At 59.0% G+C, this 56463-nt stretch carries 53 protein-coding genes and 1 pseudogene (1 of these 54 only partly in view); 24 read left to right on the top strand and 30 right to left on the bottom strand.

Going from position 1 to position 56463, the window contains the following annotated elements:
• The 7 genes and pseudogenes from ACM6IT_RS09595 to ACM6IT_RS09565 all read left to right on the top strand — a co-directional run.
• On the top strand, nucleotides 1-966 hold the 3' portion of the coding sequence (locus ACM6IT_RS09595; RefSeq protein WP_414913320.1) for a nucleotide disphospho-sugar-binding domain-containing protein. The gene continues 318 nt to the left of window position 1, outside the view; 966 of the gene's 1284 nt are visible here — the last part of the coding sequence; its start codon lies beyond the left edge, outside the window; the stop codon is at nucleotides 964-966.
• Entirely contained in the window at nucleotides 959-1327 is a 369-nt protein-coding gene (locus tag ACM6IT_RS09590) for a cupin domain-containing protein (protein WP_414913321.1), read from the top strand. The genes ACM6IT_RS09595 and ACM6IT_RS09590 overlap by 8 nt, the downstream gene beginning before the upstream one ends.
• A 104-nt stretch (nucleotides 1328-1431) precedes the next feature.
• Complete coding sequence (locus ACM6IT_RS09585) at nucleotides 1432-1776, top strand: cupin domain-containing protein (protein ID WP_414917875.1); 345 nt, start codon at nucleotides 1432-1434, stop codon at nucleotides 1774-1776.
• Between the two features lie 5 nt (nucleotides 1777-1781).
• Nucleotides 1782-2855 carry an aminoglycoside phosphotransferase family protein gene (locus ACM6IT_RS09580; RefSeq protein WP_414917874.1) on the top strand — a complete coding sequence of 358 codons (1074 nt, stop codon included), beginning with the start codon at nucleotides 1782-1784 and terminating at the stop codon, nucleotides 2853-2855.
• Nucleotides 2836-4344: an aldehyde dehydrogenase family protein gene (locus ACM6IT_RS09575; RefSeq protein WP_414917873.1), complete on the top strand. Its 1509-nt coding sequence runs from the start codon at nucleotides 2836-2838 to the stop codon at nucleotides 4342-4344. Before ACM6IT_RS09580 ends, ACM6IT_RS09575 begins: the two co-directional genes overlap by 20 nt.
• Before the next feature lie 27 nt (nucleotides 4345-4371).
• A pseudogene (locus ACM6IT_RS09570) lies at nucleotides 4372-4848 on the top strand (NTP transferase domain-containing protein); the annotation flags it as partial.
• 297 nt (nucleotides 4849-5145) lie between these two features.
• Nucleotides 5146-6624, top strand: a complete 1479-nt coding sequence (locus tag ACM6IT_RS09565; RefSeq protein ID WP_414917898.1) for an aldehyde dehydrogenase family protein — start codon at nucleotides 5146-5148, stop codon at nucleotides 6622-6624.
• A gap of 470 nt (nucleotides 6625-7094) precedes the next feature.
• Here ACM6IT_RS09565 and ACM6IT_RS09560 read toward each other — a convergent pair whose 3' ends face one another.
• Nucleotides 7095-8054, bottom strand: a complete 960-nt coding sequence (locus ACM6IT_RS09560) for an HlyD family secretion protein (protein WP_414917872.1) — start codon at nucleotides 8052-8054, stop codon at nucleotides 7095-7097.
• A gap of 3 nt (nucleotides 8055-8057) precedes the next feature.
• Nucleotides 8058-8429: a DUF3302 domain-containing protein gene (locus ACM6IT_RS09555; RefSeq protein ID WP_056727334.1), complete on the bottom strand. Its 372-nt coding sequence runs from the start codon at nucleotides 8427-8429 to the stop codon at nucleotides 8058-8060.
• Between the two features lie 151 nt (nucleotides 8430-8580).
• Here ACM6IT_RS09555 and ACM6IT_RS09550 point away from each other — a divergent pair, with 151 nt between their 5' ends.
• Nucleotides 8581-9243, top strand: coding sequence for a VIT1/CCC1 transporter family protein (locus ACM6IT_RS09550; protein ID WP_223541792.1), 663 nt, complete (start codon nucleotides 8581-8583; stop codon nucleotides 9241-9243).
• Nucleotides 9244-9320: 77 nt separating this feature from the next.
• Nucleotides 9321-10403: a sterol desaturase family protein gene (locus ACM6IT_RS09545; protein ID WP_223541791.1), complete on the top strand. Its 1083-nt coding sequence runs from the start codon at nucleotides 9321-9323 to the stop codon at nucleotides 10401-10403.
• A 196-nt stretch (nucleotides 10404-10599) separates the two neighbouring features.
• Here the strand turns inward: ACM6IT_RS09545 and ACM6IT_RS09540 are convergent, their stop codons facing one another.
• The 5 genes from ACM6IT_RS09540 to ACM6IT_RS09520 form a co-directional block, all read right to left on the bottom strand.
• Nucleotides 10600-11742, bottom strand: coding sequence for a cupin-like domain-containing protein (locus ACM6IT_RS09540; protein WP_414917871.1), 1143 nt, complete (start codon nucleotides 11740-11742; stop codon nucleotides 10600-10602).
• Between the two features lie 41 nt (nucleotides 11743-11783).
• Nucleotides 11784-12896 (bottom strand): SbmA/BacA-like family transporter, encoded by a 1113-nt coding sequence (locus ACM6IT_RS09535; RefSeq protein ID WP_414917870.1) that lies wholly within the window; start codon nucleotides 12894-12896, stop codon nucleotides 11784-11786.
• Between the two features lie 78 nt (nucleotides 12897-12974).
• Entirely contained in the window at nucleotides 12975-14387 is a 1413-nt protein-coding gene (locus ACM6IT_RS09530; RefSeq protein ID WP_414917869.1) for a TolC family protein, read from the bottom strand.
• Complete coding sequence (locus ACM6IT_RS09525) at nucleotides 14387-16540, bottom strand: peptidase domain-containing ABC transporter (protein ID WP_414917868.1); 2154 nt, start codon at nucleotides 16538-16540, stop codon at nucleotides 14387-14389. Before ACM6IT_RS09525 ends, ACM6IT_RS09530 begins: the two co-directional genes overlap by 1 nt.
• Before the next feature lie 10 nt (nucleotides 16541-16550).
• Nucleotides 16551-17807, bottom strand: coding sequence for an HlyD family secretion protein (locus ACM6IT_RS09520; protein ID WP_414917897.1), 1257 nt, complete (start codon nucleotides 17805-17807; stop codon nucleotides 16551-16553).
• 274 nt (nucleotides 17808-18081) lie between these two features.
• Between ACM6IT_RS09520 and ACM6IT_RS09515 the strand changes: the two genes are divergently transcribed.
• Nucleotides 18082-18276 (top strand): LuxR C-terminal-related transcriptional regulator, encoded by a 195-nt coding sequence (locus tag ACM6IT_RS09515; protein ID WP_414917867.1) that lies wholly within the window; start codon nucleotides 18082-18084, stop codon nucleotides 18274-18276.
• A 1645-nt stretch (nucleotides 18277-19921) separates the two neighbouring features.
• Here the strand turns inward: ACM6IT_RS09515 and ACM6IT_RS09510 are convergent.
• From ACM6IT_RS09510 to ACM6IT_RS09500, 3 genes are all read right to left on the bottom strand, one after another.
• Nucleotides 19922-20383: a toxin-activating lysine-acyltransferase gene (locus tag ACM6IT_RS09510; RefSeq protein ID WP_409078725.1), complete on the bottom strand. Its 462-nt coding sequence runs from the start codon at nucleotides 20381-20383 to the stop codon at nucleotides 19922-19924.
• Nucleotides 20367-22088, bottom strand: coding sequence for a hypothetical protein (locus ACM6IT_RS09505; protein WP_414917866.1), 1722 nt, complete (start codon nucleotides 22086-22088; stop codon nucleotides 20367-20369). Before ACM6IT_RS09505 ends, ACM6IT_RS09510 begins: the two co-directional genes overlap by 17 nt.
• Before the next feature lie 480 nt (nucleotides 22089-22568).
• Complete coding sequence (locus tag ACM6IT_RS09500; protein ID WP_414917865.1) at nucleotides 22569-23009, bottom strand: Lrp/AsnC family transcriptional regulator; 441 nt, start codon at nucleotides 23007-23009, stop codon at nucleotides 22569-22571.
• A gap of 139 nt (nucleotides 23010-23148) precedes the next feature.
• On the opposite strand from ACM6IT_RS09500, the gene ACM6IT_RS09495 reads away from it, so the two are divergent.
• From ACM6IT_RS09495 to ACM6IT_RS09475, 5 genes are all read left to right on the top strand, one after another.
• A complete protein-coding gene (locus ACM6IT_RS09495; RefSeq protein ID WP_414917864.1) occupies nucleotides 23149-26196 on the top strand; it encodes an aminotransferase class III-fold pyridoxal phosphate-dependent enzyme in 3048 nt (1015 codons plus the stop codon).
• A 171-nt stretch (nucleotides 26197-26367) separates the two neighbouring features.
• Complete coding sequence (locus ACM6IT_RS09490) at nucleotides 26368-27156, top strand: ABC transporter substrate-binding protein (protein ID WP_414917863.1); 789 nt, start codon at nucleotides 26368-26370, stop codon at nucleotides 27154-27156.
• Nucleotides 27157-27219: 63 nt separating this feature from the next.
• Nucleotides 27220-27867, top strand: coding sequence for an amino acid ABC transporter permease (locus tag ACM6IT_RS09485; protein WP_104448064.1), 648 nt, complete (start codon nucleotides 27220-27222; stop codon nucleotides 27865-27867).
• 10 nt (nucleotides 27868-27877) lie between these two features.
• A complete protein-coding gene (locus ACM6IT_RS09480; RefSeq protein WP_409078730.1) occupies nucleotides 27878-28537 on the top strand; it encodes an amino acid ABC transporter permease in 660 nt (219 codons plus the stop codon).
• A 14-nt stretch (nucleotides 28538-28551) separates the two neighbouring features.
• Nucleotides 28552-29301 carry an amino acid ABC transporter ATP-binding protein gene (locus ACM6IT_RS09475; RefSeq protein ID WP_409078731.1) on the top strand — a complete coding sequence of 250 codons (750 nt, stop codon included), beginning with the start codon at nucleotides 28552-28554 and terminating at the stop codon, nucleotides 29299-29301.
• Between the two features lie 62 nt (nucleotides 29302-29363).
• Here ACM6IT_RS09475 and ACM6IT_RS09470 read toward each other — a convergent pair whose 3' ends face one another.
• Complete coding sequence (locus ACM6IT_RS09470; protein ID WP_414917862.1) at nucleotides 29364-30122, bottom strand: DUF899 domain-containing protein; 759 nt, start codon at nucleotides 30120-30122, stop codon at nucleotides 29364-29366.
• An 84-nt stretch (nucleotides 30123-30206) separates the two neighbouring features.
• Here ACM6IT_RS09470 and ACM6IT_RS09465 point away from each other — a divergent pair, with 84 nt between their 5' ends.
• Entirely contained in the window at nucleotides 30207-31427 is a 1221-nt protein-coding gene (locus ACM6IT_RS09465; protein WP_414917861.1) for a helix-turn-helix domain-containing protein, read from the top strand.
• Between the two features lie 35 nt (nucleotides 31428-31462).
• Complete coding sequence (locus ACM6IT_RS09460) at nucleotides 31463-32095, top strand: DUF5074 domain-containing protein (protein ID WP_414913329.1); 633 nt, start codon at nucleotides 31463-31465, stop codon at nucleotides 32093-32095.
• Between the two features lie 640 nt (nucleotides 32096-32735).
• Here the strand turns inward: ACM6IT_RS09460 and ACM6IT_RS09455 are convergent.
• The 7 genes from ACM6IT_RS09455 to ACM6IT_RS09425 all read right to left on the bottom strand — a co-directional run bounded on the left by ACM6IT_RS09455 (nucleotide 32736) and on the right by ACM6IT_RS09425 (nucleotide 40851).
• On the bottom strand, nucleotides 32736-33596 hold the full coding sequence (locus tag ACM6IT_RS09455; RefSeq protein WP_056727323.1) for a CAP domain-containing protein: 861 nt from the start codon (nucleotides 33594-33596) through the stop codon (nucleotides 32736-32738).
• A 270-nt stretch (nucleotides 33597-33866) separates the two neighbouring features.
• A complete protein-coding gene (locus ACM6IT_RS09450) occupies nucleotides 33867-34241 on the bottom strand; it encodes a RidA family protein (protein WP_056727322.1) in 375 nt (124 codons plus the stop codon).
• Between the two features lie 29 nt (nucleotides 34242-34270).
• Complete coding sequence (locus ACM6IT_RS09445) at nucleotides 34271-34993, bottom strand: DUF3726 domain-containing protein (protein ID WP_414917860.1); 723 nt, start codon at nucleotides 34991-34993, stop codon at nucleotides 34271-34273.
• Between the two features lies 1 nt (nucleotide 34994).
• Nucleotides 34995-36710, bottom strand: coding sequence for a hypothetical protein (locus ACM6IT_RS09440; protein WP_414917859.1), 1716 nt, complete (start codon nucleotides 36708-36710; stop codon nucleotides 34995-34997).
• 23 nt (nucleotides 36711-36733) lie between these two features.
• Nucleotides 36734-38302, bottom strand: a complete 1569-nt coding sequence (locus ACM6IT_RS09435; protein WP_414917858.1) for a BCCT family transporter — start codon at nucleotides 38300-38302, stop codon at nucleotides 36734-36736.
• 106 nt (nucleotides 38303-38408) lie between these two features.
• Nucleotides 38409-39395, bottom strand: a complete 987-nt coding sequence (locus ACM6IT_RS09430) for a dipeptidase (RefSeq protein ID WP_056727315.1) — start codon at nucleotides 39393-39395, stop codon at nucleotides 38409-38411.
• Nucleotides 39396-39408: 13 nt separating this feature from the next.
• On the bottom strand, nucleotides 39409-40851 hold the full coding sequence (locus tag ACM6IT_RS09425; RefSeq protein ID WP_414917857.1) for an aldehyde dehydrogenase family protein: 1443 nt from the start codon (nucleotides 40849-40851) through the stop codon (nucleotides 39409-39411).
• Between the two features lie 91 nt (nucleotides 40852-40942).
• Between ACM6IT_RS09425 and ACM6IT_RS09420 the strand changes: the two genes are divergently transcribed.
• Nucleotides 40943-41830, top strand: a complete 888-nt coding sequence (locus ACM6IT_RS09420; protein WP_414917856.1) for a LysR substrate-binding domain-containing protein — start codon at nucleotides 40943-40945, stop codon at nucleotides 41828-41830.
• A 2-nt stretch (nucleotides 41831-41832) separates the two neighbouring features.
• Here ACM6IT_RS09420 and ACM6IT_RS09415 read toward each other — a convergent pair whose 3' ends face one another.
• The 3 genes from ACM6IT_RS09415 to ACM6IT_RS09405 form a co-directional block, all read right to left on the bottom strand.
• On the bottom strand, nucleotides 41833-42471 hold the full coding sequence (locus ACM6IT_RS09415) for a helix-turn-helix transcriptional regulator (protein WP_414913332.1): 639 nt from the start codon (nucleotides 42469-42471) through the stop codon (nucleotides 41833-41835).
• A 19-nt stretch (nucleotides 42472-42490) separates the two neighbouring features.
• On the bottom strand, nucleotides 42491-43111 hold the full coding sequence (locus tag ACM6IT_RS09410) for a hypothetical protein (RefSeq protein ID WP_414917855.1): 621 nt from the start codon (nucleotides 43109-43111) through the stop codon (nucleotides 42491-42493).
• A gap of 116 nt (nucleotides 43112-43227) precedes the next feature.
• Nucleotides 43228-44016 carry an alpha/beta hydrolase gene (locus tag ACM6IT_RS09405; RefSeq protein WP_414917854.1) on the bottom strand — a complete coding sequence of 263 codons (789 nt, stop codon included), beginning with the start codon at nucleotides 44014-44016 and terminating at the stop codon, nucleotides 43228-43230.
• A 129-nt stretch (nucleotides 44017-44145) separates the two neighbouring features.
• On the opposite strand from ACM6IT_RS09405, the gene ACM6IT_RS09400 reads away from it, so the two are divergent.
• Together ACM6IT_RS09400 and ACM6IT_RS09395 are read left to right on the top strand one after the other, a co-directional pair.
• Nucleotides 44146-45090, top strand: a complete 945-nt coding sequence (locus tag ACM6IT_RS09400; RefSeq protein WP_414913335.1) for an aldo/keto reductase — start codon at nucleotides 44146-44148, stop codon at nucleotides 45088-45090.
• A 123-nt stretch (nucleotides 45091-45213) separates the two neighbouring features.
• Complete coding sequence (locus ACM6IT_RS09395; protein WP_056727305.1) at nucleotides 45214-45867, top strand: peroxiredoxin; 654 nt, start codon at nucleotides 45214-45216, stop codon at nucleotides 45865-45867.
• Between the two features lie 70 nt (nucleotides 45868-45937).
• Here ACM6IT_RS09395 and yghX read toward each other — a convergent pair whose 3' ends face one another.
• The 6 genes from yghX to ACM6IT_RS09365 form a co-directional block, all read right to left on the bottom strand.
• Nucleotides 45938-46825: a YghX family hydrolase gene (gene yghX, locus ACM6IT_RS09390; RefSeq protein WP_414913336.1), complete on the bottom strand. Its 888-nt coding sequence runs from the start codon at nucleotides 46823-46825 to the stop codon at nucleotides 45938-45940.
• Between the two features lie 165 nt (nucleotides 46826-46990).
• Entirely contained in the window at nucleotides 46991-47392 is a 402-nt protein-coding gene (locus ACM6IT_RS09385; protein WP_056727301.1) for a heme-binding protein, read from the bottom strand.
• Nucleotides 47393-47411: 19 nt separating this feature from the next.
• Nucleotides 47412-48629 carry a glycolate oxidase subunit GlcF gene (glcF, locus tag ACM6IT_RS09380; RefSeq protein WP_056727299.1) on the bottom strand — a complete coding sequence of 406 codons (1218 nt, stop codon included), beginning with the start codon at nucleotides 48627-48629 and terminating at the stop codon, nucleotides 47412-47414.
• Nucleotides 48630-48632: 3 nt separating this feature from the next.
• Nucleotides 48633-49697 (bottom strand): glycolate oxidase subunit GlcE, encoded by a 1065-nt coding sequence (gene glcE / locus ACM6IT_RS09375; protein WP_414917853.1) that lies wholly within the window; start codon nucleotides 49695-49697, stop codon nucleotides 48633-48635.
• The gene (gene glcD / locus ACM6IT_RS09370) at nucleotides 49697-51196 is read right to left on the bottom strand and encodes a glycolate oxidase subunit GlcD (RefSeq protein ID WP_223542423.1); all 1500 of its coding nucleotides are present in this window, start codon (nucleotides 51194-51196) and stop codon (nucleotides 49697-49699) included. Before glcD ends, glcE begins: the two co-directional genes overlap by 1 nt.
• Nucleotides 51197-51299: 103 nt before the next feature.
• Entirely contained in the window at nucleotides 51300-53063 is a 1764-nt protein-coding gene (locus tag ACM6IT_RS09365; protein ID WP_414917852.1) for an L-lactate permease, read from the bottom strand.
• Nucleotides 53064-53244: 181 nt separating this feature from the next.
• Between ACM6IT_RS09365 and ACM6IT_RS09360 the strand changes: the two genes are divergently transcribed.
• Nucleotides 53245-53481, top strand: a complete 237-nt coding sequence (locus ACM6IT_RS09360; RefSeq protein WP_056727288.1) for a hypothetical protein — start codon at nucleotides 53245-53247, stop codon at nucleotides 53479-53481.
• Between the two features lie 37 nt (nucleotides 53482-53518).
• Here the strand turns inward: ACM6IT_RS09360 and ACM6IT_RS09355 are convergent, their stop codons facing one another.
• On the bottom strand, nucleotides 53519-53779 hold the full coding sequence (locus ACM6IT_RS09355; RefSeq protein ID WP_056727286.1) for a hypothetical protein: 261 nt from the start codon (nucleotides 53777-53779) through the stop codon (nucleotides 53519-53521).
• The gene (locus tag ACM6IT_RS09350; protein WP_409079548.1) at nucleotides 53776-54057 is read right to left on the bottom strand and encodes a hypothetical protein; all 282 of its coding nucleotides are present in this window, start codon (nucleotides 54055-54057) and stop codon (nucleotides 53776-53778) included. The genes ACM6IT_RS09355 and ACM6IT_RS09350 overlap by 4 nt, the downstream gene beginning before the upstream one ends.
• A 44-nt stretch (nucleotides 54058-54101) precedes the next feature.
• On the opposite strand from ACM6IT_RS09350, the gene ACM6IT_RS09345 reads away from it, so the two are divergent.
• Together ACM6IT_RS09345 and ACM6IT_RS09340 are read left to right on the top strand one after the other, a co-directional pair.
• Nucleotides 54102-55166: a hypothetical protein gene (locus tag ACM6IT_RS09345; protein WP_056727285.1), complete on the top strand. Its 1065-nt coding sequence runs from the start codon at nucleotides 54102-54104 to the stop codon at nucleotides 55164-55166.
• 17 nt (nucleotides 55167-55183) lie between these two features.
• Nucleotides 55184-55537 (top strand): DUF1428 domain-containing protein, encoded by a 354-nt coding sequence (locus ACM6IT_RS09340; RefSeq protein ID WP_056727283.1) that lies wholly within the window; start codon nucleotides 55184-55186, stop codon nucleotides 55535-55537.
• A 14-nt stretch (nucleotides 55538-55551) separates the two neighbouring features.
• On the opposite strand, the gene ACM6IT_RS09335 is transcribed toward ACM6IT_RS09340, so the two are convergent.
• Nucleotides 55552-55746: a hypothetical protein gene (locus tag ACM6IT_RS09335; protein ID WP_056727280.1), complete on the bottom strand. Its 195-nt coding sequence runs from the start codon at nucleotides 55744-55746 to the stop codon at nucleotides 55552-55554.
• Nucleotides 55747-55868: 122 nt separating this feature from the next.
• Between ACM6IT_RS09335 and thpR the strand changes: the two genes are divergently transcribed.
• Nucleotides 55869-56411: an RNA 2',3'-cyclic phosphodiesterase gene (thpR, locus tag ACM6IT_RS09330; protein ID WP_414917851.1), complete on the top strand. Its 543-nt coding sequence runs from the start codon at nucleotides 55869-55871 to the stop codon at nucleotides 56409-56411.
• Nucleotides 56412-56463: the final 52 nt, after the last annotated feature.

The following is a 56463-nucleotide window of genomic DNA, read 5'->3' as shown; positions in this document are numbered from 1 at the left end:
TGGGCGCAAAAGGACCTGCCGGCGGTGCTGGACAAGGTCAAGCCCGACCTGATCTGCGTCGACAACGTGATCCTGTTCCCGGCGATCAAGCAATACGGCAAGCCCTGGGTGCGGATCATTTCCTGCTCGGAAAACGAGATCGAAGACCCGGATATCCCGCCGCACCTGTCGGGCATGAGCATCGACGACAAGGCTGGCCACGCGTTATTCCGCCAGCGTTTCGAAGAAGTGGTCGGGCCGATCCACGACGACTTCAACCAGTTCCTCCAGGCCCATGGCGAGCAGCCGTATCCGCTGGGTACCTTCTTTGAAGCCTCGCCGTTCATGAACCTGCTGCTGTACCCGGATGCGGTGAAGTTCGACCGGCGCCACCCATTGCCGGCCGAGCGCTTCCATTACCTGCAGGGTTGCGTGCGCCACGACACGCCCTACGAGATTCCGCAGTTTCGCGCCCACAACGACAAGCCGCTGCTGTACGCCAGTTTCGGCAGCCTCGGTTCCGGCGATGTCGAGCTGCTCAAGCGCCTGATCGAGGCGGTGGGCAAGCTGCCTTACCGGGCGCTGTTCAACGTCGGCGAGCACCTCGACGAGTACCCGGACCTGCCGGACAACGTGCAGATTTCCAACTGGTTCCCGCAGCCGTCGGTGATCGCCCAGGTCGACGCGGTGATCCACCACGGCGGCAACAACAGCTTTACCGAGTGCCTGTTCTTCGGCAAACCGGCGATCGTCATGTCCTACGTCTGGGACGGCCACGACAACGCCATGCGCGCCGAAGAAAGCGGCCACGGCTTCAAGCTCGACCGCTACGAATGGAGCGAAGAACAGCTCGCGGAAAAACTCCACGCGTGCCTCAACGACGAGGCGATGCGCCAACGCCTGCAGCGCACCAGCGTGCAGATGCAATCGCGCAAGGGGCCGCAAGACGCGGCTGCAATTCTCGACAAGGTGCTCAACGATGCCTGATTCATCCACCACGGCGGGTATCACGCCGTACCTCGAAGCCGTCAGCAGCCGCACCGACCTGGTGGACTGGGGCGTGCAGAGCGACGCCGTCGAAGGCGTCTCGCATTCCAGCGGCCGCTTGCTGTTCAAGGGCCCGGACAACAGCCCGGAAAGCGGATTGTGGGTGTGCACCCCCGGGCGCTGGCGGTTGTCGATTCCCCGGGATGAGCTGTGCCATTTCATCGCGGGGCACGCCACTTACCGTAACGACAACGGCGAAGTGATAGAGGTCCGTCCCAACACCCTGGTGTTGTTCCCCGCCGGCTGGACGGGTGAATGCCACGTCCGCGAAACCCTGCGCAACGTGTACATGCTGGCCTGACGCTGGACTTGAAATTGAATGTGAACCTGTGGCGAGGGAGCAAGCTCCCTCGCCACAGGGTATGTGATGAACCGTCATGAACCGATTTTTTTGGAGAGCAACAGATGAAGACCCCGTTTCTGTACGACCCGCTGAGCATCACCGACGTCAAGGATTGGGGCGTGATCCCGACCATGCTCGAAGGCGAATCCCGTGTTTCCGGCGTGGTGCTGCACAAAGGCCCCGAAGGCCAGTCCGAATGCGGTATCTGGATCTGCACCCCGGGCAAGTGGTTCTGCCATGTGACCAGCGACGAGTTCTGCCACTTTCTCGAAGGCCGCTGCACGTACGTCCACGAGTCCGGCGAGGTGATCGAGATCAGGCCGGACACCGCCGCCTTCTTCGGCAAGGACTGGAAGGGTGTGTGCACCGTCCACGAGACCATCAAAAAGGTCTACATGATCCGGTGACTGCCATGACAGATGCACTGGCGTCATTGCCAACCCGTGAAGATCTGCGCGCCGCCTTTCTGGCCCGCGCCGGTCACGCCGGGACCTTGTTGGTCGCTTTGCCGGCGGATGCTTCGACCCGGCGTTATTTCCGCCTGGAGGGCGCCGGCCTGTTGCTGATGGATTCGCCCCCCGACAGTGAGCCGATCGGCCCGTTCGTGCGCATCGCCCGGCAGTTGCAGGGGCTGGGCCTGTCCGCGCCGGCCTTGCTGGAAGTGGACGAAGCGGCGGGGCTGGCGTTGATTGAGGATTTCGGTCGCGACACCTACACCCGGCTGCTGCTGGCCGGGCATTCGGAGTCGCAGCTGTATCACCTGGCGGTCGATACGCTGGTGGCCTTGCATCGCGCTGCGCCAGCCACGGAACTGGCGCCTTACGACGGGCAGCGACTGGCGCACGAGTACGCATTGTTTATCGACTGGTACGTGCCGCTGCTGATCGGCAAGGACGCGGCGCAAGACCTGCGCGATGAGTATCTGGCGTTGTTCGCCGACACTTGTCGCGATGTCGCAAAACGCCGTGAAGCCCTGGTGCTGCGCGACTTTCACGTCGACAACCTGATGCTGTTGCAAGGCCGTGAAGGTGTCGCCGCCTGCGGCTTGCTGGATTTCCAGGACGCCCTGGTCGGGGCGGCGGCCTATGACCTGATGTCGCTGCTCGAAGACGCCCGGCGCGATGTGCCCGAGGCACTGCGCGAGGCACTGATCAGCCATTACCTGTTGCAGCGCCCGGAGCTGGATGCGCCGGGTTTTCTTGAAGATTACCGGTGCCTGGCCGCCCAGCGTCACGCCAAGGTGCTGGGGATTTTCGTGCGCCTGGCCGGCCGTGACGGCAAGCACGGTTACCTGGCGCATTTGCCGCGCACCCTCGGTTTGTTTGTCCGCGCCCTGGACGCCGAGGCCTTTGCGCCCCTGCGCCAATGGCTCGACCGGCACGTGCCCGACTGGCGTGAAGAGCTGCCCGCCGCGACCCTGGCGACGTTGCGCGAAACCCCTTATCGATTGGTTCAAGGATCATCCCATGGCCACGTTCAACATTGACACCGCATTGCGTTTCATCAATTCTGAATTCCTGCCGCTGACCGACGGCCGTGTGCGCGAAGTGCTCGACCCGGCAACCCTGCAACCGGTCGGGCAAGTCGGCGTGTGTGGCGAAGCCGATGTGCAGACCGCCACCGATGCCGCCACCGCCGCGCAACGCCAATGGCGCCTGATCGATGCGAAAAGTCGCGCCGCGCGCTTGCATCAGCTGGCCAACGCCATCGAACAGAATGTGGCCTGCAACCGTGAAGTCGCCCGCCTGATGACCCTGGAGATGGGCAAGCCGTTTCCCGAAGCCATGGGCGAACTGGCCAACTGCGCGCCGATCTTTCGCTACTACGCGGAGATGGCCCGGGACGATGCCGGCAAGGTCGCCGGCACCACGCAGATCGGCTCCTTCCAGCATGTGCGTTACGAGCCGTACGGCGTCAGCGTGCACATCATGCCGTTCAACTTTCCTATCCTGCTGATGTGCTGGACGGTCGCCGCGTCGCTGGCGGCGGGCAATGCCTGCATCATCAAGCCGGCGGAAGCCACGACCCTGTGCACCCTCAAGTTCATGGAGCATTTCACCGCGTTGCTGCCGGGGCTGGTGTCTTGCGTGCCGGGCGATGCAGTCACCGCGCAATTGCTGGTGCAGTCGGATCAGACCCACGCGGTGGCCTTCACCGGCAGCGTGGCCGCAGGCAAGGCGGTGGCCGTGGCCTGCGCCGAACGGATGAAACCTTGCGTGATCGAGGCCGGTGGCAGCGATCCGCTGATCATCTCCAGGTATGCGCCACTGGACGTGGCGGCGGCGGGGGCGGTGACGGCGGCGTTCCACTTGAGCGGGCAGATCTGCACCTCGGCCGAACGCTTCTACGTCGTCGATGAAATCCATGACGAGTTTGTCGCGAAGTTCGCCGAGCGCACCCGCGCCCTGCGTATCGGTCATGGCCTGGAACGCTCGGAGATCGGGCCGATGGTCAGCGAGGCGGCACGCAACAAGGTCATGCGCCTGGTCGATGACGCCGTGGCCAAGGGCGCGACAGTGGTGTGCGGCGGGCGGATTCCACCCGGGCACAGCGTCGGCTGGTTCTATGAGCCGACCATCCTCACCGGCGTGACCGGTGATATGGCGATTCTGCAGGAAGAGTGCTTCGGCCCGGTGGCGGCGATCTGCCGGGTCAGCGATTTCGACGAGGCGGTGCGCTTGGCCAACGATTCGCCGTTCGGCCTTGGCGCCTCGCTGTTTTCCACGGACCTGGCCGAAGCCATGGAAGCCGCCGAGCGTCTGGAGGCGGGGATGGTCTGGGTCAACAATCCGCTGATCGACAACGATGCGCTGCCGTTCGGTGGCTGGAAGATGTCCGGCCTTGGGCGCGAGCTCGGGCGTCAGGGGCTGGAAGCGTTCCGCCGCTCGAAAATGGTCATCATCGACCACCAGCCGAAAATCCAGGACTGGTGGTATCCCTACGCCGACGACGTGTTCTATCGCGATCCGGCCTGAAGCCGTGATGCACACAGGAGGATCGTGATGAGCGACAACATGGGATGGCCGACCCTGGCGGTGATTCTCGCGGCCGGGCAGGGCACGCGCATGCGTTCGCCGCTGCCCAAGGTCTTGCACCCGGTGGGCAACCGGCCGCTGCTCGGCCATGTGCTGGCGGCGGTGGCGACGGCGGGCATCGAGCAACGGGCGGTGGTGGTGGGCGCCGGCGGCGGGCAGGTGGCCGAGTACCTGCAACAGGTGGCACCGACGGCGCAGGTGTTTACCCAGCACGAACAACTGGGCACGGCCCATGCGTTGCTGGCGGCCCGGCCTGCACTGCAGGCTCACGAGCAGGGTTGTGTGTTGGTGCTGTTTGGCGATTCGCCGTTGATCACCCCGCAGACCCTGAACCGTTTGCGCCGGGCGCTGATAGACGGCGCAGCGGTGGCGGTGGCGGGTTTCCATACCCGGCAACCGGGACCCTATGGGCGATTGCTGGTGAAGGACGGTCGTCTGCGGGCCATCCGCGAAGCCAAAGACGCCAGCCCGCAGGAGCTGGACATCAACTTCTGCAACGGCGGCGTCATGGGCCTGCGTGCCGACACCTGCCTGTGGTTGCTGGAGCGTATCGGCAACCGCAACGCCCAGGGTGAGTACTACCTCACCGACGCGGTGGCGGTGGCCAACGAAGCGGGGCATACGGTGACGGCCGTGGAAGTGGATGAAGTGGATGTGCTCGGGGTCAATGATCGCGAGCAATTGCAGTTCGCCGAACAGCTGTACCAGCAACGTCGGCAGCGCAGGATCAAGGAGTGTCCCATGGGTGACTATCAACGGTTGTACATCGGCGGCGAGTGGGTCTTACCCGTCCAGCGCGGTGTTTTTGAAACCCTCGATCCGAGTGACGAGTCGGTTCTGGCGCGGGTTGCCTCGGCGACCGCCGAGGACATCGATCTGGCCGTGGCGGCGGCGCGCAGGGCGTTTGACGAGGGTGACTGGCCACGTTGGTCCGGGGCACGACGGGCGCAAGTGCTGAGGAACATCGCCGAGGGCATCCGCGCTCGCCAGGACGAACTGGCGGCCATCGAAGTGCGCGATAACGGTAAGCCGCTGCCGGAAGCCTTGTGGGACATTGCCGATACCGCCGGGTGCTTCGATTTCTATGCCGGACTTGCCGAGCAGTCGGACCAAACCAATGAGCAATCGATCGATTTGCCGGATGCGCGCTTCACCTCGTCGGTGATCAAGGAACCGGTGGGCGTGGTCGCGGCGATCATCCCGTGGAATTTCCCGATGCTGATGGCCGCGTGGAAAGTCGCCCCGGCACTCGCGGCGGGCTGCACCCTGGTGCTCAAACCTTCCGAACTGACGCCGCTGACCGCCCTCGAACTGGCCGGCATCGCCGACCAGGCCGGGTTGCCGGCCGGGGTGCTGAATGTGGTCACAGGCTGGGGACGCGAAGCGGGAGCGCCGTTGGCCGAACACCCGCAGGTCGACAAGATCGCCTTCACCGGCAGCGTGCCGACCGGACGCAAGATCATGCAGGCCGCTGCCAGCGAGATCAAAAACATCAGCCTGGAACTGGGCGGCAAATCGCCTTTCGTGATCTTCGCCGACAGTGATATTGAGGCGGCGGTGGAGTGGATTCTGTTCGGGATCTTCTGGAACCAGGGCCAGGTCTGTTCAGCCACTTCGCGGGTGCTGGTGGAGCGCGGGTTGTACCCGGCGTTGCTGGAGCGCCTGATTGCCGCCACCGAGCAGATTCAGATTGGCCAGGGCTTCGAGGAAGGGGTGAAGCTCGGACCACTGGTCAGCCAGGGGCAACTGGACAAGGTGCTGGCGGCGATTGCAGCCGGTCAGCAAGAGGGCGCGCGGCTGGTGTCGGGTGGTGTGCGGCCGGGCCATCTGGAAAAGGGGTATTACCTGACGCCGGCGATTTTCGCCGATGTCCCGCAGGACAGCGCCGTGTGGCGCGAGGAGATTTTCGGCCCGGTGGTGTGCCTGCGGGCGTTCGACACGGAAGACGAAGCGATCCGCCTGGCCAATGACTCGCCGTTCGGGTTGGCGGCGGCCGTCATGTCCCGGGATATCCCGCGTTGCGAACGGGTCGCTCGCGGTTTTCGCGCAGGCATCGTGTGGGTCAATTGCTCGCAACCGACCTTCGTCGAGGCACCCTGGGGCGGCTACAAGCAAAGCGGCATTGGTCGCGAACTGGGTGAGTGGGGCTACAACAGCTACCTGGAAACCAAGCAGATCACCCGCTACAACGGTGAACCCTGGGGGTGGTATCTGAAGTGACGTGAGCGTCGCAGTGGCCTGCCTGCGGACAGGGGCAGGTCATTTTTCCCGAATTGTACGGCTGTGGAACTGGAAGCCATTCTGGCAATCGAAGCCTATACGGGCGAGACGGACGTCGTAATGGTTACGCGCTGGCATTGAACGCCTTGTATGGCTGTAAAGCCGGGAGGGTTGCATGGAAAGGGACGCGATGTTCAGGTTCCTTGCGGGCTACCTGTTGATGTGTGCCCTGCTGGCATGGGGGGTGGTCCAGGCGTCTCACTGGATTGCTTCTCGCCTGCTGCTGTATTGGATTATTTAGCGCCGACCCTCGCAGCCTCGCTCCTTCCTGTCGATTCTTCCAGCACCCCAATGGTGCGACCCACTGTCTGGCCTTCTTCCTCCGATCCTTAGCCTGCGAAATCAGTCCGGTTTGCTGAACCGGCCACTGACCCAATCCAGGGATTGAGCCAGTGGCCGATGCTGCCGGGTTAGTGGAACGGGAAGATGTAGTTCATCCAGGCGGCCATGCGCAGAAGGATTTTGCGCATCATCGCGATGTGTTGGAAATGCTGGCTGTACAACGCCGCCTGGCCGTAGGCACCGCCCGGCATCTGGCCGGCGTACTGGGCATAGTCGGGGTCGGTGATCTCAATGATCACCGGAACCCGGCCGGCCGGTGGTGAACCGGTGAAGCCGGTCAGGGTGCCCGACGGTTGGATCTGGCCTTCGGCGATCACCGAAACGACGGTCTTGACCTTGCCTTCGAACACCTTGCCCGGAATGCCGTCGAAAGCGACCTCGGCCTCATCGCCCTCGGTCAGGCGCAACAGGCTGTTCTGGCGCATCCACGCGGAGAAGTAATGCCCTTCCGCGGGAATGAAGACCATCGAAGGGCGCAGCGGCAACTTGGTCGCCATCATGCCCGGACGCAGCGAAACATGGGTGACGAAGCCTTTGCTCGGCGCACGGACCGTGGTGTTGTCGAGTTCGTACTGCGCGCTGTCCAGTTGTGCCTTCAGGTCATCGCTGCGCGCGACCACCATGTCCAGTTCCCGTTGGGTACTGAAATTACGCTTGATCAGCTCGGTGATCCGCGCGCGATCGGCCTGGGCGGCAATCAGTTGCGCCTTGAGGGATTTCAGTCGGTATTCGAACGGCGCCGGGTCGATGCGAAACAGCACATCACCTTTTTCCAGGGGCTGGTTGGTTTTCACCGGTACATCGATCACCTGGCCGCTGACCACGGGAATCACCGGAACCGACACGAAATAGGAACGCGCCACCTCGGAGTAGGGGTGGTTGTAGTTCATCGTGAAAATCAGCGCGCCGATAATCACGACTCCGCCCAGCACCGCCGTGGGTACTGTCCATTTGTTCAGGGGGATGCGGAAGATCTTGAAGATGGCTACGCACAGAGCGGCATACGTCAGAATGAGTAAGAGATCCATGGCTCAAATGCCCTCGCCGAGATTGTCCGTTGGCACCCGGTTCTGGGTCGTGCCCGTCGCTGCCTCCAGGCGCTCGATCCGGCCTTGCAGCTCGGCGACCTGTTGTTCGAGGTGAACCACATGACTTTTGGGTGAATGTCCGTCACTGAAACCCCAGCCCCGGTCCTCTCGATAGGCCATGGCCCAGATCCACAGGAACGGCCACAGCGCGTGCAGGGTGAAGAGGCTGACCCAGCCGGTGGCGTGGATTGCATCCTGGTGAGGGTGGTTGCGGTGGACAGCAATTTCATAGGGGATGTCGTGGAGCAGGATGATCCCGTAAAACAGCACAAGCCCGACAAAGACCAGCAGGCCCAGGGCGAAGTAATCAAGCATGAACCACTCCTCTTGAAGCAGATAACGTGTGCGCATGAGTGTAGCCGTTCAATCTACACTTGACGGGGATGCGGCTATCCAGCCGGAGCAACCGGTGCCTGGCCGACGCGTCGACCGATATCGTGCAAGCACACTCCGACGAGGTGAGTTCATGCCAGACAATGGTCAATTCGAAAGGGCGCCTGTACTGGACCCTGTCGAGCGCATTACCGAGGTGATCTTCGGCCTGCTGATGGCCATGACGTTCACCGGCACCATCAGCGTGGCCACGGCGGACCAGGCAGCCGAACGCACGATGATGATTGCCGCGCTCGGCTGCAATCTCGCCTGGGGACTGGCCGATGCGGTCATGTACCTGTTGCGCGCACTGGTCGAGCGCACGCGCAGGATCAAGCTGTACATGGCCTTGCGCAATGGCGCGGACGCCGTGGCCGGCCAGGCGCTCGTTGCGCAGGTATTGCCGTTGCAGTTCGCGACGGCGGCCGGCAGCGAGGGCCTGGAGTTGTTGCGCCGGCGGCTGCTCGAGCAGCCCTCCTTGCCGATCAGGGCGGGCCTGGGCTGGAACGACTTCAGGGGCGCCCTCGGGGTTTTCCTGTTGGTCGTGGGCTCGACGTTTCCGCTGGTGGTGCCGTTCATACTGCTGGATCAGACGGCACTCGCCATTCGCCTGTCCAACCTGATCGGGCTCGTGGTGCTGTTCATCGCCGGCTGGATGCTCGCCAGATACGCTGGCGCCACGCAATGGCAGGGTGGGGTGATCATGGCCGCTACGGGGGGTGTGCTGATCCTTGCGATCATTGCGCTGGGCGGCTGACAGCCGGTCATAAATCAACACACTAAAGACTCATTCTCATTTACAATTGCCCTTCCATTTACGTTGGGCAGCCTGGTATGGATGTTCTTGCCACAATCCATCTTTATTTATCCCAATGGGTGATCGAACCGGTCACCCGGCAGTTCCTGGGCATTTTCGACTTCAACGGCAGACTCGGTCTAGCCTTTCTCTGCATGTCTTACGGCGTCGCCTACTGCCTGTTCCGCTACCGAGAATCCCGGGGCCTGACCGACGCTCGCTCATTCGGGCAGTTCATCGGCGGCCGCCGGGTGTACCTGCATCGCTCGGCACTGCTGGACTACCGCTACTACTTCGTACTCGCCATCCTCAAGGTTGCCCTGGTGCTGCCCATCGTCGGTCTGGTGGATCCGTACGTCTTGCGTTCAGCGGACTACATCGCGTTCTTCACCCAACTATGGGGCGCGCGTACGCAAGTGGAGGAGCACCTGGCGTTGACCCTGCTCTATGGGCTGGGCGTATTTCTGGTCAAGGATTTCAGCCATTACTGGGGCCATCGCGCTTTCCATTCGCGGTACCTGTGGGCCTTCCACAAAGTCCATCATTCGGCGCCCGTGCTGGTGCCGGCGACGGCCAGCCGCGTGCACTTTCTGGAAGAAGTGGTCGAAAAGCTCACGGACATCATCTGCGTCGGCGCGTTTGCCGGTGTCTTCTGGTACGTCTGTGGCGGGGAGATCAGCCGCTATACCTTGTTTGGCGTGACCTACATCGTATTCATCTTCAATGCCCTGGCGGCCAACCTGCGTCACAGCCATGTCTGGTTTTCCTTCGGGCCGGTGCTGGAGCGGGTACTGAGCAGCCCGGCGCAACACCAGATTCATCACAGCGATGCACCGCGACACTTCAACAAGAACTTCGGCATCAACCTGTCACTGTGGGACTGGATGTTCGGCACGCTGTACGTCACCCGGTCCACACCCGAGGCCATCCATTTCGGTACCGGCGAACAGGATCACGAGCGTTACCTGACGCTGCAGGGCTTGATCGTCACGCCTTTCGTGGATATCGCGCGCAAACTGCTTCCTGGGAAACCCTTGAAAGCACAGCCTGAAAGCGGATCTGATCCGTATTTTTCAGCGCAATCTGCATCTGTAACGAATACAGCCGTCAGCCCACAATAAATCTCCGGTACGGCAGCACATGCCACCCTGTACCGCCAATTCATTGTGTGGGAGGCCCCATGGCCAAGATGACGATTTTTCTCGGCGGTTTTCTGCTGTTGACCATCCTGATCGGTATGCTGGCGACGATTCCGCCGGCGTGATCAGGTGCGGCGTTGACCTTGGGAAGGTTCATGGTGTCCAGCGCTTGCAATGCTCAATCGGCAGCGACTTTCTCACGCACTGAATTTACCCAGAAGTTTATCGAGAGAGACGAGGTCAACGACCTTACCTGGTGGAACCAGCCTTCAGGTAAAAAGAGCAAATCGCCGGGTTTCAGATGCACTGCAAGAAAGCTCACCTGTTTTGCAGCCGGAAACTCCTCAAAATTCGGATGTGACGGATCGAAGTCGCAGCCTTCCAGACCACCGTGAGGTGAAGTCGACCAACTACCCAATGCAATGCGGTGGTGAGGCGCAGCCAGCAACATTGTCTTTTCTCCCCAGACTTGTGCAAAGAGGTTGTCTGAGTCATCTCGATGAAGGGGGGTCAATGTACCCTTCGGACCCAGCCAGAGACGTGGTTGAATGTACAAAGACCTTTTGAAGTAGTCCGGGAACCTGATGAGTGGAAGTAGTTGTTTCGGAACCAGATTATTGCCCATGTAGGCTGGCGGCCCGGCGACAATGTGGCAGGGAGCTTCGTCCATGGTGGCAATAAAATCCAACATCGCGGTAGTCCGAAAATCACGCTCAGATGAGAAGGCTTTGTGGGCATAATCGCCGTGGCGGGTGATGCCCTGCAAGTTGGCAAACTGCTCAAGGGCGGTATCTCTGGGCATGCTGAACAATGGCCAATCGTTAAGGGCCTGGGTGAACACCAGCGGGATGCCTCTGGCCCGGTATCGAACGTTGAACTCGTTCATTGAAACCTGGTTTTTTGGCCGACGATCAATACTGCCATTCAGGTTCACGCTCGCCGAAAGCTGTTCACTAAAGCGTGGTAGGGCTGGATAACGTCGATTCATCTCGACCTCCATTTTGGCAGCAGCAGGATGCAGGCTGTCGCTGACAAGTGAAGGGAGTAGCGTGGCCAGGCCGATGTTTCCGGTTATTTTCAATTGACCTTGAGCGAAGAGTTCTTCGATGTTGGCAAGGCCTTGTACGATAGTGAGAAAAACAGACTCCTTGAGTTCAATTGTCACATCTGCCGCAGGATGCACTCCCAGCTGTGGGAGGTTGGAAGTTGGCACACTTACCCAATAACGTTTCTGATCCGAAAAAACGAACTGAAACGTGCCTGCGACACCAACAGAATTGGCACTGGCGAACAACGCAGATAGTGCGGATTGAACGTGCATAGTTTAGCTCCTTGCTTTTTAGTGTGCGGATGAGGTTTGTATTAGTCTGTAAAGGCAGTTCGATGCTCGGCAGCACATTCATTAATTTTAGACGACCGTGCCAGCGCACCATCAAATGAGATCAGTCGATCGGTTGTAGCCTTCCAATCCGCAAGGCGATGATAGGCATTGATGAACCAACTCAAGTTTTCACAAAGATTTCCAAAGGCCGAATTGATCTGCATGACGTCACCGAACATGATGCTGCCTGCAAAGAAACGAGGTACAGCCAACAAGCTACTAAAGATAAGGGAGAGTTGGCTGTAACTTTCGGTGAACAACGATAGTCGCATTTTTACTCGAATCGTACGGCGCATATTGGCCAGACTTACATCAAGCTTTTCGCTGATACTTTCTTTCTCGCAGTTACGACCAGTGCCGGTTGAGTGCATCTTGGAACCGTCGCGGAAGCGGATAAGAAAGTACCGAAGATCGGCCTCTGATCGTTGTTGATTGTTACTCAGGGAGACCAACTTAAAGCCGATTTTCTGGCTGATGTACGTACCCAGCAATGCATAAAGGATGGCAGCCCAGAACATATAAGCAGGGACGGTAATTCCCCAGAGCGACGCGTCGCCCGAGATGCCAATCAGTACCACACTGAAGGATACTACGCTGGACAAGGTATAAATTAGGCCGCAGGCCAGGTCTATGGTTTCAAAAGTGAACTTGTTGATGTCCTCGGCGATGCGTTGATCCGGGTTGTCGACACACTGTTCAATCTGGTCGGGCCTGGTCGACTTGACTATCCAGGCGGAGAGGTAGTGGTTAGTCAGCCACTTTCGCCATTTGAGCGCAAACACATCCACCAGGTAGGTAATCAGCACTGACCGCACCACCGAGAACGAGATGATAGCGAGGAATACCACCACTAGGCTGTAAAATTTATGGGCGTCAAGTTCTTGAATGGCATTGTAGAAATGTTTGTACCACTCGTTGATGGCCAAGGCGGTCACGACGGCAAGCAGCGAGAGAATTAGCAAGGCAATAAGTACGCTCCAGGCAAAAATTTTTTCCTCACTTTTCCAATACAATGAAAGCATCGTATATGTGTTTTTTAGGAACGAGTTTTTGCTGAGGATAATATCGTCTTTTTTTGTAGGGTTGCAAACCATCTGAGCACCTTGGTCATATGTGATATTTGTATGTTGCTTGTTGTGGTGTGCTGTTGCTTGTTGTTTTGTAGCGCTCGATTAGAGCGCCCAGAAGCCCAGGCGTCCGAGGCTTGCTGCAAGTTTGAGGCGGGATAGTTGCCAACTGTTCAACGTATTAATGTGTTGTTGTTCTGCCGTTGCATAGGCGGTTAATGCGTTCAGAAGCTCGATCATGTTACCGACTCCTGAACGATAACGCCCTTGCACAACTTGCAGCGCCTGACTTGACTGCTCCACCCATTCAGCAGTTTTTTCCAACGAGCGCGTTTCGATGTTTAATGTTTGGTAATTGACCCATAGTTCCATCGATATACGCTGTTCAACATCCGAAAGTTCTGCTTTGCTGGTCTCAAATTTTGCTTGAGCTCCCCGTACCTGATAGGTGCGCTCGAAACCTTCGAACAAGGGAATGTTCAATTGCAATCCAACGCTATTTTCACGTAGGTGGCTATCGCCATTGAGCGCGATTGATTGGTTTGTCTGTACATCGGAGATGTTAGCGATAAACGACAGGGTAGGGCGGCCAGATGCTTTGCTTTCGTCGATAGCAGCCTTTGCTGCATCCAGTTTGGCCTTTGCGGCAATAAGTGAGGGATGACCCTGGCGTGCCTGTTCAAGCAGTTCATCGACGGTTTTGACGAAATGGGTATCCGGACGTCGACTCAGGCTCCCCGCCAACTCCAGTGGTGTTTGCGGAGGTAACCCCATACGCATCGCGATCAGGCCTTTTGCGCTGCGCAAGGCGCCATTGCCGCGAACTTCGTTCAGCCTCGCCTGGGAGTAGGCTGTTTGCGCCTGCAGGCGGTCGGAGAGCGCTGCGGCGCCCGCTTCATACTTGGCGCTTGCAGCTTTCAGGTTTTCGGCTGCCAATATTGCCACTTGGGTGGCGGCAACCTGGCTACGTTGTGCGGCGAGGGTGTCATAGTACAACTGGGCTGCCAGGACGAAAGCCTCTTGCAACTGGCTATCCTGATTGGCGTTTGCTGCAACTAGAAGATGACGTGCATTACGCAGTGCCGATTCGCGGCGACCGAAGTCAAACAGTACCCAACTCAAGGTCAGGCGATTATCGAGTTGACGCTGATGACCATGCCTGGAGTACTCCCCACGTTGTTCATACGCGGTGTCGTTACGTCCACTGGTGACGCTAGAGCTGCCGTTGAGCCTTGGGAGATATGCCGATTGTTTAACACCGACCAAGGCAGCCTGGGCCTTGGCGCTGGCCCAGGCCTGTCGCGTCTGTGGATCGTGACAAAGCACCCGCTCTATCATTTCCTCCAGTGTCAGCAGCGCTGGTACAGGACCGACTTCACACGACCAGGTCGAGTTGTTGATGTCCTTGTTCGCAGTGCGAGAGACATCACGCTCGGTCGCAAATACATCCATTGCCATGGCCGATTGGAACCAGGCGCAAAGACTGGCCAGAAGGGAGTAGATGAAAGCTGCTTTCATCACAGTGTGACAGCGCCAGTGGTCTGGAACATGGTGGACGGGGTTGGCTGGTCCAGGACAATCCGGCCAGCTTCCAGTATCACCACGCGATCTGCCGAGGCGATCGTCTCCGAACGATGGGCGACAATGATGCGCGTCACCTCAAGTGCACGAACAGCGTCATTTACCTGCTGCTCGCATTTCACATCCAGATGACTGGTTGCCTCGTCAAGAATCAGAATGTCTGGTTTCTTGTAGAGCACCCTGGCTAGCAGCACACGCTGCTTCTGCCCGCCAGACAGAACCGTTCCCATGTCACCAACCAGGGTGTTGTAGCCCATTGGCATGGACATAATGTCAGCATGAATTGATGCCTTGCGCGCACATTCCATGGCCCAGTCCAGATCAGGGCTCGGCTCGAAGAATGCGATGTTGTCTGCCAGTGAACCGGCAAACAGACAATCATCCTGCATCACCGTGCCGATCTTGCTGCGAAAGTTCTCCGCTCCGAGGTGGTGAAGTTCATTGCCGGCGATTCGTATCTGGCCATGAGTAGGCTTGCAAATACCCAGCAGCAGTTTGATCAGCGTACTCTTTCCGCTGCCCGAAGCACCGGTGATTGCCACAGACTCCCCCTGCGCAATGTGCAAGTTGATGTCATCCAGCACGAATGGTTCCTGATCGGAATAGCGGTACTTCACCCCTGTGAAATCAATATCTACATGGCACGAAGGCCAAGTTGCGGAACTCTGCGTGCCGCGGTTGTCTTCTGGTGGATGCAGGACGATGTCAGCCAGGCGTTCGCCCTGCAAACGGAGCATGTGCAGTTCAAATAAATGATCGATCAGATTGGCCACGCGGCTTACGAATTGGGATTTGTAAGCAATAAACGCCATCAGCACACCGACACTGAATTGGTTGTTCATCACCATGGCCGCACCGAGTCCAAGCGCCAGTAGATTCTCCAGTCCGAATATCAAGCCGTTGAACTGGGTGTAGACCAGTTGCAGCTTCTGGGTTCGTAACCCTGCGTTGATCTGTTCTACGAGCAATCCGAGCCAAGTGGAGCGTCGCTCGCTCTGGCGTTGGAACAACTTTATTGTGCGCATGCCGCGCACGGTCTCAAGAAAGTGGCTTTCCTGCCGGGCAGCATGAATGATTTGTTCCTCGTTTGCCCGACACAAAGGGCGATACCAAGCCCAGCGAACCAATGTGTACGAAGTCATCGCAATTACCGCAATGACTGCGAGCAACGGGCTGTAGGTAATCATGAGGGCGAGTGTCGCGATGGTCATCAGACCATCCAGAAGCGCAGAAAAGAAGGCGGCTGTCAGTGTCCCCTGTATCTCGCCGATAGCACCGAACCGCGAGACGATATCGCCTAGGTGGCGCTTTTCAAAGTACTGGATCGGCAGCCGGAGCAGGTGACTGTAAACGTTCGCCCGCCATTGCACGCTCAGCAGGGTGCTCATGTGCATCATCACCCAAGCCCGTGTAGCACTCACCAGTTGCTGCATCAAAAGTAATAGCCCAAAGCCGATGATCAACGTCGTCAGCAAATCACGGTCTTGAGTGACCAGTACATTGTCGAGCGTCCACTGCAGCAAGAACGGACTGACAAGCGAGAACACTTCCAGGGCCAGGGCTAGTAGTAGAACCTGCGAAAGGGCGCGATAAAGACCGCTCACCCGTCCCAGCATGCTCATCAATTTGATCTGTGGCTTGGCTTCCTGCTTTTCAAAGTCACTGTCAGGCCACACCTCAAGGGCGACACCGGTAAACGACTTGCTAGCCTCGGCCAGGCTCAACTGGCGGATACCATGGGCCGGGTCATGCAAGGTAAGGCACTGGCCGTCTGCGACCTTAAGAACAACGAAATGGTTGAAGTTCCAATGCAGTACACAAGGCAACGTGAGCTTGCTGAGGTCGTCCAGTTCAACCCGCATCGCCCGAGTGCCGAACTTCAGTTGATCGGCTGTCTGTGTCAGTTGTTTGAGCGTCACCCCCTTGAGTGACACGCTGAACTGGCGACGCAGTTCCATCAGCGTCGTGTGATGACCATGGTAGCCCGCAATCATCGCCAAACAGGCCAGACCGCATTCTGTCGCTTCTGTTTGTAGAATCAGGGGCAGCCGTCGGCCTATGCTTAGCGTGATCGCATCTAGATAGTTCATGTATTCGTTCCTAGAGTTTGCCCGTCAGGCTGTAGAGCGGCTCAAGTACCCACTCATAGAGGTGGCGGGTCTCCTGCAGGATGTCTGCCTCAACCAACATGCCGGCTTGTAGCGGCCTCGGCTTGCCGTAGGCCAGTACTGACTGCGCCTCGATATCAACGCGAATGCGGTAGAACTGTTCGCCGTCCAGGCCCAGCCTCGGCACAGTTCCGGTTACGCTCGCCAGTTCGGTCGCTGAGAGGGTAGTTTTGGAGATAGATGTCACATTGCCGCGGTGTTGGCCGAATTTTTGATACGGATAAGTGTGGTAACGGACCATTACAGGGTCGTCTACATGGATGAACCCGATGGCTTTGCTTGGTGCATAAAGCTCTACTTGCAGGCGGGAATCTGCTGGCACTATGCTCATTAATGGTTGTGAGCTATCCACGGTTTGTCCCGGCTCAACAAGAATGGAAGTTGCCATGCCGTCTTGGGGGGCCGACAAGATCAGCGTGCGCTTGGCTTCGCTCTCGATAAACGCCTGCTGGATGCTGGACAATGACCGCCGGATACTGGCCAGCTGATTTTCGTGCAGTGCCGAGAGTCCTGAAAATTCATGCCGACGCTCGACCAACTGCTGTGTCAATGCTGTAGCTTCGCGAGTCAACCTCTGAAGGGTTTGGCGTTGGCCCAAAAGTTCAGCCTGGCGTTGCTGAAGCTGATCCATGGATATGTAACCTTTATCCATCAGTCCTTGATATCGACCGGCCGCATTGGTTGCCAGATCTACAAGCTTTACCTGGCTGGCCCTTTGCTGTGCCAGTGTCAGCAGTTCCTGTCGCAAACTTTGCAGTTTGCTTTGCAGACTTTGACGTTCCTCGAATTGAAGTTGTGTTTGTTTCTTCAACTCTTCGTTTAAGGATCGACGTTGTTGCGCGAGTTGATCGCTTACTTCTGCCTGTACTGGCCCGAAATCTCCTGCGAAGCGCTCACTGGATAGGCGAAACAATCGAGCGCCTTGCTTGACTAACTGCCCTTCATCGACAAAACGTTCGAGCACCAAGCCATATTGTGGTGAGTGTATTTTCAGCTGTCCGGAGATGGGCACTAGCTGACCTGCCACAGTGCTGCGTTTGGTATAGCTGCCGCAGAGAAAAAAAGTCACGACCATGGCGGCAAACAATGTGGCTATCAACGTAAGTACCGTGAAGGAAACGGGTCTGACAAGCACGATTTCACCGAGCCAGTTAGCTTGTTGTGAGGCCAGCGCTTCGAGTCGAAACAGCGGGGTCTTTAGTGTCACACATTCATCCTTAATTTTTGTTAGGAATTAAGCTGGACAAGCCGCTCCCTATCGGCTTGATCAACCTATATTTGAATAATCAATCGTTTCGCAAATAGTTACAAAATCACGATGAATTTTAATTTTTCTTTTATTTTCTTTTATTTTCTTTTCGGTCGTAACTGTTTAGCTTAAAAATGACTGTAGGGGCGCTGTGTCTATTCTTGAGTCTTGTAATTGCAAGGGGCGATCTGTAAGAGTTTGCTCGGAGTAACAAATGAAAATAGCAAAAAGAGAACGTGGTGTGATGCGCTTGTTGATAAATGGTCTGACTAGTAAGCAAATCGGCCAGCAACTGGGCTGCAGCAATTACATCGCCAGGGATCCTATTTCTTCAACGTTTAAAAAACTTAATGTAACTAGTCGTGTTGAGTTGACGGTAATAGTCATCGAAATGGAAAAGCAAAAATAGTTTTGACTCTCAGGAATCACTCCTTTTACGTTTGAGTGTTATTGAGTTCGTAGTCAGCACTGCAGGTGCAGGGTGGTATTTCGGTTGCTGCTCTGACTACGGTAGGTTTATTCGATGTTTGCATCGGTCGCATCTTGATGGGTAGTTTTAGAAGGCTATCTGTGGCTCAGGCCTAAGGTAGATCTGTCAACTATAAGGTTCTGTAGTTGTTACTATCGATTCAAGCCGAAAGCAAGAGGTATTCACCATTGCAATAGAGTGAAATTCAATCGGCAGAAGAAGTGGTGTGATAAAGCGCTGTTGGCGCATTTTTAAATTCCGACTTGGTAAGTATATCTGCTCACTATTATTATTTTAGTGTGGGTAACAACATACCTATGATGAAGGGTTATGGAGTTATCTCGAAAACACGATATTGACAAAGTGCTGGTGATTCGTTTGCTATCTTGTTGTACATCAGAATCAAACTCTCATGGTTGATGAATGTCGAGGAAAACCATCAATTTTGGAATTAAGTAAATTACTATAAAAATGATAACCGGTACGACGAAGACGTGTAAATCTCCGCTTTGAATATTTCGGTTGAGTTTTGTATTTATAAGCAATGCGCATCCCTTTGCAGTGAGACTCAGGAGTAATGCAAGTCCGAGCGAAAGAATTATTAACGTGATATCATATGTGTCCAAAACACTTTATCCTAAATAAAGTTGAGTATCTATCTTGATATGCAACCTGTTAATAGGTATTGCATATTAAATCAACGTTCAGTAGAGTCATGAATTATTTAACTAGGGCTAGTTGGCGTCTGAGGGGAAGTGACTCCTGAAGGCTACCTAGAAAGCATCTAGTTTCCAAGCGTTAGCGACATCTCGTTCAGTCTTGTAAATTCCCTTCTCTTGCTATGGCCGCCCAATTCACTGTGTTAGCTGTCTTGTTGTGTATTAGGGGTTAGTTGTCAAAGCTGATATCCTAGACAAATCGTCAATTTTGGAGCGAAGTAAATTGTAATGCAAATTATAAATGTATTGATGAATAGGTGGAAGTATTCGCTTCGAATGTTGGCGCCGAATTTTGCATTCATAAGTAATGCGCAACCCTTTGCTGCGAGCCCCATGAATAAAGCCATTGCGAGAGAAATAATTATTAGCATGATATCACCTGTGTCCAGAATACGTCCGAAGTGGTATTGAACTTTAGTTTCAATAGTACAATACCTACTAATAAGTATTGTACTAGAGCCAAGCCGTTACGCTGTGCGTGATACCTTACATTCTAGGCACCTAGTCGGTCCGCGTTTCCTGTTATGACGCCGCCGCCGAAGCCACCAATCAAAGCTCTGCCTATGCCTACCGGTCCAGAAATTGCCCCGGCCAATGCCCCCGCCCCTACAGAGCCTAGGAATCCTTTTGTTTCGAACGTGCCCCCGCCAAGGCGACTGCCAATATATCCCGCAGCACCCGCCAAACCTCCTATTGCGGCACCTGGAGGGCCGACAGCGCCGCCAACAATTTCGGCTTCTTCCAACGTAATTTCACGCATTTTGATTTCTCCAACAGTTAGTGGGATCGAACGGTTACGCTCGCGCATTTTCACGGAGATGCTCAATGCTTGAGTTTTTTTAAGTTGAGTTTTTGATATAAGTAATCTAGAGAGAATAGCGTCCTATTTTTTTTACTGAATAATCGTCATCTCTGCGAACCCAAAATACTTTATCAATGTAGGACTCGCGAAAAATAGATTTAATTTCTTTTATAGACTCCATGACTCCGCCACAGGGGAGACAAAAATCAATAATCCATGTTCGTCCGCCTTCATTCCACTCGGAGGCATGAAGCAAAAAGCTCGGATCCGTCAACAGACGTTCCTCGGTATCCGGCGCCAGGTGTGCCCAGATTACAAACCCTATGGGTGCTGATGTTCGATCGAATAGAAATATTATTTGCTGATGGTCGATAGCAGGTGTTAGCCAAAAATTCAGAGTGCGCATGTGAAAGTTAGAAGAGCGCCGGCATCTGAACATGATCATGCTTGCATAACCCAGTGCTGCTGCTTTGTTTTTGAGGTGAGTGTCTCGGCATATGGTAAATAGTTCAAATCTCTTTTTCATTCAGGCTGCTCCAGATTCCATGGTAGAAACACAGTGCTCTTCTGACTTCAATCTCTTGTTTACCAAGTTCAATAAGTGCAGTTGTCGACAGGATTCGATTAACTGTGTCCAGAAGTGTAAATAACCCGGATTTAGGATCAAACCAGATGGAGAGTGCCTGGCTTAACCAAAATGGGATGCGTGATGCATGTTCGTTAGCAAGGTTAAGCCTCGCAGCTAATACAGCCTCGCTCATCAGTTTTTGATATACCGACGCTCTATTTGTTTGTACATCGCCACTGATGCGTCCAATGTTTTCCTCAAGATTGTGCAATGCGTGATGGCTGCGGTTCAGTCGGGTAACATTGATTGCCAAACAGCAAGTGAAATTATGCAAATCAATGTGTTGTTCGTTGGCAGCTTGGGCAGCGAGATCGAAAAACTGGCTGTAGCTTGAAAGCAATTGACCGATCCTTGCTACGCCGATGTTTGGCCATGCCAAGTTGATGGACGACGCCGGTGAAGTCTTGTTGGAGAGCAGAGTGGAATATAGGCGCGCCGTCCAGCGTTCAAAACCATCCCAGTCCTCTCCAAGCGTGAGGGCGCTGACTGTAAAATCATCAAACTCCAATATTTTTTCCAAGCAACTGGAAAAGGCAGCAAACTCGGCAGTGTGTGCCAGCTGCCGCACTAGCCAGAGCGGAAATCCCGTCTGTGTGGCCCGATACAGTCTCAACTGAGTGTTGTATGTCCGTATGAAGTGTGCAGTTGTCGTTTCAGAGAGGTGCAAGGATTGCTCAAAACTAATGACAGCATATTTTCTCAAGTAGTAACACAGGCTCTGTAAGCTTTGGATTGAAGGCAAGTATTCTGTATTGAAACGGTCAACGTCCGTTCGATCACCATTGATAAAATTAGTGAAGAGGCGAGTTTCGCTCAGGTCCAGCCAAGCCCCATCAAGTGAAAGGTTCGATGCACTCACATTGTAATGGATAATGTGTTTGGCCCGTGCTGCGGCGAATTGTTCTGCATATCGACCTGCCAGTTCAAGCAGGCCGAACTGCAAGCGTTCAACCAGACTGCTAGATGCTGGGGCACTAGCGCCTGGCAGGAACTCAACCAGTTTTCCAATGACTGCTTTCACTCGCTGTGCATCTTCGCCCAACGTGTTGAGTTGTTTTTGCCTGAAGTAGGTGGCCCTTATGAAATGGGCAGGACGCACGACGGGTTGACGGACCAGTAACCCGCGAGGCGTCATCACCCCACCAAAATCGAACTTGGACCCAGTGTCCAGAATCGCAATCGTTCGGATGGCTCCGAAGGGCAGCACTGCCTGAATTATTTCAGACCAGATGGACTCATAGATGGCAGTTTCCAGGCTCAGGTTGCCATCTCCATGTCTCGGATCGACCTCATTGCCAACTAATTGATTGGGGCCCAGCCCCTTTAGTTGCCAAACGCCATCGAAGCCGCATCGGCCACCACCTCCATTGCTGAGTATGCCATCGCCCCCATAGCGCTCGGCCATAAATGTTTTGACGACTGATTCGTTGCGGGGGACTGCCGGTTCAGGCCTGACAATAAAGCTATATTCGCTGAGAATGTCGTTGGGGCTTTTTCCATTGGCGAGCACTTCATTTATATAAACGACTCTGCATTTATCAAGTTTCTGTGTTTCGAAACTTATAAAAATTTCACGCAAGTCAGATAGTTGTTTTCCATTCATTGCGTAAGTGCTTCCATTTATAGTTTTGATGGAAAGTGAATGTGAGTTCGCCTATACAGACCAAACGCTATGCGAAGTAATTTGAACTAGTGCAGATTGTTTGTTAAGTCAGCTTCGTCCTATGCACTACGTAATTTTTCTTTTTTTTAAGAGAGAAAATTCCTACAGAAAGCGCTCTGATTAAACTTTCCGCGGTGGGAGGGCGCAAACACTGCGTTGCCTGTATTGAATTCGCATTGGGCAAACTCAACAAACCGCTGATCGTGCCTCAGAAAACCTTGCCGGTAGTAGTTTTTGGTTGTGACACAGATCAGCTTGCCAGCGATGGTCGTTAACGAGAACGCGTGTGAACTGGATAAACGCGGCACACTTGAGTCGATCGCCAGCAATCGAGCGTCGACCGGCTGCTCCTACATCCCGGGATTCCGTGAAGGGTCTGGGCGGGAGGGGAGTTGGTCTCAGTCTTCTCCCCCAGGCAAATCAGGAACTCTGCCGATCGATATCGCGCCGCAGCACGACGGCGGTGGTGATGTCTTCAACGTAATCGTGACTGGCGACGGCATCTCTGACCCGATTCAGGTCATCGATGGTTCGCGATTCGATCTCGATCACCAGGTCGAGCTGGCCGCTGACCGAGGACACGCGACGGACCTGTGAGTTTTGTGCAAGCAGGTCGAGCAGGCCCATTGCAGGCGTGCGCTTGAGGCAGACCAGCAGGATTGCGCGAATCACGCTGGCGTCGATTTCACCGATATCAGCGCGGTAGCCCCGGATCACGCCATTGCGTTCAAGGTTGATGACCCGTTCGCTGGTCGCGCTTCTTGAAAGCCCGATTCTCGCTGCCAGAGCCTTCAGGGCAATGCGGGCTTCCTTGGAAAGAATTTCGAGTATTTCGCGATCTTTCGTGTCCAGGTCGCGCATCAGAACTCCCTAATTTTGCTGCCGAAATTGTGCCGGTCGATTCCGGCAATATGCAGGCGCAAGCCGACCGTATACCTACTGCCGTCCCGGGCGTTGCGTGCCAAGCTATCTGAAAAAAATGGCTTGGAAAACAATTACCATGACAAATCTCTCCCATCCTGCCCCCCAGTTCTCGACCGGGGATGCCGAAAAACTCAGTGAGCAGCTTTTCAACGTTATTGGTACGGCCACGCCTCTGGATGGCGAGCGCGACCGCAACTACCGGTTGAACACCGGAACCGATGCGGGATGGATTCTGAAGGTCGTCAACTCGACCGAGCCGCGCGTTGAAAGCGAGTTTCAGACGGCCATTCTCAGTCATCTCGCCACTCACAATCCCGAGCTTACCGTGCCTTTTCTCAAGAAAAGCCTCGCCGGTGAATACCTCGCCACTGCGCTAGCGCCCTCGGGCGAAAGCCATGCGGTGCGCCTGGTGAGCTGGTTGCACGGAACGCCGTTGGCCGAGGTCAGGCGTACCTTCGAATTGATGCGCAGCCTTGGCCAGTCGTTCGGTGAGATCGACCGTGCGCTTCAGGGCTTCATTCATCCGGGCGCGGTGCGGGATCTCGACTGGGATTTGCGTCACGCCGCACGTTCGCGATCACGCCTGCATTTTGTGAAAGATCCTGGCAGAAGAGCGATTCTGGAACGCTTCATTGAAAGCTTCGAACAAAACGTCCAACCGAGGCTTTCGCGCCTGCGTGCACAAGTCATTCACAATGACGGCAATGACTGGAACATTCTCGTCGACTCGCACAATCACCAGAAAGTCTCGGGCATCATCGATTTTGGCGATGCGGTCCATACGATTCTGATTGCCGAAGTAGCCATCACCTGCGCCTATTCCATTCTCGACATGGAAGATCCAATCGGCGCGGCCGCCGCCCTCACGGCCGGTTTCCATGACAAGTACCCTCTGCAGCCGGAAGAGCTTGACGTCCTCTTCAATCTCATTGCGATGCGCCTGGTCACGAGCGTCACCTTGTCGGCATCGCGATCCGACCGAACGCAAGACAATCCCTACCTTGGCATCAGCGAAGCGCCGGCCTGGCGTCTTCTGGAAAGGCTGGATCGCATGAACCCTCGACTGGCGACGGCGATCCTGCGCAAAGCCTGTGGTTTTGACGCGATCGAAGGCGCGGGTGCGGTTCGCCGCTGGGTTGCCGAAAACAGCAAGTCCTTCGCCGATATCGTGCGTCCATCTGCTGCAACCATGAACAAGGTCATTGCCCCGTTCGGAGATGCTTCCCATGTGATGACTATTGCTTCAGCCGAGCAGCGTCCAGCAGAGGCAACGAAGTGGTGGAATGATTTTTCTGCCGAACACAAGGTGCCGCTCGGTATCGGGCCATGGGGTGAGGAAAGGACCATCTACACCGACACGGCGTTTGAGTCGCGATTCATTGAAGGGCAGCGTCGGATCATTCACGTCGGTGTCGACTTGATCATGCCCGCAGGAACGCCTCTCTATACGCCTGTTGCCGGTGTGGTGCAGAGCGTCGAGATCGAGCATGAGCCGCTTGGCTATGGTGGTCTGATCATGCTCAAACACTCGCCGGAAGGTTGCCCGCCATTCCTGACATTGTGGGGGCACATGGCTCATGAGGCTCTCGCTCGCCTCAAGCCTGGTGACTGCCTGGAGGCTGGCGCGCTTGTCGGATACATGGGGGAGGACACGGAAAATGGTGGGTGGATTCCCCATGTGCATTTTCAGATGTCCACTGACACCGGATTGAAAGCGGGTGAGTTCATCGGCGTCGGTGAACGGGCTTATCTTGAGGTATGGGCCGACATTTTTCCCGATGCATCGACTCTCGCGGGGATTCCTGCGGAAACCTACAGCCAGGACGGGCGCACCAAGGCAGAGATTGTGGCCAAGCGTAAGGCGTTGTTGCTGCCAAACCTGTCGATCTCCTATTCGGACCCGATCAAGTTCGTTCGCGGTGACGGGGTCTGGTTGATCGACAACTTTGGCAGGGCGTATCTGGACTGCTTCAATAACGTGTGCCATCTCGGCCACTCCCATCCAGATGTAGTGCAGGCGATTTCGCGGCAGTCTGCACGCCTGAACACCAACACGCGCTACCTGCACGACAATATCGTCGAGTATGCAGAGCGGCTCACCGCCACTTTGCCTGAAGGCCTGGCGGTCGCTTCCTTCGGTTGTTCGGGAAGTGAAGCAAACAGCCTCATGCTGCGTATGGCGCGCAATCACACAGGGCGTAACGATGCAATTGTGCTGGATTGGGCTTACCACGGCACGACACAGGAACTGATTGACCTCAGCCCTTACAAATACAAGCGTAAAGCCGGTAAAGGGCACGCAGATCATGTGTTCGAGGCGGTCGTCCCGGATGCCTACCGTGGTGTGGATCAGTGGGCGTTCGAGGAACTTGGCAAGCGTTACGCCGAGAGCGTGGCGGATCAGATCGAGCTCATGCGCAAGCAGGGCAGAGCGCCGGCGTTCTTCCTGGCGGAGTCCATTCCAAGTGTCGCCGGGCAACTGTTCTTCCCGGAAAACTACTTGAAAGAAGTTTATGCGATGGTCCGAGCAGAAGGCGGTCTTTGCCTGGCTGACGAAGTCCAGGTCGGCTTTGGTCGTGTTGGCAGCCACTGGTGGGCTTTTGAAACCCAGGGTGTGGTGCCCGATGCAGTGTCCATGGGCAAGCCCATTGGCAACGGCCATCCGATGTCGGCGGTGGTGACCACGCGGGAAGTTGCCGACAGTTTCAACAACGGCATGGAGTACTTCAATACCTTCGCCGGCAGCCCGGTTTCATGTGCTGTAGGGCTCTCGGTACTCGATGTGATCGAGCGCGATAACTTGAAACTCAACGCACTGACCATTGGCAACTATCTGCTCGACGGCTTCCGTAAATTGCAGCAGCGCTACGAGGCAATAGGCGATGTGCGTGGGCAGGGTCTTTTTCTCGGGATAGAACTTGTCACGGACCGCAAGACCAAAGTTCCGGCCACGCAGTTGGCCAAACAAGTAGCCGATGGTGCCAGGGAACGGGGCATTTTGATCGGTACTGAAGGCCCCCATGACAATGTCCTGAAGATGCGCCCATCGATGATTTTCAGTCAGGCAAATGCTGACTTTCTGCTCGAGGTCCTGGACGAAAGTTTCAAGGCCGCACTCCGCTGACCTGGCTGGACAATATGACTGCCCGGCATAGTGTCGGCCAACTCCGGCAATGTGTCAGGCAGGCTGACACCTTGCCGGGTGCTTTCCAGAAGTGCCTATGCAAGACTTTTCATGAAGGCCGGGTGAATAACCCCAAGAAAATAATAAACAATTCTTCCAAGGTGCCATCCAATGCTAACCAAAAAGCTCAAGGGTTTGATTGTCGCTTCTACCGTGGCGGCCGCAGCGCTACTTTCCACTGCGGTTGTTCATGCTGATGATTTGAAGTCGATCCAGCATTCCAAGGAAATCCGTATCGCAATGAGCGGTCAATACTCGCCCTTCAGCTTTGCCAACGAGCAGAACCAGATTGTCGGATTCGACGCTTCCATCAGCGAGGCACTGGCTGAGCGGATGGGGGTAAAAGTGAAGATCATCACCACGCCGTTCGACGGGATCATTGCCGGTCTTCTGGCGAAAAAATATGACGCCATTATCGCTTCCATGACCATTACCCCGGAACGGCAGAAGGCAGTGGATTTCGTCGGGCCCTATTACCATGCCGGCCGCACGATCGTAGTGAAGGAAGATTCTTCGATCAAAAGCCTCGATGATCTCAAGGATGTGAGTGTCGGCGTGACCCTCGGCGATGCTCACGACAAATGGGCCAGGGGCCGCGGCAATCTGAAGGTCAGAACGTACAAGGGTCTTCCGGAAATGCTGGTCGACCTGGAGGCCGGGCGTATCGATGCGATAGTGATGGACAGTGTTCCGGTGCTGGTCGCCATCAAGGAAACCGGGCAGAAGGTGCGCATCATTACTCCACCGGATAGCGATGGCGGCATCGAAGGCATGGGCATTGCCCTGCGCAAGAACAACCCCGAGCTCAAGGCGACCCTGCAGAAGGCGCTGGAAGACATGCTCGCCGACGGCACCTACGAAAAGATCTCGATGAAGTGGATTGGCAACGATATCCGCTGATTGCTGTTCAGCATGGCTCGACGGGTCGTCGGGCCAGTCAATCCGACTTTTCCGAGCGTGCTCATGGATCTGACTCTCATACAACGCACATTCCCGTTTTTCCTGGAGGCGGCCTGGATTACGGTGCAGATTTCTGTACTTGCTCTTGTGCTTGGGTTTCTGGTCGCAATCGTGCTGGTGGCTGGCCGGTTGTCCACGGTTCTCGCCTTTCGATGCCTTGCCAGACTCTACATCAGCGTTTTTCGTGGCACTCCCTGCCTGGTTCAACTGTTCATCATCTACTTTGGCGGGCCGCAGATCGGACTTGAACTGGAGCCGTTTGCGGCAGGCGTAATCGGCCTGGGCCTGAACATCGCTGCCTACATGGCCGAATCCATTCGTGGCGCTATCAGCAACGTTGATCCTGGCCAGGAAGAAGCTGCGCGTTCGATTGGTTTCGGGCGTGGCCAGACCTTATGGTTTATCACGCTGCCACAAGCTGCAAAGTTGATGATCAGGCCGCTGGGAGTGAACGCTGTCGCTCTTATCAAAGGTTCTGCGCTGGTGTCGACGATCTCTGTTGTTGAGCTTTCATATACAGCGCAACGCTTTATCAGTTCAACGTACAAGCCTTTCGAGATCTTCATGGTGTCTGCACTGCTTTACATCGTGATGGTCTACTCGGTCAGATTCATTATTGACTATCTCGATAATCGCTTCGCGGCAAGGTGAGAGCATTCCTATGCAAAGCCTGGACCTTAGTATAGTTACACCTTATTCCGAGTTGCTTGCGACCGGTCTTTGGTGGACGGTCGTGATGTTTGTAAGTTCCAGCCTGTTGAGTTTGATGGCGGGGATTGCCTTTGCACTCATTGTTCTTTATGCGCCCAGAGTCCTGGCGCTGCCCGTGCGTTTTATGACCTGGTTGCTGATGGGCACGCCACTGCTTCTGCAGTTGTATGTGATTTATTATGGTCTTGTGCAAGTGGGCATCGATATTCCCGCACTGGTGGCTGGCATCATTGGTCTTAGTTTGCACTTTGCCGTCTACAACGCCGACGTCATTCGTGCCGGCGTGGTGTCGGTAGACCCGGGGCAGGTCGAAGGTGCCCGCTCCATTGGCCTCAGCCGTGGACAGACCCAGCGTTACATCATCGTGCCGCAGGCGTTGCGCAGGACTATTGCGCCGCTGGGAAACAACCTGATTGTCCTGTTGAAGGACACCTCTCTGGTTTCCATAATCGGTATTGCCGAGTTGGTATACAGCGCGCAACTTGCCGTGAGCGAGACCTATAGCCCGTTTGAGTTTTATCTGACTGTTGCGCTTGTTTATTATGCAGCCAATCTTATTCTCGAAACCGGTCTGCATCTTCTCGAAAAAAAGGTAGAGATGTCACGATGATAAGAAAAGAATTCATGGTTGAGGTGAAGAACGCTCGCAAGGCTTACGGAGCACTCGAAGTACTCAAGGGAATCGATCTTTCCGTATCTCGCGGGCAAATCGTCGCAATTATCGGCCCAAGTGGCTCTGGCAAAAGCACGCTTCTGCGGTCAATCAATCACCTGGAAGCACTTGATGATGGCGAGATCTGGTTGGAGGGTGAACAGATCAATCGGCCATTGAAAGGTCGAGCGTTTGAACAGCACATAAACGCTGTGCGTCAGCAGATGGGCATGGTATTTCAGCACTTCAATCTGTTTCCGCACTTGAACGTATATGAAAACATCGCTCTCGGTCCGATAAAACTTAAGGGGCTTACAAAAAAAGCATCTCGTGAATTGGCGATGGAATACTTGTCAAAAGTTGGATTGGCCAACAAGTTCGATGAGTATCCTTCTCGCCTGTCGGGTGGACAGAAGCAGCGCGTTGCCATAGCAAGGGCACTGGCGATGCAGCCAAAGGTCATGCTGTTCGATGAAGCTACATCGGCACTGGACCCCGAGCTTGTCGAAGAGGTCAACCTGGTCATGAAGCAACTCGCTGCGGAGCACATGACGATGTTGATCGTCACTCATGAAATGCGCTTTGCAGGCGAAGTGGCAGACCGGATTGTCTTTATGGATGGCGGGGTTGTCGTAGAAGAAGGGGCGCCGCAGGAGATCCTGCAGAACCCCGTCCACGAGCGAACCCGGTCATTCTTGAAAAAGCATCTGCACGATAGATAAGTGGCGCTTTCCTTGCGTGATCTGGCAAAGCGTAGTCTCGCAGACCAAACCGGCGCTGCCGCTCACCGGTACTCATCATGCCGACGCCACCAGGGCCCCGTCTCATTGCGCCCCTTGGGCGCGCGGTCGAGCCATTGGTACATGCTCCACAATCCGTCCAGGCCCCGCGCGTAGGTGGAGTAGGTGTGATAGATCTCGCCGTCTTCCAGCACGAACGTACTCAGCCCCGGCCGGTCGCGGGTATAGGTGGGCGCATCGGTGCCACAGGTCGCGGCGAACTGTTTCACCGGTTCCGGTATTTCACTGGCGTCCATGGCATGGCCGCCGCGCTGATAGTTGTATTCGACCAAGCCTTCGCGCTGCTGCGCTTCGGTGAAGTAGACATTGAAGTCGGCGGTGAAGTCGCTGTCGGTGGCCGAGGCCCAGGGGAAGGTCCAGCCCATTCGGCGCTTGTAGGCCTGCAGTTTCGCTAACGGTGCGCGGGATATCGCCATCAGGGTCACGTCGTGGTTCGCCAGGTGGACGACGACGGGCTCGAAGCCATCGGCGATGGCTGAGCAGGACGGGCAGCCTGCCGTGTAGTCGGGGCCGAACATGAAGTGGTAGACCAGCAGCTGCGAGCGCCCTTGAAAGAGTTCGGCCAGGGTGGCGCTGCCGTTGTCGGTATCGAAGCGGTACGTCTTGTCGAGGCGAACCCAGGGCAATGCCTGGCGTTGCCTGGCCACTTCATCGCTGCGTCGGGTCAGGGCCTTTTCCGCTTCGAGCAGTTGCAGGCGAGCCGCCAGCCATTGCTCCCGGGACGCGGTTGTGTGGGTGTTCATCGTTCTACGCTCCTGGTGAAAGGTCGTGATTTAGACTAAACCCGGGTGTCAAATGATGGGAGTGACAAGCGTGGCGGGATTTCCATGGACTCGATGATCACGGCCGCCGCACAGGCGCTGGCGGCGGGCAATCCGCTGGGCGCACTGGACCGCGTGGCCTTGCGTGACGATGCGCCGGCGCTTGCCCTGCGCGGTATCGCCATGGCGCAACTGGGCGATCTGGTGCGGGCCAGGTCACTGGTCAAGCGTGCGCAACGGGCATTTGCGCCCAAGGAAGTGCTGGCCCGGGCGCGCTGTGTGGTGGCCGAAGCCGAAATCGCCCTGGCTTCGCGGGAGCTCGGGTGGCCGGTCAAGGCGCTCGAAACGGCGCGGGTCACCCTTGAACACCACGGTGACCGGGTCAATGCCGCCCATGCGCGCTACCTGCAAATTCGCCGTTTGCTGCTGATCGGTCAGCTCGACGAGGCGCAGCAGTTATTGACCGGACTCGATCCCGGCCGATTGCCGCCGGCCTTGCGGGCAACCCATGAACTGGTGCTGGCGGGCATAGCCATTCGGCGCCTGCAATCGCACGTGGCGCGGGAGGCGTTGAACAGGGCCGGGCAGGCTGCCGGTCAAGCCGGGATTGCCGCGCTGATCGCTGAGGTCCAGCACGCTGCGCATCTGCTCGATGCCCCCGCGGCACGCCTGATTGCCCAGGGTGAAGTACGGCCGCTGTTGCTCGATGATGTTGAAGCGTTGTTTTGTTCAACGTCACTGGTGGTGGATGCCTGCCGGTACGTTGTGCGCGGTTGTGGCATGTCGGTATCGCTCGCAACAAGACCGATCCTGTTCGTGCTCGCCCGTGCGTTGGCCGAGGCGTGGCCCGGCGACGTTGCGCGGGAAGTGCTGATCGCCCGGGCGTTTCGCCTGAAGCTCTCGGATGAATCCCATCGTGCCCGGCTTCGCGTGGAAATCGGCAGGTTGCGTAAAGCGCTCAAGCCGTTGGCCGGTGTCATCGCGACGGCCCGCGGTTATGCCCTGCAATCGCCGGTGTGTACGCAGGTGGTGACACTGGCGCAACCGGTCGAGGAAAAATTTGCCGCGGTATTTGCCTGCCTCGCCGATGGCGAGTCGTGGTCGAGTTCCGCCCTGGCACTGGCGCTGGGTACCAGTCAGCGCACGGTGCAACGGGCGCTCGATACACTGGCGGAGCAGGGCAAGGTGCAGTGGTTTGGCCGTGGTCGCGCACGGCGCTGGATGACGCCGCCCGTGCCGGGATTCGCGACGACCTTGTTACTCCCGGCGCCGCTGCCCGGTGGTTAGGATGAACGCCACCAACCCCCGTCGAGGAATGCCAGATGAAACAAGCAACTGCTGAAATCATTCGTGAATATGGCCCGTTTGCCGATGTCGACCACGTATGCGGCGTCACCTGGGACGGCGAAAAGGTCTGGTTCGCCTGCAACAGCAAAATCAACGCCCTGGACCCGGAAAGCGGCAAGGTGCTGGGCTCGATCAATGTCGCTGCCCATGCCGGCACCGCGTTTGACGGGGAGCATCTGTTCCAGATCGCCGAAGACCGCATCCACAAGATCGACCCCCGCACCGGCCATATCCTCTCGACCATTCCTGCCCCTGGCGCAGGCACCGATTCGGGGCTGACCTGGGCCGAAGGGACGTTGTGGGTGGGCCAGTACCGTGAACGCAAGATCCACCAGATCGACCCCGAGACCGGCAAGATCCTGCGCACCATCGAATCCAACCGTTTCGTCACCGGCGTGACCTGGGTGGACGGCGCGTTGTGGCACGGTACGTGGGAAGGCGATGAGAGCGAGTTGCGCCGCATCGATCCGCAATCGGGCGAAGTGCTGCAGAGCCTGACAATGCCCGAAGGCGTGGGCGTGTCGGGGCTTGAGTCCGATGGTGGCGAGCGGTTGTTCTGCGGTGGTGGCGATAGCGGCAAGGTGAGGGTGGTGCGTCGGCCTTCGTGAGGCGCAGCGGCCAGGTCAACAGGTACAACCTTTGTGGGAGCGACGGTGCGGCGATCCGACCTGCTCGCGAATGCAGAGTGTCAGGCAACATCAATGTTGACTGATTTGACGCTATCGCGAGCAAGCTCGCTCCCACAGGGTTAGCGGGTGTACGCAAAATTTGCGAGCAGTCGAAATCAATGTTGAATGTGCTGGCCACATCGCGAGCAAGCTGGCTCACACAAAGGCAGCTGCCCTGGCGAAATTCATCTATTACAGTCATCTGCGCACTGATAGTATTTTTCCGTCCTGCCATGTTTTCTGCTGGTCGAAATCGGTCTAAAAGCCCGGTTGGAAAACGCTCCTGTTTTGCTATCCTCAAACCTGTAGGTGAAGACGCAGACTGATGCGCAAAAGGATAGCAAGGAGACGTGGGGCGCGTTCCGAAGGGTACACGGTTAGAAAGATCCCCGCGCTGGGATCCAGCCCTTATGCCGTGTGAAGCAGAAGAGTTCCATTACAGTTTCACGACTCTTTTGTGGGAGGCCTGATAAACCTTGTAAGCCGGAGACCAGCACCGGCCACCTACTTGTTACATCCACCCACAAAGCCCGCTCAGTGCGGGCTTTTTAATGCCCGCGAGGTGGGTCCGGCCGGCGGCTCAAGGCGCGCCAAACAGCATCGTCCAGTAGACACCGTTGTCGCTGCGGGCGTTGGCGGCGTAGGCGGCACCGACCTGGGTGAACATCGGGTTCATCAGGTTGGCGCAGTGCCCGGGGCTGGCGAGCCAGCCGGCCATGGCCTTGCTGGGTGAGCCTTGCCCGGCGGCGATGTTTTCACCGATCTGCCGGCCACGGTAGCCGGCGGCCTTGGCACGGTCATAGGGCATGTCTCCGTCGGGGGCCTGGTGGGCGAAATAGTTGCCGTAGGCCATATCCTTGCTGTGGTTTTGTGCTGCGGAACCCAAGGCGGCACTCCAGGACAGCGGCCGCGCGGCGCCAAACCGCTGGCGACCGCACATGCGCGGCCTGGCCCGGGCGGCGTTGACCTGCGCCAGCAACGCCTGTGCGGCGCTGCGTGGGTCGCCGGTTTTCCCATCGAGCACCGGCCGTGCCAGCACCACTTGCCATTCACTCCCGGCGCGGCTGACGCCGATGTCGGCGTATTGGTTGTCGAGCAGTGCGGCGCAGTGCTCGTCCTGGAACAGATCGAAGGCTTCTTCGGCATCCCGTGCACCCACCACGCGAATCGACCGCACCATGGTGGCCTGATAGCCGGAAGCCTTTAACCGGTCCCGCAGCCCACCGCCATAGCCAACAGGCAGGGCCAGGTTCGACTTGAGCGTCAGGGGTGATAAGCGTTGCGTCGGCCGCCGGTCGCAGCGTTGCGGATGGGCGCGATAGTCGTTGATGGCGTCTACCAGTTGCCGTTGCCCATCGGCATGGGCGGGGCTTGCATAAACGGGGAGCAGGGAAAACAGGCACAGCGAAGAAAAGCGCAAGGCAACGGCGGTTTGGCGCATGGACGGACAACTCGGATGAGATGACGACGATAGGAGAGGAAAAACGCTCGGGTATGACCGGGGTCTGGAGACAAGGTTCACGGCGCGAGCGAACCTGTTTGTAGCCGGAACCGAATGTCCGACGAAGGGTAGGACTTTTGTGGGAGCGGGCTTGCTCGCGAAGATGGCCTTTCAGGCAACAGAGATGTTGACTGATCTACCGCCATCGCGAGCAACCTCGCTCCCACAGGTTTTGTGTACATCAGTGACCCGCAAGCGGACCTGAATCGATCAATCCATGCAGGCGTACACCACCAGCTCCACCAGCATTTCTTCCCGGGCCAGGCCCGCCACGACCATGGCGGCGCGGTTAGGGTAGGGCGCCTGGAAGTACTCGGTGTAGAGCGCATTCACGGTTGCCAGGTAGCTGCGGTCAGTGACGTAGATCAGTACCTGGGTGACCGCGTCCAGCGAGCTGCCGGCGGCTTGCAGGGTATGGCGCAGGTTGTCCAGGGTCTGCCGGGTTTGTGCTTCGATGCCGCCGCTCACCACCTGGCCCTGGCGGTCGATGGGGATTTGCGCGGTGTACAGCGTGCCGTTGCCGACAACAGCCCATTCCAATGGCGCGCGCGAGGCAAAGAGGTCGGTCTTGATCGCCTGTTTCATTGATGATTCCTGATACGGGTTTGAGGGGCTTACCGGGCGTCACTGCCTTCACCGGCTCCACGGCGACGGGATTCTTCGGTGCTTTCCACCAGCACCCGTTCCCCCAGCTTTTTCAACTGGGCCCAGACTTCATCATTGACCTGCAGTCCGCCCGCGGCTGCCGGCTGACTGAATTCAAGCGTCGGGGCCGCGTCTGCGGCACTCAGGCGTGGCAGCAGCGCGAAGTGTCTGGAAATCAGCACGTTGATGCTTTGCTCGTCGCCCTGCGCCGGTTGCGGCAGGTCATATACCCGCAAGGCCGGGTGGGTGTTCCCGGCGCTGAAGGTGGCCACCAGCTCCTGCCGGGCATCGCGCCAGTACACACAAAAATTCAGGCCTTCTCCGGCACAGCGCGCCAGGTAGCCCAGCAGCAGGATGCGGTTGTGGCAGTGGCGGACGCGGATCAGCGCACTGCCGCCGCGCAAGGCCTTGCCCACCCCCAGTTCGATTGCCTGGGCGGCGCAGCGCAATACGCTCTGGCCATGGGCGTCGAGGGTCAGTTGCGTGGCGTCTTCGTAGCAGGTTTCGATGGGGCGATCGACTTCATCGTGAAGGAAGTCCAACGCTTTTTTCAGCGCGCCGATACCGTCGAGGCCTTGCTGTTGCAGCCTGGCAATCATTTCGGCGGCGTCGTCGCAATCACCGGGTGCAAAGCCGATGCCTTCGAAGGCCTTGCGGCAGATCACCTGGATTTCATTGAGCGATACACGCATTTCAGAGTGCTCCGGCAGCGTTGGTCAGTTCAGGCATGACGGCAAAATTCCAGTCGTCGGGGAACGGCTGGCCGATCTCGCTGACCAGCGGTGCCCCCTGAAACAAGGTGATGCGCACCCAGCGGCTGGACTTGGGGTCGAACTTGCCGGCGCCGAAGAACGCCAGCTTGCAGCGCAGCAAGTGGATCGGCAGCATGCCGCGGTCCATCAGGTTGGCGCGGATTTCCCCGAAGGCGCAGCGGGCCATGCCTTGCAGGCGGCAGACCGTGCCTTTGAACTGCGGTAGCGCCAGCAGAAAGTGCGCGGTCAATTGCCGTGGGTGTTGCTCGCGGTAGGCCAGCAGGGCGCGATGACAACGTTGAATGTTGTGCGCGATCCCCAACTGCATTTCCTTCTCGGCGCCTGGCTCCATGGCCCGCTCGCCCAGGCGTGGTTCTTCCTTTTCCGCCGAGCGATACCAGAAAAAGTGGTTGGCCTCGGCGTCGCTCAAGTCGTAGTCGAGCGCCCAGCGGTACTTGGTCTCGATGAGATCGCACAGCTCATCCAGTGGCATCTCGGCGTTCAGGCGAAACCCCTCGTTGACCGACATCTGCTCGGCCAGCGGATCGACCTGTTCGGGGTACAACTCCAGCAGCAGGCTGACCAGCAGTTCCTGGCAACCGGTGCCGACGTTCACCTCGGCCCAGGCTTGCAGGCGTGACCACAACCCCGCGTTGACCGACTGCCCCGCGAACCACTCGGCCAGTTGCTCGAGATCGGCCAGCGTCTGCTGGTCGATGCCGCTTTGCCGTTGGTCTTCGGTGCTGGTTTGCTGCAAGTGCCGGCGGGCCCGTAGCAGCAACGCCTGAAAGCGCTGGGCATGAGGCAAGTCAGCCGCTTGCGCCACAACCTGCGCCAGTGCGGTTTCCCTGGCCCACAGCCATTGGTTGACCAGTTGCGGGTGATTGATCAGGAACGGCGCCATGCCCAGCCCCGTGGAATTGCCGACCCCAAGGTAACGCTGCAGGGCAGGGTCCAGGCCCACCGCCCGCTGTGGATTGCGCGCACGGGCCATGTGTTCGATCTGCTCGATGCTGAAATGCCGCAACAGATACACGGTGAACATCTGGGCGCTGAAGGGTTGTGTGAAGTCCGCAGTGCCTTGCAGGCAACTGAAGTCGGCGATGCCGAACTTGCCGTTGCCGTACACCGCGGTGGTGCGATACAGGTAGCCGACCTCGGCCAGTTGCCGCGGGTCTGGCTGACAACCTTCGGCCAGCGCTTCGAGGAAGCGTTCGAAGTTGCGCAGGCTGCGGTTGGCCCGCGACAGCACCAGCACTCGCGAATCAAAACGCCCGGCTTCCTGCAACGGCACATTGCGTCGCAGGTCAGCCAGTTGCTGCTCATCGACATCGCCGCCGAGCAGGACAAAACTGACATCCCACTGATCGGCGATGACCCGGTCGCTGCGCTTCTCCGGCGGCAGGTACGTGGAGAAAATCACGCAGTGATAGTGGGCACTGGCGGTGTCGATGCGGTAGATCGCCGTACCGAAGCCCTCGGCATCCAGGTCGAAGCAGGTGCGCTGGATGCGCCACTGCTCGTTCATCATCCGCCGCATGCTGCTGCGCACGAAACTCAAGCGGCTTTGAAAGTGGCTGCCCAGTCGCTCCAGGTCCATGACCCGGGCGGTGGGCCGCAAGGCCGAAGAGGTGTCTGTGTCGGTGTGCGACATCATTGCGATTCCTGAACTGTTCATCGTCAGACTGCCTGTTCGCGAGCCATCTGCCGGGCGATGCGCAGAGCATCCCAGAGCGACGGCAGGATCAGCAGTGAAACCGGTACGGCAGTAATTACGATAAAGGATTGCAGCGCCGTGACCCCGCCCGAACCAATGGTGATCAACACCACCGCGGCCAGGCCCATGCCGATGGCCCAGAAGGCACGTAGCCATGCTTTGGGCTTGTCATTGCTGGGCTCATTATTTCGGGACATCGCCATCGCCACGGTGAACGCCATCGCATCGCCGTTGGTGGCCACGGAAATGAAGCTCAGGAACAGGAACAGCGCCGAGATCAGTCCACCCAGGGGCAGGTTCTGGGTCACGCCCAGCAGCAGATCTTCGGGCTGCGCGCCGTGGGCGGTGACGATGCCTGGCGTCTGCAATTCCATGCCGATGCCGGCGCCACCGACGATGGTGAACCAGAACATGGTGACCAGCGGTGCGATGATCGACAGGGTCATGATCACTTCACGGATGGTCCGGCCACGGGAAATCTTCGCCACATACAGGGCGACCATCGGCGCGTAGCCAATGAACCAGCCCCAGTAGAACACCGTCCACCAGTCCAGCCATTTCGGATCGGCGCGGAACAGGGTCATCGGAATGAACTGCTCCAGGTGCAAGGCGAACGCGGTGGGAAAACCGCCGAGAATGAAAGCGGTGGGCCCCAGCAGCACCATGAACACCGCCAGGCCGATCATCAGCCAGACGTTGATCCCGCTGACGAAGCGGATGCCTTCGAGGCCGACCAGGCAGGAAATGGTGTACATCACCGTGACCAGCACGATGGTGATGGACTGCACCATCAGGTCATTGGGAATGCCCCAGACCGAATGCAACGCACTGCTGATTTGCAGGCCGAGGAAACCGATCGGGCCGATGGTCCCGGCGACGACGGCGATGATCGAGGTGGCGTCCGCCAGCGTGCCGATCGGGCCCTTGAGCGCACGCTCACCGAACAACGGATAGAGCAGGGTACGCGGTGCCAGTGGCAAGCCTTTGTCGTAGTGCAAATGCATCAGCACGATGGCCAGCAGGCTGCCCAGCACTGCCCAGGCCAGAAAGCCCCAATGCACGAACGATTGCGCGAGCGCAGCGTGTGCGGCGGCTTCGGTGTGAGGCTGCACCCCGGCGAACAACGGTGGCGGGCTGGCGAAGTGCATCATCGGTTCCGCTGCCGCCCAGAACGCACCGCCACCGGCGAGCAGGGCGCACATGATCACGGCGATCCAATTGAAGGTGCTGGTATCGGGACGCTGGTCGACGCCGCCCAGGCGTACCCGCCCGCATTTGCTGAAGCAGATGAACAGGCTCATGGCGAAGGTCGCCAGCATCAGGATCTGCCAGTACAAGCCAAAGAACTTCGTCGACCAGGCGAACAGCGTGTTCACCAACAGCGATACGCCATCGATGTCGATCAGTGCCGCGATCAGGAAGGCGCCGAGGAAGCCGCCACTGATTAAAAACAGCGGCCAGTCGATGTCTTTTTTCGGCGGTGCGAGGTCCAGTGGCTGGACGTCGGCTTGCAGGGAGTCGGATGTTTTCATGATGCCTCCAAAATACGCGCCTGGGGCTGTGCATCGCCGGTCGGGGAGATGAACGGGAGGCTATTGTTGTTATTTTTCATGCTGTCCTCACGGTGTCGATCAAGAGTCAGTCTTGCGCCGTCGTAGCGTTTTCCAGCAGGCGCAACCAGTTGAGTCCCATGATGTTGCGTACCTCGTCCTCGGCGAAGCCACGGTCGCGCAGGCCCTGGGCGATGACCGGGAAATCCCGGCTGTCGCGGAACCATTGCAGCGGTGCCGGCCAGTTGGCGTTGTCCTTTGATCCTTCGCCGTAATCCTTGTCTTTGCTCCAGCGCCCGTTGCGCATCCATTCGAGCACTTGCAGGGGTTGTTGCTGGCACAGGTCGGTGCCGATGCCGATGTGTTCGACGCCCATCAGCTCCGCCGTGCTGGCGACCATGTCGCAGAACGATTCCAGGGTGCAGCCCGACGCGCCCTTGAGGTGAAACGGGTAAGTACTGAAACCCAGCAGACCGCCGGACTCGGCGATGCCGCGCAACACCGCGTTGGACTTGTTGCGTTTGGCCGCGTGGAAACTCGACGGATTGGCGTGGGAGACGATCACCGGCCGGCTCGACAACTCGATGGCTTCCAGGGTGCTGCGCTCGGCGCTGTGGGACATGTCGATCAGCATGCCGACGCGGTTCATCTCGCGGATCACCTGGCGCCCGAAACGGCTGATGCCATTGTCTTCGGTCTCGTAGCAACCGCTGGCCAGCAGGCTCTGGTTGTTGTAGGTGAGCTGCATGATCAGTACGCCGAGCTGGCGGAAAACCTCCACCAGGCTGATGTCGTCTTCGATCGGCGAGCAGTTCTGGAATCCGAAGAAAATCCCGACGCGGCCTTCCTGGTGTGCCAGGCGAATGTCCGAAGCCTCGCGCACCGGACGAATCAGCTCGGGCCAGGTTTCGAAGCGCCGGTTCCATTCGCCGATGCGCGACAGGGTTTCCCTGGCGTTCTCGTGGTAGGCGATGGTGGCGTGCACCGCGCTCAGGCCACCAGCCTGCATCTGGCGAAAGATCTCTTCGTTCCAGTGGGAATATTGCAGACCGTCGATCATCAATAAATCGTGCATGGTGATCTCCTGTTCAAGGACGCACGTAGGTGGTCTTGACCACGGTGTAGAACTCGCGGGCGTACTGCCCTTGCTCGCGCGGCCCGAAGCTGGAGGCTTTGCGGCCGCCGAACGGCACGTGGTAATCGGTGCCGGCGGTGGGCAGGTTGACCATGACGCAACCGGTGCGGGCACGGCGCTTGAAGTCGCTGGCATAACGCAGCGACTGGGTGATGATCCCGGCGGTGAGGCCGTATTCGGTGTCGTTCAACACGGCGAGGGCTTCTTCGTAATCGCCGACCCGGATCACACAGGCAATCGGCCCGAAAACCTCTTCGCGATTGATGCGCATGCTGTTGTGGGTGTTGGTGAACAGGGCGGGGCGCATGTAGTGCCCGGCCGGTTGCGGGTTCAGCAGTTCGCCGCCCTCGACCAGGGTTGCGCCTTCGTCTTCGGCCAGTTGCAGGTAATGAAGGTTCTGCTCCAGTTGCCGGGCTTCAGCCACCGGGCCGATCTGCACCCCTTGTCCGAGCGCATGACCGACCTTCAGTTGACGCATGCGTGCCACCAGCGCCTCGACGAAGCGGTCATGGATGCCGTCGCAGACGATCAATCGCGAAGAGGCCGTACACTTTTGCCCGGTACCGAAGAAGGCGCCGTTCAACGCGCATTCCACGGCGATTTCGAGGTCGGCGTCATCGAGCACCACCAAGGCGTTCTTGCTGCCCATTTCCAGTTGGCAACGCACCAGATTGCCGGCGGTGGCGACCGCGACGCGGCGACCGGTCTGCAGGGAACCGGTGAAGGTCAACGCATCGATGTCGGCGGACTGGATCAGGCTTTCGCCAACCACCGCGCCGCTGCCCATGACCAGGTTGAAGGTGCCGGCGGGCAAGGCCTGGCGGCTGATGATTTCAGTCAGGGCCCAGGCACTGGCCGGTACCAGGTTTGCCGGTTTGAACACCACGGCGTTGCCGAAGGCCAGGGCCGGGGCGATCTTCCACGCGGCGGTGGCCATGGGGAAATTCCACGGCGTGATGATGCCGATCACGCCGACCGGTTCACGCTGGACTTCGATCTCGATGCCGGGACGTACCGAGGCGGCTGTCTCACCCATCTGACGCAGCACTTCAGCCGCGTAGTAGTGGAAGAACTGCGCGGAGCGATTGACTTCGCCGACGCCCTCGGCCAGCGGCTTGCCTTCTTCCCGGGAGAGCAGTTCGCCGAGTTCTTCCTTGCGCGCCATCAACTCGTTGCCGATGACCATCAATACTTGCTGGCGCTGCTCCAGGCCACTGGCGGCCCATTGCGGCTGGGCATCGCGGGCGGCGGCGATGGCATCCAGCGTCTGCTCGGCGCTGGCCTGGTGGTAATGGCCAATGAGGTCTTGAACATCCGAAGGGCTGTGGTTGGCGATAACGCCCTGGCCTTCGCACCAGTTGCCGGCGATGTAGTTTTTGTAGGGTTGCAGTGCCATGGGAACCTCCGATTGCGTTGGCCCCATCTTGAGAGTATTAGTCTGCAAATAAAAATTAATAATAAATATGAAATGATAAGGAAAACTTACCGTGCTTCCCGAGCTGAAGATTACCCAACTGCGCTATTTCGTCCTGGTTGCCCAGCTGAAAAGCTTCCATGGCGCGGCAAGGCAGGCCTATCGCACGCAACCGGCACTGTCCCTGGCTGTGCGCGAACTGGAGCTGAAACTCGGCCAGCAATTATTCGAAAAGGGCGGCAAAACCGAACTGACGCCATTCGGCGAGCACTGTTTGCCGCTGTTCCAGGATTTACTGGCGCATCACGACCGCATCGCCCGGGAAGTCAGTTTGCTGGCGCGGCATGAAATCGGTCAGGTGAGCATCGCTACGGTGCCGTCGGTGGCCAGTCGGTTGTTGCCGCATCTGCTCGCGCGGTTTGTCAGCGAGCACCCGAAAATGCAGATCAGCATGCAGGACGGCAATGCCGACAGCGTGCAGCAGTTGTTGGTCCAGGGGCAGGTGGATTTTGCGATCAGTAGCGTGTGGGCGGCCGACGAAAACATTGAGTTCGTGCCGATCCTGAGTGATCGGGTGGGTGTGGTCTGCCGCCACGATCATCCGTTGGTGGCCCAGGGTGAGGCACTGCATTGGTCGAGCCTGCAAGCCTATCCGTTAGTGCGCAATGGCACCTCGCGCTTGCTCGCGGGCACGGAAGCGGCGGGGTTGCTGGACAGCAGTCTGCTGTTCGTCTCCAACATGATTTCGCTGATTGCGATGCTTGAAGAGGGCATTGGCATCACCACGTTGCCGTCCCTGGCGTTCCCGCAGGGCAATGAGAAACTGACGTTCCTGCCGCTTTCAGAACCGCGGCTGGAACGCCAGATCGGCATTCTGTGCCGCAAGGGGCACAGCCTGTCGCCAGCGGCAGCCGAGTTGATGGGCTTTCTCAAAGCGAACATGCAGATGATCGATCTGTAAGGTCAGTGTTCGTGTGGGGGCTCCGGGCTTTCTGTCGGTCGCAACCTGAAGCGACAGACATGCCCGCCGCGCACCATGCACTCGCTGTGCTCGACTTCACCGCCGCCCAGTGCGCCGATCAAGGCCAGGTCCAGTTCGCAGACCACCGGGTGCGCGGCGGCCAGGCGATGGAACACGCAGTTATGCGCGACGATTTCCGGCGTCTCGCTTGAGCGAAAAAACACCTCGGCTTCGTAGCCCGCCTGGTTCATGTGCTGGACGATCCTGGCTTCATCCACGACCTGCTGTTCACGGTCCGAAGCCAGCTTGCGGCCCATGCTGCGCATCAGCGAGGCCAGGGCTTCGGGACCAATGATGGCGGCGACTTCATCAATCAAAACGCTGGCCAGTAGCTGATAGTGGCGAGGGAACTGCTCCCGCGCGTGGTCGGTGAGCCGATACAGCTGCTCGGGGCGACGCCCTGTCGGCCGGGTGTCGCCGCGCAGCACCAGACCATCACGCTCCAGCGCCGCCAGGTGTTGGCGGATCGCCGTGCGCGTGACGGCCAGATGTTCAGCCAACTCGTCAATGCTCATGCCGCCCGCGTGGTGCAGCAGCGCATTGAGCAGGTCCTGCTGTGTTCGGCCCAGTCCTTCCAGCATGGTGTGCCCTCGCGCGATATCAGAACTTGTCCGGGAATTGCTTGACCAGCGCACCGGTCAAGGCGTCGGCCAGGGCCAGGATGTGTGTGCGCATCATCGCCCAGGTGCGGGCTTCGCCAGCGTAATCGTGCGCGGCAAACTCATCGATCTGGGCGACGTGGTGGCCGCCATGGGCTGACAACATGTTGACCAGTGTGGCTTCCGGCAGATTGGGGTTGGCGGTGGCCAGGAAAGCCGCAATCGCCTTGGCATTGCTGGTCAACTCGGTGACGGCGGCTTGCTTGCCCTTGGCGTCTTTGGCGACCGTGGCATCGCTGTAGTGTTTCACCGCGCCCCAATGGCCGGCAAGCAGCTTGAGCAGTTGATCCGCCGCCGGTTGGCCGTAGAGCGGGGCGATGCTGTTGGCGATTTTGGTAGCGTTGTCGACCACTTGGTCCGCCGCGACTTTGGCTTGCTTTTTGTCGGCGGATTGATTGGCCAGCGCGTAGTTTCTGATCCAGAAAATGTGTTCGACCCAAAGGTCACGCTCGGCCAGGCGCGTGGTCAGCGCGGGGCTGTCGGCCGCGGCGGCAGGCGTCTGGCTCCAGACCGGTTGCGCACATAGAGCCAGCAGGAGCAAAGCCAGGGTTTTGATATTCATGACGGCACCCTCAGAGAGTGGGAACGTTCGACAATATCAATATAGGCATAAAAATATGTTTTCATTGGGCGAAGACATAATCTCGGACCAATGGTCGCCACGTACTACTTTGCTGGCTACAACCCATCCCCCAGCGCCTTTAAGTATTCAGGGCTTTCGCCGATCGAGTTATGCCCCGTCCCCGGTATCACCCGCAATGACGCCACGCCTTTGGTGAAGTGCGTGTACAAACGTTCGGTGCTCGGGCGCGGAATCACCTCGTCATGCTCGGCCGCGATCAACAGTGTCGGCACCGTGATGCGGGCGGCGTACTGCCAGGACGGGTATTTGTCCTTCAACAACCAGCGCACCGGAAACCAGCGAAACTGCCGGGCGGCGAGCCCTTCGAGGCTGTTGTAGGGCGTGATCAGCACCAGTCGCGCGGCCGGGCGTTCGCTGGCCAGGCGCACGGCCACCCCGGAACCCAGGCTGCGGCCGACCACCGCCACATGCGGATGGCTGGCATGTACCTGGTCGAACAAAGTGATGGCGTCGCGGGCAATGGCCTCTTCGGAAGGCGAGCCGGAACTGCCGCCATAACCACGGTAATGCAGCAGGTACAGGGCGTAGTCAGGGAACGCTTGAGAGAACCCGGGCAGGTTGCGCGAGACGTCTTCGGCATTGCCGCCAAAATAAATCAGTGCGTTGGGACCTTCATGCGGTCGGATGGATACCAGCACCTGCGCGTCAGCGACCGGCAGGGTGAGCAGCGTCCCGGCGGTCCCGACGGCGCGTGGTTGCGGGTAGTAGATCAGCGCCCGCTGGAACACGAACAGCGCCACGCACAGCGCCAGGTACAACGCAGCGACGATGACGACGAGTAACAACAAGGTGCGTGACATTCGACTAACGTTAGTGGGCGGCATTGACTGCTCGGGGTTTGAAAGTGGCTGGCGCCGCAAGGCTTTCTGAGTGTAGTCAATCGACCCTTGGCGCGGGTTATCCGGGATGTCGGCGCAACAGCCCGGACCCTGGCGACTGGTGAGAAACGTTTTATGAGCCATCCTGAGGGTTACACCCGTAGAGAAGTACTCACGCTGGCTGCCGGTGCTTCGGCGGTCTTCACCTTCGGTCAGGCGGGGGCACAACCCGCGCCGTCAACGGGAACAGGAGGCAAGACCATGCAGACCCGCGCCATTCCTTCCAGCAACGAGTTCTTGCCGATCGTAGGCTTGGGCACTTACCGCGGATTCGATGTCGAGCCTTCGCAACCGGCCTACAAGGACTTACCCGCAGTGCTGGATGCCTTGTTCGACAAGGGTGGCAAGCTGATCGACAGCTCGCCGATGTACGGTCGCGCCGAACAGACCATCGGCGAGTTGCTGTCGATCCATGAGCCGCGCTCGCCGGCCTTCCTGGCCACCAAGGTGTGGACCCGGGGCCGCGAAGAAGGCATCGCGCAGATGGAACAATCCTTCGCCCTGTTGCAGACCGACCGGATCGACCTGATGCAGATCCACAACCTGCTGGACTGGCAGACGCACCTGCCGACCCTGCGCCACTGGAAGGAAGCAGGGCGTATCCGCTACATCGGCATCACCCATTACACGGCATCGGCCTATGAAGAAGTGGAAGCGGTACTCAAGGCCGAGCCAGTGGATTTCTTGCAGATCAACTACGCCCTGGATGATCGCGGCGTCGAGAAACGCCTGCTGCCGTTGTGCCGCGAGCGGGGCGTGGCGGTGATTTGCAACCGGCCGTTTGGCGGTGGCGGCTTGCTGGCCAAACTGAAAGATAAGCCGCTGCCAGGCTGGGCGGCGCAGGTCGGGGTCAAGAGCTGGCCGCAACTGGCGCTGAAGTTCCTGCTGTCACATTCGGCGGTGACCTGCGTGATTCCCGGCACCGGCAACCCGCGCTACATGGCGGAAAATGCCCGGGCCGGTTTCGGCCCGATGCTCACCGATGCCCAGCGTCAGCAATTGATTGCGCTGGTGGGCTAGCGACGTGTTCAACCCGTCGCGGCGAGTCGTCGAACCTCTCCTATACTGATTCGCGTCCATGCCGTGGGAAGTGCATTCGCTGCCCTGACGGCGTCCCTGTCCATCACTGCAAGGAGATCGAACATGGCTATCCGCATTGGCGACGAAGCACCGGATTTCACCGCCGACACCACTGAAGGCACCCTCAATTTTCACCAATGGATCGGCGATGGCTGGGCCATCCTGTTTTCCCATCCCAAGGATTTCACCCCGGTGTGCACCACCGAACTGGGTTACCTGGCCAAACTCAAGCCGGAATTCGACAAGCGCAACACCAAGGTCCTGGGCCTCAGCGTCGACCCGGTCAGTGACCATAACCGCTGGGTCGGCGACATCGCCGAGACCCAGGGCACGGCGGTCAACTATCCGCTGATCGGCGACGAAAACCTGGTGGTGGCCAAGCTCTACGACATGATTCACCCTAATGCCAGCGGCGGCGCGCGCACGGCGGTGGACAACGCCACGGTGCGTTCGGTGTTCATCGTCGGCCCGGACAAGAAGGTCAAGGCCATGCTGATCTACCCGATGAGCGCCGGGCGCAATTTCGATGAAGTGCTGCGTCTGCTCGATTCCCTGCAACTCAATGCCAAGCACACCGTTGCCACGCCGGTTAACTGGCGGCCGGGTGAAGACGTGATCATCCCGACTTCAGTGTCTGACGAAGACGCGAAGAAGAAATACCCGGATGGCTTCAAGACCCTGAAGCCGTATCTGCGGACCGTGGCTCAGCCGAAGTAGTCGCCATTAGTGATGCCGCCATCGCGAGCTTGCTCGCGATGAGGCCAGCCCTGCCGGCCTCAACCTCTGGTCAAACCAGATACTTGCGAAACCAACCCAACGTCCGCTCCCACGCGAGCTTCGCCGCCGCCTCGTCATAACGCGGTGTCGAATCATTGTGAAAGCCATGGTTGCAGCCAGGGTAGATATAGGCCTCATAGGTCTTGCCCCCGGCCTTCAACGCTGTCTCATAGGCGGGCCAGCCTTCGTTGATCCGCGTATCCAGTTCGCCATAGTGCAACATCACCGGGGCCTTGATCCGGGGCACTTCCTCGGCCGTTGGCTGACGGCCATAAAACGACACGGCGGCCCCCAGTTCCGGATAGGCCACGGCGGCGGCGTTGGTCACGCCACCGCCGTAGCAGAACCCGGTGATGCCGACTTTGCCAGTGGCGGCAGGGTGTTTCATCATCCACTCGACGGCGGCGAAAAAGTCGTTCATGAGCTTTTCCGGGTCAACCTTGGCCTGCAGCTCGCGGCCCTTGTCGTCATTGCCGGGATAACCGCCGACCGAACTCAGGCCATCCGGGGCCAGGGCGATGAACCCGGCTTTGGCCAGACGCCGGGCCACGTCTTCGATGTAGGGGTTGAGCCCACGGTTTTCGTGCACGACCACCACCGCCGGCACCTTGCCGGTGGCCTTGGCCGGACGCACCAGATAAGCGCGAACCTGGCCGTGGCCCTTGGGCGAGGGGTAGGTGATGTATTCGGCAATGATGTCCGGATCGGTGAACTCGACTTGCTCGGCCAGCGCATAGTTTGGGCTTAGCGCGGCGAGCAGGGCACCAGCGGTTAAACCGCCGAAGGTAAACAGCGCCGCACGGTCGAGGAACTCCCGGCGGTTGATCGTGCCGTGGGCGTAGTAGTCGTACAGTTCCAGCAGTTCAGGGGCGAAGTCTTTGGCAGTTAGACGGGTCATTGCTGCAACTCCTCACAGAAGGTTGAACACGGACCCTGTGGGAGCGGGCTTGCTCGCGAAAGCGGTGTGTCAGATACATGGATGTTGGATGTGCCGCCGTCTTCGCGAGCAAGTCGGATCGCCGCACCGCCGCTCCCACAGGGGTTAAATGGTGATTCCAAAACCTCATTTCAGGCACTGCGCCCCGGCCTTGGCCACCTGCGCATCCTGCCCGGGCTTGACACCCGACACCCCGATGGCACCAATCACCTGGCCATCGAAAACAATCGGCACGCCACCCTCAAGCGAAGTCAGCAAGGGTGCTGACAGGAAAGCGTAGCGCCCGGCGTTGACCATGTCCTCATAGCTTTTCGATTCGCGCCGCCCGAGGGCTGAAGTGCGGGCCTTTTCGGTGGCGATGTAGGCACTGCCGGGGGCGCAGCCGTCGAGGCGTTCGAGGGCCAGCGGGTGGCCGCCGTCATCGACCACCACTATGGTCACGGCCCATTGATTGGCCTGTGCTTCGGCGCGGGCGGCTTTGATGATTTGGCCGACTTCGGCCTGGCTCAGGACGGCTTTGCTGTTCATGGGCATCTCCAGGGTTCGGTTAAGGCAGGGCGGCTTCGACCAGTTCGATCCAGTGTCGCACCGGGGTTCGGCCCGCGCCGTCGAGGTGCGACTGGCAGCCGATGTTGGCCGTGACAATGACCTCGGGATGGCCGCTTTCCAGGGCGTTGAGCTTGTTGTCGCGCAGTTGTCGCGAGAGTTCGGGCTGGGTCAGCGAATAGGTGCCCGCCGAACCGCAGCACAGGTGGCCGTCGGGGACGGAGGTCAGGTTGAAACCGAGTCCGGTCAGCAGCGCTTCCACGGCACCGCCGAGTTTCTGCCCGTGCTGCAAGGTGCAGGGGCAATGGAAAGCCAGGCGTTGCGAGGCGTGAATGCCAAGTTTTTCCAGCGGTTCGTCGCGCAACACCTCCACCAGGTCCCGAGCCAGCGCGCTGACCTTTTTCGCCTTGTCGGCATAGGCCGGGTCGCTGGCGAGCAGGTGGCCGTAATCCTTGATGAAGGCGCCGCAACCGCTGGCCGTCTGCACAATCGCCTCGGCACCTTTTTCGATGCCCGGCCACCACGCGTCGATGTTGCGCCGGGCACGGTCGAGGCCGATGGCCTGGGCGTCCAGGTGGTAGTCCACGGCGCCGCAGCAACCGGCTTCGCGGCTCGCGATGACGCTGATCCCCAACCGGTCCAGCACCCGCGCCGCCGCGGCGTTGGTGTTGGGTGACAGGCTGGGCTGCACGCAACCTTCGAGCATCAGCACTTGACGCTCACGCACGGTCACGGGGCGCTGTTTGGCCGGCGATGCATTGCGCGGCAATTTGCTTTGCAGGGTGCCGGGCAGCAGCGCGCGGAACACCTGGCCGCCATTGACCAGACTCTTGAACAGCTCTGGATGCGGCACAGTCTGGCGCAACCCCTCGCGCAACAGGCGCTGACCCAGCGGGCGCGGCACCGCCGCATCGACCACCGCCCGGCCGATGTCCAGCAGGTTGTGGTAATCGACGCCCGACGGGCAGGTGGTTTCGCAGTTGCGGCACGACAGGCAGCGGTCCAGGTGCTGTTGGGTCTTTTGCGTGACGTCGTTGCCTTCCAGCACCTGCTTGATCAGGTAGATACGGCCCCGTGGTCCGTCCAGTTCATCGCCGAGCAATTGATAGGTCGGGCACGTGGCATTGCAAAACCCGCAGTGCACGCAGGTGCGCAGAATGCTTTCGGCTTCTGCGGCGCGGGGCAGATGGCTGGCGCGTTCACTCAAGGTCGTCTGCATGGTTCATAGCTCCGCGTACAGGCGTCCGGGGTTGAAGATGCCCAGTGGATCGAGTTGTTGTTTGAGGTTGCGGTGATAACGCATCAGCGCCGGTGGCAGCGGATGGAAGGGGCTGTCGGACAGGCCGTGGCTGAAGCAGGTGGCATGGCCGCCGACCTCGTCGACGACCTGGCGGATGTACGCGGCATCGGCATCGGATTTCAGCCAGCGCTGGGCACCGCCCCAGTCGATCAACTGGCGCCCCGGCAGCGACAAAAGCGGCGTGTTGTGTGGCAACGACAGGCGCCACAGCGGTTGGTCTTGATCGTAGAAACTCAAGCGCTGTTCATTGAGATCGTCCCACCAGCAAGCCTCCAGACGTTCGCCACCGAGGCGCTCATGGGCCGCCGCCACCGATCCCTCGCCGCCCTCCAGTCGCAGGTGCAGGCGCGAACCGTCGTGACAGGCCGCACTGATCGGCAACGGCTGCTGGCCCCATTCCGCCAGGCGCAGCAAGGCCCGTTCGGCGTCCATTTCCAGGCTGATGCTTAAGGCTTGCCGGGGTTTGGGCAGCACTTTGAGGGAAACTTCGGTGATCAGCCCGAGGCTGCCGTAACTACCGGCCATCAGGCGCGACAGGTCGTAGCCGGCGACGTTTTTCATCACCTCGCCACCGAAGCGCAACAGCTTGCCGTGGCCGGTGATGACCCGCGTGCCGAGCACGAAATCCCGCACCGAACCGGACCACGGGCGCCTTGGCCCGGACAGCCCGCAGGCGATCATGCCGCCGACGGTGGCGCCGTCGCCGAAGGACGGTGGCTCGCAGGGCAGCATCTGTTGCGCGGCGTCCAGCACCTGCGCCAGCTGCGACAACGGTGTGCCGCAACGGGCGGTGATCACCAGTTCAGTCGGGTCGTAACTGACGATGCCCCGGTGCGAACGGGTGTCGAGAATTTCCCCGGCCGTGGTGCGCCCGAGAAAGGCTTTGCTGTTGGAACCCTGGATGCGCAACGGCGTGGCGTTTTCCAGCGCCTGATTGACCTGTTCCAGCAGTGACTGGCTGTCATCGAAATCTTCAGGGCCGCGCATCAGAAACGCTCCAGCTCGGGGAAGGGCAACTGACCGCCGTGTATGTGCATGGCACCGAATTCGGCGCAGCGGTGCAGGGTCGGAATGTTCTTGCCGGGGTTGAGCAGGCCACCGGGGTCGAAGGCGGTCTTGACGGCATGGAACAGGGTCAGCTCATCGCTGTTGAACTGCGCGCACATCTGGTTGATCTTCTCGCGGCCCACGCCGTGTTCACCGGTGATGCTGCCGCCGACTTTCACGCACAACTCCAGGATCTTGCCGCCCAGGGCTTCGGCGCGATCAAGTTCACCGGGTTGATTGGCATCGAACAGGATCAGCGGATGCATGTTGCCGTCGCCGGCATGGAACACGTTGGCCACCCGCAGACCGTATTCCTTCGAGAGCTCGGCGATGGCGTGCAGCACGCCGGGCAGTTCGCGACGGGGGATGGTGCCGTCCATGCAGTAGTAGTCCGGCGAGAGGCGGCCCACCGCCGGGAAGGCATTCTTGCGCCCGGCCCAGAAACGCACGCGCTCGGCTTCGTCCCTGGCCTGGCGCACCTCGATGGCGCCGGCCTGTTGCAGCACCTGGCGCACCCGCTCGCAGTCATCCGAGACATCGGCTTCAACGCCGTCGAGTTCGCACAGAAGAATGGCCTGGGCATCCACCGGATAACCGGCGTGGATGAAGTCCTCGGCGGCGCGGATGGCCAGGTTGTCCATCATTTCCAGGCCGCCGGGGATGATGCCGGCGGCAATGATGTCACCGACGGCGCGCCCGGCTTTTTCCACGGAGTCGAACGCCGCCAGCAGCACTTTGGCGGTCTGGGGCTTGGGCAGCAGCTTGACCGTGACCTCGGTGATCACCCCGAGCAGGCCTTCGGACCCGGTGAACAGCGCCAGCAGGTCGAAACCGGGGGCGTCGAGGGCGTTGGAGCCCAGGCTCAGGTGCTCGCCATCGACGGTGAGGATGTCGACCTTGAGCACGTTGTGCACGGTCAGGCCGTACTTCAGGCAGTGCACGCCACCGGCATTTTCCGCGACGTTGCCGCCGATGGAGCAGGCGATTTGCGAGGACGGGTCCGGCGCGTAATACAGGCCGAAGGGTGCCGCCGCCTGGGAGATCGCCAGATTGCGTACACCGGGCTGTACCCGCGCAGTGCGGGCGGCGGGATCGATGTGCAGGATGTTGTTGAAGCGCGCCATCACCAGCAGCACGCCTTTCTCCAGGGGCAGCGCACCGCCGGACAACCCGGTGCCGGCGCCACGGGCCACGACGGGGACGTGCAGTTCATGGCAGACCCGCAGCACCCCCTGGACTTCCTCGATGTGCCGGGGCAGCACCACCAGCATCGGCGTGGTGCGATAGGCCGACAGGCCGTCGCATTCGTAGGGCTTGAGTTCCTCGCGCTGATGCAGGACTTGCAGATTCGGCAAGCGGGTTTGCAGGGCCTGCAACAGCGCCTGTTTGTCGACATCGGGCAGGGCGCCGTCAACGCGTTCATCGTAGAGAATGTTCATGGGTTCACGATTCTCGCAGGAGGCCACTGACCTTCATCATTGGCCTGTCAGGCTCCGCTGTCCATGGGATCGTTGTCTGCTCGACGTACCATGTGGGGTCGATTCAGTGCCCGCCCACCACCATGTGGCTGAACGGCGCGACGTAGGCCTGCAGCGTCACCAGGCCACCGACCAGGATCGCCAGCACAATCGAGTGGAAGAACACGTAGCGCAGGATTTCCCCTTCATGGCCATACCAGCGGGTGGCGGTGGAGGCGACCACGATCGACTGGGCGTCGACCATCTTGCCCATGACCCCGCCGGAACTGTTGGCGGCGGCCATCAACACCGGGCTGATGCCCAGTTGCTCGGACGTCACCCGTTGCAAACCGCCGAACAGCACGTTGGACGCCGTGTCCGAGCCGGTCAGCGCCACGCCGAGCCAGCCGAGCAGGGTGCCGAACATCGGGTAGAAAATGCCCGTCGCGGCGAAAGCCAGGCCCATGGTCGCATCAAGCCCCGAGTAGCGCGTGAGGAAGCCCAGCGCGAGCATTGCCGCGATGGTGATCAGCGAATAACGCACCACCCACAGGGTGCGCAGGTACTGGTGAATCAGTTGCGGGATCGAGTACCCCATCAGCAAACCGCCGACAATCGCCGCCAGCAGAATGCCGCTGCCGGTGGCGGTGAACCAGGTGAACTTGTATACCGCTTCTTCGGTTTTCGGCGCGGCCACCACGGGCGGGACTTTCTCGACCTGCAAGTGCAGGGTGGTGAAGGTCACGACCGGCGCAAACAGCGGGTTCGCCTCGCGCATCGGCTTGCCCTGTGGATCGAGCCTGGCGGCACTGGTTTGCGGGTCGATGGCGGGGCGGGTGTCGAAGGTGTTCTTGAAGCCCTGGGTGCCCCAGATGAACACGAAGACCGTCAGGATCAGCCACGGCATCCACGCCCGCATCACTGCCGGTTTTGCCTCATTGGCAAAGGTTGCAGTGGGTACGGGCTTTTCGTCGTGCTCGGCGTCGATTTTCGAGTTGTCGACCCGGCCGGTCAGGGCGGCGGACGTGTGTACGGTGGCCGGTTTCCACACCTTGAGGAAACCGGTCAGGCAGGCCATGGAAATCAGTGCGGCGATCACGTCCACCAGCATCGGCCCGTGATAGTTGGACACCAGGAACTGCGGTACGGCAAAACTGACCCCGGCCACCAGGATCGCCGGCCAGATTTCGAGCATCTTGCGCCAGCCGGCAAAGGCCCAGATCAGCCAGAACGGCACCAGCACCGAGAAGAACGGCAACTGCCGGCCGACCATCATCGACAGTTCCATTTCATCGAGCCCGGTGACCTTGGCCAGGGTGATGATCGGCGTGCCGAGGGCGCCGAAGGCCACGGGGGCGGTGTTGGCGATCAGTGCCAGCCCTGAAGCGGCAAGTGGCGAAAACCCCAGCCCGATCAGGATCGCCCCGGTCACCGCCACCGGCGTGCCGAATCCGGCCGCGCCTTCGAAAAACGCCCCGAAGCAGAAGGCGATCAGCAGCAATTGCAGGCGCCGGTCATCGGTAATGCGCGCCAGGGAGTCTTGCAACACCTTGAACGAACCGTTCTCGGTGGTCAGGCGGTGCAGGAAGATGATGTTCAACACGATCCAGCCAATGGGCAGCAGGCCGTTGGCCGCACCGAACAACGCCGCCGAACCGGCCATGCCCGCTGGCATGCCGAAGGCGAAGATCGCGATCAGCAAGGCCGAGGCCAGGGCGAGCAATGCCGCCAGGTGCGCCTTGACATGGAAAAACGCCAGGGACGCCAGCATCACCACCACCGGCACCGCCGCCATGAGCGTTGAAAGCACCGGGTTACCGAACGGATCGTAGACTTGCTGCCAGACCATGTTCCACCTCTGCTTTTTATTGTTGGACGTGCAGATCCCCTGGGGGGGGAGGTGGTCTTCAGTATAGGTGGCATTGCGCCGCTGTCAGGGCAGGCCTCCGGTCCTGCCAATCGGCGCATTCCGGAGGGCTGAGCTAGCATGGCCAGTAGGGTTTGAATTCAGCCAGGGGAGCAATGCAGTCATGACCGAGCGCCATATGGAGCACAAGGAAACGCTATCGAACGGATGCAACATCAAAGTCACGGCCGAGATATTGAAAGACGGTTCGTTGGGCATGTTCATCGGTATCTATCGGCCGGACGGCACGGCCATCGATGAAAACCACGACCCACGGCCGCATATGCTGGACATGGAAGCGGCGATGGATTGGGGGATCGATATTGCCAAGGGGATCGGCAATAGCCAGCGAACATTGTGAGCGGTGCCGTCTGTGCCCGGGCGACCGGCGGTCGCTGTCAGAATCCGAACGAACGTGCCGAGCTTTTTGCCAGTTCGACTTCCAGCAGATGCTCGACCAGCAGGTCATTCAAAAACCGGAACTGATCATTGAGCCCGACCACTTCGTTGCTGAAGTGATGATCGGCTGCCGGGATCAGCAACGCCTCGAAATTTTTGTCGAACATCAGAGTCAACTCTTTACATGACTCGAATTCCTGCGCGTAGAAATTGTTGCCGAACACCGGGAAACGTACGGCGAGGGTGACAGTGTTAATCATGATGTTTGTTCCTCGCTCAGGACGTACCAGGCAAACACACTCAATGTGAACGCCGTCAGGGCCAGGCAGGTCAGCAGATGGATCAGCATGAGGTTCCCCTCCGGTTCGGGGCTTCGTGTTGGCTTGGGATCGATCCTACGCTGACGGCGTACAAGCGGAAGGCAATCGCGGCGATGGTGAATATCGACGCCAGTGATGGTGGTTTTTGTGCTGATGATGCGGCCCCCTTCGCGGCCATGCACATGCCGCCACCTATACTCAAAACAGAGGTTGTCCAATCACCGAACCTCCGGTTCGATGACAACTGTAGGAAGCCGCCATCGTGAACCTGCGTTCGCTGATCATTACCGTGCTGGTGGTGTTGGCAGGCTGCGCCACACCCCCGCGTGCGCCGGTGGAAACGGCACCGGTCATCGTTTCAGCGAGCACCTGGCAGCAAGTGGACCGGGAGATCGTCGCCGCGTCGCAGTCGGCCACCGAGCAAACCCGAATCTACTCCCGCGGTGCCATGGATTACTGGCGTACCCGGGTCTATGAATTGACCGAACAGAACTTCATTCCATGGTTCAGCAGTTACTGGACCCAGGAATGGCTGTCGATGAAGGTCAGCTGGTACACCCTCAGCGCCAAGGGCGAGCAGGACGCATCGGAAAAACGTCTGGCGGCCTACCTGCTCGAAGCCTATCAAGAGAAGGTTCTGGCCCCGGTGGCGCTGGAAGTCGATCCCGATTCGATTCTGGGCCTGTCAGTGGCGTTCTACGTCGACATCCTCAAGGAAGAGCTGCAGAAGATCTCTACCCGCCACGGCGTGCCGATAGCCCAGCTCAACGGGCGTATCCAGAAAATCCCGGCCATCGCCCTCGGTCCACCCCCGGCGCGGAACGCCTCGTTGTACCAGATCGTGCACACCGATCCGCTGAACACCTTGCCGGCCTACGCCGCGCTGATCGACAAAATCCACAAGGCCGGCGGCGACAGGGGCGTGGGTTCGACCGACACCGCGATGGCGCCGGTGGCCAGGCGCGCCAGCCGGCGGATGGAAGCCGAGATGGCCCCGCGTGGGGCCGCCAGCGCCGTGGCCGCGGCCGCCGGAAAACTTGCCGGTGGCTTGATCACTGTAGGGGTGGCGGGCATTCGCGCACTGATTCAGGCCAACGACCGGCCCGACAGTGAGGCGCTGATCCGCAGCAGCCTGGGCAATACCTTCGACAAGGCCTGGCTCAAGCTGGTGCAGAACCCGACGACCGGCGTCATGGCCGGCACGCTGTACATGGCAGGGCAGATCGAAGGCAGCCTGGCGGACCGCACTGCACCGCCGGTCGGTTTGAGCGCCGGGACTGTCGATTTGACGCCATCGCAACCGACTACCCAGCAGAACACCCCATGACCCAAGGAGAAATGCTCATGTCTTATGTCGATGGTTTTATCGCTGCCGTACCCACCGCCAACCGCGGGCAATATCTCAAGCACGCCGAAATCGCCGCCTCGATCTTCAAGGAAAACGGTGCCTTGAGCGTGGTCGAATGCTGGGGCGAGGATGTCCCGGAAGGCAAGGTCACCTCGTTTCCCATGTCGGTGAAGCTCAAGGACGGTGAAACCGTGGCCTTCGGCTGGATCATCTGGCCGGACAAGGCCACTCGCAATGCCGGAATGGACAGGATGATGCAGGATCCGCGCATGAAGCCGGACGTCAATCCGATGCCCTTCGATGGCCAGCGCATGGTCTACGGCGGGTTCGAAGTACTCCTCCAGGCCTGACGCCGCACTCGGGATCACTCCGGCGTCGGGGTGATCCTGCAACTCTTGCGCTGGCGGATCTCGTCGTCCGTCGGCCGCTCGCGGATGAACTCGAAGCGCGGCTCGCCTTCGCTGTAATGCACCAGCCAGCCCCATTCCAGCTTGAGTTCATCCTGGCCGGGCTCGGGCGGTCTGGCCCACCATGGTTCCTTGCTGATGATCTGTCGCATGGCCCCCTCCGGTTTTTCGGGATGCTGAAACTATAACTCGCATGCTCGGCGACGCCACATATGCGCTGGCCGGCATTCGAGAGTTGAGTACACTCAGGCAGTCTTCCCAGGAGGTGCCCGGCATGAGCGACGAATCCCGCGAGCCGTTCAAGCGTCTGTTCTTTGCGTTGAACTGCGCCCCGGCCCAGCGCCGGGAGATAGCGCAATGGCGCAGTGCATTGCAACTGCGCAACGGACGGCCGGTGCCGGCGGAAAACTTTCACCTGACGCTGAAGTTTCTGGGGGCGGTGGGCGTGGCGCAGATTGCCGAAGTCTGTACCGCGGCGGCGGCGATCCGTACACCGGGCGAGCGCTTGACGGTGGTGCTGGACCGGCTGGACGTGTGGCGCAGGGCAGGCGCGCTGGTGCTCGCGCCACAGCAGGCGCCCCCGGCATTGCTACGCCTGGTGTATGCCCTGGAACAGGCGATGTTGCCGTTCGGCCTGGAGCAGGCCCCAAGGGAATACCGTCCGCACCTGACCCTGGCGCGGGACTATCGGGCGCCGGTACCGGAGTCCGCAACGGCGCCGGAGTTTTTCCTGCGTGCCGACCGGTTCACCCTGTTCGAATCCCACAAGGGCCGTTATCGGGCGCTGGCCGAATGGCCTTTGATTGACCCCCAATAAAAAGCCCGGATGATTTCGCGGCCGACGATTATCGTCGTTTCAGCCCGCGCTT

Source organism: Pseudomonas sp. IT-P4 (assembly GCF_949767755.1).
Classification (GTDB): Bacteria; Pseudomonadota; Gammaproteobacteria; order Pseudomonadales; family Pseudomonadaceae; genus Aquipseudomonas; species Aquipseudomonas monachiensis.
This window is presented reverse-complemented; position numbering and strand designations above follow the sequence as displayed.

Bases quoted from the DNA above. Each gene is read 5' to 3' on its own strand.
- ACM6IT_RS09460 (WP_414913329.1), top strand. From the start codon at position 31,463: ATGAAACAAGCAACTGCTGAAATCATTCGTGAATATGGCCCGTTTGCC.
- ACM6IT_RS09495 (WP_414917864.1), top strand. From the start codon at position 23,149: ATGACAAATCTCTCCCATCCTGCCCCCCAGTTCTCGACCGGGGATGCC.
- ACM6IT_RS09545 (WP_223541791.1), top strand. From the start codon at position 9,321: ATGGATGTTCTTGCCACAATCCATCTTTATTTATCCCAATGGGTGATC.
- ACM6IT_RS09585 (WP_414917875.1), top strand. From the start codon at position 1,432: ATGAAGACCCCGTTTCTGTACGACCCGCTGAGCATCACCGACGTCAAG.
- ACM6IT_RS09440 (WP_414917859.1), bottom strand. From the start codon at position 36,710: ATGATGTCGCACACCGACACAGACACCTCTTCGGCCTTGCGGCCCACC.
- yghX (WP_414913336.1), bottom strand. From the start codon at position 46,825: ATGACCCGTCTAACTGCCAAAGACTTCGCCCCTGAACTGCTGGAACTG.
- ACM6IT_RS09450 (WP_056727322.1), bottom strand. From the start codon at position 34,241: ATGAAACAGGCGATCAAGACCGACCTCTTTGCCTCGCGCGCGCCATTG.
- ACM6IT_RS09400 (WP_414913335.1), top strand. From the start codon at position 44,146: ATGAGCCATCCTGAGGGTTACACCCGTAGAGAAGTACTCACGCTGGCT.
- ACM6IT_RS09335 (WP_056727280.1), bottom strand. From the start codon at position 55,746: ATGCGACAGATCATCAGCAAGGAACCATGGTGGGCCAGACCGCCCGAG.
- ACM6IT_RS09575 (WP_414917873.1), top strand. From the start codon at position 2,836: ATGGCCACGTTCAACATTGACACCGCATTGCGTTTCATCAATTCTGAA.
- ACM6IT_RS09540 (WP_414917871.1), bottom strand. From the start codon at position 11,742: ATGCACGTTCAATCCGCACTATCTGCGTTGTTCGCCAGTGCCAATTCT.
- ACM6IT_RS09340 (WP_056727283.1), top strand. From the start codon at position 55,184: ATGTCTTATGTCGATGGTTTTATCGCTGCCGTACCCACCGCCAACCGC.
- ACM6IT_RS09470 (WP_414917862.1), bottom strand. From the start codon at position 30,122: ATGAACACCCACACAACCGCGTCCCGGGAGCAATGGCTGGCGGCTCGC.
- ACM6IT_RS09365 (WP_414917852.1), bottom strand. From the start codon at position 53,063: ATGGTCTGGCAGCAAGTCTACGATCCGTTCGGTAACCCGGTGCTTTCA.
- glcD (WP_223542423.1), bottom strand. From the start codon at position 51,196: ATGAACATTCTCTACGATGAACGCGTTGACGGCGCCCTGCCCGATGTC.
- ACM6IT_RS09485 (WP_104448064.1), top strand. From the start codon at position 27,220: ATGGATCTGACTCTCATACAACGCACATTCCCGTTTTTCCTGGAGGCG.
- ACM6IT_RS09430 (WP_056727315.1), bottom strand. From the start codon at position 39,395: ATGCACGATTTATTGATGATCGACGGTCTGCAATATTCCCACTGGAAC.
- ACM6IT_RS09510 (WP_409078725.1), bottom strand. From the start codon at position 20,383: ATGAAAAAGAGATTTGAACTATTTACCATATGCCGAGACACTCACCTC.
- ACM6IT_RS09565 (WP_414917898.1), top strand. From the start codon at position 5,146: ATGGGTGACTATCAACGGTTGTACATCGGCGGCGAGTGGGTCTTACCC.
- ACM6IT_RS09590 (WP_414913321.1), top strand. From the start codon at position 959: ATGCCTGATTCATCCACCACGGCGGGTATCACGCCGTACCTCGAAGCC.
- ACM6IT_RS09515 (WP_414917867.1), top strand. From the start codon at position 18,082: ATGAAAATAGCAAAAAGAGAACGTGGTGTGATGCGCTTGTTGATAAAT.
- ACM6IT_RS09555 (WP_056727334.1), bottom strand. From the start codon at position 8,429: ATGCTTGATTACTTCGCCCTGGGCCTGCTGGTCTTTGTCGGGCTTGTG.
- ACM6IT_RS09475 (WP_409078731.1), top strand. From the start codon at position 28,552: ATGGTTGAGGTGAAGAACGCTCGCAAGGCTTACGGAGCACTCGAAGTA.
- ACM6IT_RS09560 (WP_414917872.1), bottom strand. From the start codon at position 8,054: ATGGATCTCTTACTCATTCTGACGTATGCCGCTCTGTGCGTAGCCATC.
- thpR (WP_414917851.1), top strand. From the start codon at position 55,869: ATGAGCGACGAATCCCGCGAGCCGTTCAAGCGTCTGTTCTTTGCGTTG.
- ACM6IT_RS09410 (WP_414917855.1), bottom strand. From the start codon at position 43,111: ATGAATATCAAAACCCTGGCTTTGCTCCTGCTGGCTCTATGTGCGCAA.
- ACM6IT_RS09480 (WP_409078730.1), top strand. From the start codon at position 27,878: ATGCAAAGCCTGGACCTTAGTATAGTTACACCTTATTCCGAGTTGCTT.
- ACM6IT_RS09530 (WP_414917869.1), bottom strand. From the start codon at position 14,387: ATGAAAGCAGCTTTCATCTACTCCCTTCTGGCCAGTCTTTGCGCCTGG.
- ACM6IT_RS09355 (WP_056727286.1), bottom strand. From the start codon at position 53,779: ATGATTAACACTGTCACCCTCGCCGTACGTTTCCCGGTGTTCGGCAAC.
- ACM6IT_RS09435 (WP_414917858.1), bottom strand. From the start codon at position 38,302: ATGAAAACATCCGACTCCCTGCAAGCCGACGTCCAGCCACTGGACCTC.
- ACM6IT_RS09415 (WP_414913332.1), bottom strand. From the start codon at position 42,471: ATGCTGGAAGGACTGGGCCGAACACAGCAGGACCTGCTCAATGCGCTG.
- ACM6IT_RS09385 (WP_056727301.1), bottom strand. From the start codon at position 47,392: ATGAACAGCAAAGCCGTCCTGAGCCAGGCCGAAGTCGGCCAAATCATC.
- ACM6IT_RS09580 (WP_414917874.1), top strand. From the start codon at position 1,782: ATGACAGATGCACTGGCGTCATTGCCAACCCGTGAAGATCTGCGCGCC.
- glcE (WP_414917853.1), bottom strand. From the start codon at position 49,697: ATGCGCGGCCCTGAAGATTTCGATGACAGCCAGTCACTGCTGGAACAG.
- ACM6IT_RS09550 (WP_223541792.1), top strand. From the start codon at position 8,581: ATGCCAGACAATGGTCAATTCGAAAGGGCGCCTGTACTGGACCCTGTC.
- ACM6IT_RS09465 (WP_414917861.1), top strand. From the start codon at position 30,207: ATGGACTCGATGATCACGGCCGCCGCACAGGCGCTGGCGGCGGGCAAT.
- ACM6IT_RS09360 (WP_056727288.1), top strand. From the start codon at position 53,245: ATGACCGAGCGCCATATGGAGCACAAGGAAACGCTATCGAACGGATGC.
- ACM6IT_RS09445 (WP_414917860.1), bottom strand. From the start codon at position 34,993: ATGCGTGTATCGCTCAATGAAATCCAGGTGATCTGCCGCAAGGCCTTC.
- glcF (WP_056727299.1), bottom strand. From the start codon at position 48,629: ATGCAGACGACCTTGAGTGAACGCGCCAGCCATCTGCCCCGCGCCGCA.
- ACM6IT_RS09405 (WP_414917854.1), bottom strand. From the start codon at position 44,016: ATGCCGCCCACTAACGTTAGTCGAATGTCACGCACCTTGTTGTTACTC.
- ACM6IT_RS09425 (WP_414917857.1), bottom strand. From the start codon at position 40,851: ATGGCACTGCAACCCTACAAAAACTACATCGCCGGCAACTGGTGCGAA.
- ACM6IT_RS09500 (WP_414917865.1), bottom strand. From the start codon at position 23,009: ATGCGCGACCTGGACACGAAAGATCGCGAAATACTCGAAATTCTTTCC.
- ACM6IT_RS09395 (WP_056727305.1), top strand. From the start codon at position 45,214: ATGGCTATCCGCATTGGCGACGAAGCACCGGATTTCACCGCCGACACC.
- ACM6IT_RS09490 (WP_414917863.1), top strand. From the start codon at position 26,368: ATGCTAACCAAAAAGCTCAAGGGTTTGATTGTCGCTTCTACCGTGGCG.
- ACM6IT_RS09525 (WP_414917868.1), bottom strand. From the start codon at position 16,540: ATGAACTATCTAGATGCGATCACGCTAAGCATAGGCCGACGGCTGCCC.
- ACM6IT_RS09535 (WP_414917870.1), bottom strand. From the start codon at position 12,896: ATGGTTTGCAACCCTACAAAAAAAGACGATATTATCCTCAGCAAAAAC.
- ACM6IT_RS09455 (WP_056727323.1), bottom strand. From the start codon at position 33,596: ATGCGCCAAACCGCCGTTGCCTTGCGCTTTTCTTCGCTGTGCCTGTTT.
- ACM6IT_RS09505 (WP_414917866.1), bottom strand. From the start codon at position 22,088: ATGAATGGAAAACAACTATCTGACTTGCGTGAAATTTTTATAAGTTTC.